Here is a 57,509-nt window from a genome sequence, read left to right as displayed (position 1 = left end):
CACCTCGTCGGCGTCACCTTCGTCGGCCCGTCGGTCGGCGAACTGCTGCACTCCGCCACCATCGCCGTCGCCGGCGAGGTGCCGCTGGAACGGCTGTGGCACGCCGTACCGGCCTTCCCCACGATGAGCGAGGTGTGGCTGCGGCTGCTGGAGACCTACCGGGACGCGCCGGACGGCGAAGGCTGACGGAGACGGCGGCCCCGGGCGCCTGCCGATAGGATCGCGCCCTGCTCGTCGAGTCCAGGTCGAGGGGACAGCTGAGGTGGGGATTTTCCGGCGCGGGCCGAAGCGTGACCAGCGGGACGCACCCCGCGACCCCGAGTACGCCTTCTTCTCGGTGGACGAGGGCGCGCGCTTCCGCGCGATCGTGCGCGAGTCGTTCGCCGAACTCGGGCTGGAGGTCACGGTCTTCGCGGACATGGTGACCGACGACTCCGGCCGTCGCTTCGGGCTCGGCAACCTCGCCGCGCTGTGCCACAACGACCGGCGCGGCCCGCGCGTGTGGCCGCTGCTGGCGCGGGAGCACATCGGTGCGGTGCTGCGCACCCTCGACGGGCCCTCGCCGCTGGAGACCCTGCCCGCCGAGGAGATCCGCGAACGGCTCTACCCGCGTCTGGTCACCCCCGAGGCGATCGACCCGGAGACCTTCCGCTACGCCCGGATCGCCGCGCCCGGGCTGCTGGAGGTGCTCGCCCTGGACCTCCCGGAGAGCGTGATGACGCTCGCCGACCACGCCCTGGTCCCGCTCGGCGACGCCCGTGAGCTGCGCGGCCGCGCCCTGCTCAACCTGCGCGACCTGCCGGTGGAACGGCACGAGGTGGTCCGGCACGCCGACGTGCGCTTCGACGTCCTCGTCGGGGACTCCTTCTTCACCGCCGCCCGGGTGCTGGTCCTGGACGAGCTGGTGGAACGGGTCACCGGGGAGCCGCTGACCGCCGACGGGGCGCTGGTGGCCATGCCGTTCCGGCACCAGCTGGCCTTCCACGCCATCCGTGACAGCGGCGTCATCCCGGCGCTCAACGGCATGGCGGGTTTCGCGGCGGCGGGCCACGAGGACGCGGTGGGCCCCATCAGCCCGCACGTCTACTGGTGGCGGGACGGCGTGCTGACCCAGCTCAGCCGGAAGGACGGCGACGGGCTGCTGATCACCGTCGGCGAGGAGTTCCAGGACGTCCTCGAACGCCTCGTGCCCGACCAGGCGGGCGAGGAGAGATGAACGACGGCCGGCCGGGCGGGACGACCGTCAGACCGCTGATAGGCGTGGGCCCCGAGGGGCCCGCGCCCGACTACGCCGAACTGTTCCCCGACACGCAGCACGGCACGGGCGGTGGCCCCGGCGACCCGCAGGAGCCGCCGCGGGTACCGCACCCGGCGGGCGGGCACCGCAGGGCGCGCGGCGGGGCGGCCCGCTCCCGGCGACTACGCCTGCGGGCCGTCGTCACCGTGGCCGGGGCGGTCGCCGGCGTCGGTGTCCTGGCCCTGCTCGGGCACCTTGTCACCGGTCCGGGCGGGGCCGACCGCGCGCTGCCCGATCCGAGCACCTCGCCGCCGCGGCTCGCGCTGCCCACCCTGCCGGACTCCGACGGCACCGCGGAGCCCTCGCGCGGCGCCCCGGTCCCGTCGGCGCGCACGGGCGCGGGCGAGGCCTCCCTGTCCGCCTCCGGCTCCGGTTCCGCGTCCGGCACCCTGCCACGGGCCTCCGCCACGGGCACCGCGACCGCCGCCCCGGGCGGCACCACCGGCACCGCGACCGCCGGTTCCGGCGCGGTGCTCAAGCCCGGTTCGCGCGGCCCCGAGGTCGTGGCGCTGCAGCAGCGGCTCACCCAGGTCCAGCTCTACGACGGTCCGGCCGACGGCAAGTACGACGGCGGCGTCAAGTACGCCGTCCAGCGGTACCAGATGGGCTACGGCGTCACGGGCGACACCTCCGGGTTCTACGGCCCCGCCACGCGCCGTTCGCTGGAGTCGGTCACCACGGCGCCCTGAGGCCGCAGCGGGTTCGGCAGCGGCAGGTAGCGGGCGGCGGCGCCGTCCGCGCCGGTCCAGCGCAGCAGCAGGTTGGTCTTCGCGGGGATGTACGGGGCGGCGAGCAGCTCCCGCACGGGCGCCGGGTCCCCCTGACCGGCCGCCCACTCCACGAGGAACGCCCGGGCCCGCGCCCACAGCACCGGCGTGAGCTCCGGGTGGCGTTCGGCGACCGCGCCCGCGATCTCCAGCAGGTTGTTGGTGACGAGGCAGTAGACCAGCCGTTCCCAGCCGTGGGCGGCGTCCACGCCGGGCCCGGGCGCGTCCGGACGTGCGTGGCGGCCGAGCAGCTCGTGGTGCCGCTCCTCGACCAGCTTGACGCCCTCGTGGTCGCGGAAGAGCGCCTGGCCGGGCACGCCGTCGGCGTCCACGGCGACGAGCACGTTCTGCAGGTGGCACTCCAGCACCGCACCGTGCCGGAGGTACGCGTGCAGCACCGGTGGCACGACCTGCCGCAGGTACGCCTCCCACCAGGCCAGCGCGCCGTCCACGGTCAGGCCCGGCGCGGCGAGCGGGCTGCCCTCGTACCCCTCGGCGACGGCCGCCGCGAGCAGCGGGGTCAGCCCGGGGCGCAGGTGCTCCCCGAAGCCGTCCCGGACGAGCACGGCCAGCCCCTCGAACGCGTCCCGGCCGCCCAGGTCGGCGGTCCGGTAGCCGCGGTCGGACAGGACGTCCGCCTCCGGTACCGCGCGCAGCACCTCGTCCACCGGCCCGAGCCAGCGCAGGTCGTGCCGCCACAGCCGGCGGATGTCGTTGGTGATCCGCACGTCGAGGCTGAACTTCAGGAAGAGGTCGGCGTCCGGCAGGTAGACCGTCCGCAGGGACGCCGTCGGCACGGCCGGTACGGCGGTGTGCCCCAGACGCAGCAGACGTCCGTCCCGGAACGCGGGGAGGCCGCCCAGCAGGGCCAGCTGCCAGGGGTGCGCGGGCAGGACCCGGTAGCCCTCGGGGACGTCCGGGTACAGCCGGTCGAGCACCGAGGTGTCGCCCTCACCGGCCAGCAGGTCCGCCCGGACCGCGAGCAGCGTGAGCGGGAAGCTCGTGTGCGCCTCCGGCGCGTACCGCAGCCAGCTCTCCGGCGGGCCGCCGCCGCGGGTCTTGGGGGCGGGGTGGTGGCGGTGGCCGGCCACCAGGGCCTGCTCGGAGCGCAGGTACGGATCGGCGGGCGGCGGCGCGTGCTCGCGGGCCTCCAGCAGGGCGGCGAGCACGTCGCGGCTGTCGCCGATCTCGGCGGGCAGCCCGGTGCCCGCGACACCGGTGCGCGCGGTGAGCTCCGCGGCGGCGACGTCGACCAGCGCCTCCAGCGGGAGCGGCCGCCAGCCGTCCCCGGCGCGCAGCTCGGGCCCGGCGGGATGGCGCCCGGCCCGCACCCGCAGCAGCCGGCCGGTCGCGGGCAGCCGGTGGACCGGACGGCCCCCGTCCTCGCCCGCGGCCTCGGCGAGCTCGCGCAGCAGGCAGTTCAGCAGGGCCGTCGCGGAGAGCGCCTCGGCGCGGTCCCAGGCGTCACCCACGACGGCTCGTTCCCGCTGGTCGGTGCCCTGGTCGATGCACGGTCGGCCGCCTCCTCGTAGGGTAGGGACCCATCATGTACCCGCACTCGGCGGCTGCGACGCGGCGCCCCCTGGAGACGGCGTTCGCGACCGAGCTGGCGACGCTCCGCCCCGACCTGCACGACGCGTACACCGCCGCGCTCCCCGGTGCGCGCGCCGCCGTCCTCGGCCGTCTGTGGCGTGCCCTGCTCCTGGAACCCCTGCCGGGCATCGCCTCGCGCGGCCCGGACCGCGTGCTGTTCCTCGACGGCCGGGTGCTCACCGGGCCGCGGCGGCTGCCGCACGACCTGGGGTCGCCGGACGAGCCCGCCCTGCCCCTGCTGCTGGACGGCCGGTCCCACGACCACCCGGCCGCCCTGGTGGAGGCCCTAGGGCTGCCGGGATCGGGCCTGCTGCGCGACGAACTCGACGACAGCGTCGCCTCGTTGGCCCTGTCCCTGGCGGGCGCCGCGGGCCTGGCGGGGCACGGCGGCCGGCCGCCGACCCTCGCCTCCTTCGAGCAGGGCGTCGTCGACGGCCATCCCTACCACCCGTGCTGCCGCAGCCGTCCCGGCTTCTCCGTGGCCGAGCAACTGGCCTACGGGCCCGAGCACCGGCCCGTCGTCGCCCTCGACCTCGTCGCCGTCCCGGCCGCCCGCTCCCTGGTCACGGGCGCCTGGCCGGACCGGTTCCGCGACGGCGACCGGGTCCTGCTGCCCGTCCACCCCTGGCAGACCCGGCACATCCTGCCCGCCCTGGGGCTGCGCCCGTACGCCGAGGCCGCGGTCCCCACCCGGCCGCTGATGTCGGTGCGCACCCTCGCCCCGCTCGACGGCGGGCCGCATCTGAAGACGGCGCTGAGCATGCGGATGACCTCGGCCGTCCGCGACATCTCGGCCCGCTCGGTGACCGACAGCGAGCCGCTGTCCGCGCTGCTGGACGAGCTGACCCTGCGGCTCGGCGGCGGCACGCTGCGCGTCACCCGCAACCTCGCGGCGGCCGCCGCCGTCGTCGGCGGTGAGGCCAGCCCCGACCTCGCGGCGCTGCTGCGGGAGTCCCCGTCCGGTTTCGCCGACCCGGCGGCCGGGGAGAGCGTGCTGCCCGTCGCCGCGCTCACCGGGCGGCCCGCCGACGGCGGGCCGCCCCTGCTCCGCTCACTGCTCACGGCCGCGGGACCGAGCGCCCCGCACGACGGCACCGCCTGGCTCACCGCCTTCGCCCGGCTCGCACTGCCGGCCATGCTGCGGCTGCTGTCCCAGGGCGTCGCCCTGGAGGCGCACGGGCAGAACCTCCTGGTCGTCCTCGACCGGCACGCCCGGCCGCTGCGGCTGGTCTACCGCGACCTGGCCGACGTCCGGATCAGCCCGGCCCGCCTCGCCCGGCACGGCATCACCGTGCCCCCGCTCGGCCGGGGCCTGAGCGACGACCCCGCGGTCCTGCACGCCAAGCTCTACGGCTCCCTGGTCGCCACCACGTTCGGCAGCCTCGTCTCCGCGCTCGGCGAGGCCCATCGCCCCACCGAGGCACGGCTGTGGGCCGCGGTGCGCACCGAGGCCGCCCGTGCCTTCGACGCCCTTCCCGCCACGGCGGACACCCGCACCGACCGCGCGGCCCTGCTCGCCGCCCCCGAACTCCCCGTCAAGGCGCTCACCTTGATGCGGCTGGAGACCTCCGCGAGCGGCGACCACTGGACGGGCCTGCCCAACCCCCTGCGCTGACCACCCGATCCGGCGGCCCGGGACGTTCGCGCCCGGCGACCAGATGACGCCGCCGAACGGCACGAGCAGCGCACCGCTCCCCCGTGCCGGAACGGCCACAACGAGAGGCCGCCGACCAGACAGAAGGCCAGGACGGACGCGCACGTGGCGACCAGCACACGGGTGCGCCCCGCCCGGGCCACCAACGAAGACCACTGGACGGGCCTGCCCAACCCCCTGCGCTGACCACCCGATCCGGCGGCCGGAGCTGGGCATCGGGCCGGGGTCAGGCCCTCGGCCGGAGGGAGCCGTCGTCCAGGAGCCATTCGCGGTGCAGGGCGCCGAGCGGGACGCGCTGCTCCATGAGCGGGGTGCCGAAGACGCCCAGGCGCAGTTGCAGCGCCCCGGTGAGGTCCACACCGCCGTACAGCGTCCAGGCCAGGGCCGCGGAACCGGCGCTGCCCCGGGACGCGGCGCCGGCCGTGGCCTCACCGCGCAGGTAGGGCGCGAGGTCGGCGGTGACCCCCACGGCCCCGTACAGGCCGACGCTCGCCTCGGCGCCGACCGTGGCCTTGACCCGGCCGGTGGCGGTCAGCGCGGCGCGGACCGGGGTGCTCGTCATGTCGGCCGCGGTGACCGGCCGCCAGCCCGCGGTCCGCTCGTAGTCGCCGCCGAGGCGGAAGCCGCCCTTGAGGTCCTGCCGTACGTCGACGCTCACCGTGCCGTCCGCCTCGACCTGGAGGTAGCAGGTCAGGTCGAGGTTGACGACCACCGGGACCGGCCCGACCTGGATGACCGGGTCCGCGTGCAGCCTGGCGAAGGGCACCCGCAGCGGCCGGCCGCCGTCCGCCGGCACGGCTGCCCGGCCGCGCACCTCCCAGCCGGAGGTCCACCGTCCCGACAGGCCGAGGAACGCGGCGTCGGGCGAGAGCGCCGGACCGCCGTCGTAGGAGAACTCGACCTCGGGCGCGACCTCGACGTAACCGGACACCCGCAGGCCCGCGGCGGGCACCCCGCCCTCCGCGCCGACGTCCAGGCGCAGGCTGCCCAGGGGCAACCGGGCACCGCCCGGGCCTGTCGTACGGCTGCCCGGCGTGGCCCGGGAGACCTCGACGTCCGCCACCAGGGGCTCGACGTCGACCTCCGCGGGGTCGACCGGCACGGTGCCCTCGGCCTTGTCCCGGCCGAGCAGGGCGCTCATCGTGGCGGGCGCCGTCTCGACCCGGGTCCGTGTGCCGTCGCCGTCCAGGACGCGGGTGACCTCGGCCAGCAGCCCGTCGGGGGCGCCCGGGGCAGGACCGCTGGCGATCACGTCGCCGGTCCGCGGCGCCTCGGCGGCGGAGATGACGGCCCGCCGGGTCCTGTCGTCGTACGAGGCGACCTTGAGCGCCGCCCGCCGGGCGCGCCCGTCGCCGCCTGCCCGGGCGACGGCGGTCGAGGTGTTCGTGGGCGCCGCCTTGACGGCGAGGCCGTGGGACGGCGCGGCCTGGACGCCGGCCGCGGCCCGCGCGGTGGCGGACGGCGGTGCGGCCGGGGCGGAGGTGGCGGCTGAGGGGGCGGCGGCGGCCGAGCACCCGGCGAGCAGCAGGGAGACGGCCGCGGCGGCGGCCAAGCGGACGTGCCTGGAGGCGGATGCGCGCATGGAGGGTCCTCGGAGCGTGTGGTGGGGGGTACGCACGGCAGAGAGGGCGACCCGCGACTTACCGACGGGTAACAACCGCCCCGAGCATCCCACGTGGCCCGGGCGCCCCGTGACGGATCCACCCCCGGCCCTGCCATGACCTCGGTCACACGCCACGCCCCCCGCCCCGGCCGCGGACGTTGTCGGTCCCGCCCCCTACCGTGGCCGCCATGTCCGAACCGTCCGACGCCCCGCAGTCCTTCACGACGTTGTGGACCAACGACCTCTGCCGCCGGCTGACGCGCGACGGCTACACCGGACGCCCGCTCCGCGTCCTGTTCGGCGGCCCGCACCAGTCCCTGCCCAGCTTCCGGCTCGCGGGCGTACGGCCCGGCGACCGCGTCTTCCCGCTGCGCGTCCACCGGACCAGGCTCCATGTGCTGGGCCGCCTGGAGGTGGCACGGATCATCCCGTACGAGGAGGCCGCGGACGAGCTGGCGAAGCTGCCCGACTGGTCGCCGCTGGAGGGCGGTTGCGTGTCCGAGGTACTGGTCGGCCCACCCGGCACCCCGCTCGACTTCGGCACCACCGTCCCCGGCGAGCTGCTGGAACGGCTCACCTACCGCTCGCGCCGCGCCGAACGCCGGCTGCGGTTCGTCGAGGACGGCCGTCTGATGCGGTCGGTCGGCCTCCAGGGCGTCTACCGGCTCGCGCCCGGGTCGGCCGCCGAACTCGACCGCCTCGTCGAGGCGGCCGCCGCACCCACCGCCGGTCCCGCCGAGGTGACCGTCAGCCCCGGATGACGCCCGCCGCCCGCGCCGCCGCCAGCCACTGCGGGAACTCCTCCATCAGCGCCGCGTACAGCTCGGCGTCCGACGCCGCCGCGGGCTCCTCCCCGGCGGCGTGGAAACCGGCGTTGTCCACCACCCGCTTGGCGGGCACCGGGAGTTCGTCCAGCTTGCGCAGGAAGTCGAAGTCCTTGCCCTCCGGATCCCCGAAGCCGACGAACTGCCAGAAGAGCGGCAACCCGGCCGCGGAGCACAGCAGCCGCTCGGCGGCCGTGCGTGAGGAAGGACCGCCGTCCGTCTGGAAGATGACGAACGCGGGCTGCGTCGCGCCGGACGCCCGGTAGTGGTCGATCACCGCCTGCATCGCCAGGTGGTAGTTGGTGCGGCCCATGTGGCCGTAGCTGTCGTGGAGCGCGTTGATCCGCCCCTCGTAGCCGTCGAGGCCGATCTCGGCGACGCCGTCCACCTCGGTGGAGAAGAAGACCACCGGCACGACCCCGTCGTCGTCGAGGTTCGCCGCGAGCCCCAGGGCCTGCTCGGCCAGCCGCTGCACCGTGCCGTCCCGGTAGTGCCGCCGCATGCTGCCGGACCGGTCCAGCACCAGGTACACCGCGGCCCGTTCCCCCGCGACCCCGGCCTTCTCCAGCGACACCCGGGCACCCTTGTACAGGCTCACCAGCCCGGGCGCCGCCGCCTGCACCTTCTCCAGACCGATGGCCATTGCGCCCCGCCCCCTCACGCTCGCGCTTCCTCTTCCGCCCCGATCGTGCCACCTCCACCCGCCCGGGGTCACCGGTCAGGTGACGCTCCACAGCCGCCGGTAGAAGGCGGTCCGCTCCGGATCGGGGGCGATGCCGTACGCGTCCAGGAGCGCGTCCTCCCAGCCGGGGCCGTAGTTCCACTCGGTGCTCCAGGTGGCGACGGCCAGGTCGGCCCAGCGGTCGGCCAGCCCGAGGGCGCCCATGTCGACGTGGCCCGACCAGGTCCCGTCTTCCCCGAGCAGCGTGTTGGGCGCGCAGGGGTCGCCGTGGCACACCACGAGCCGCTCGACGGGCGGCGCCGGCGGCAGGTCCCCCGGCACGTCCCTGCCCGACCGCCGGGCGCGTTCCAGGCGGGTGCCGACGGACCAGTCGTACGGGCAGCGGTCCACGGGCAGCCGCTCGTGCAACGCGCGCAGCCCGGCTCCCAGCGCACGCACCGCGGTGCCGGGATCCGCCGTCCAGCGCGGGCTGATGGCACTCTCCCCGGGCAGCCCGCGCGTCACCAGCCAGGCCCCGTCCCCGTCCGCCCCGTGCTCCAGGACGGGCGGCACGGGTGTGAAGCGGCCCGCCCACTCCAGGCGCTCCGCCTCGGCCCCCAGATCCAGCCCCGAGCCCGCCGGCGCCCACTTGGCGAACAGCCGGTCCTCCCCCGCCCCCAGCCGGAACGTCACCCCGCCCGCCTCGTTCCGCCACACCGGCAGCGGCGTCCGCTCCCCCGCCAGCGCCCCGATCGGCGCGGGCACCTCCACCTCGCCGTCCGGCGGCCCCGAAATCCCCACCGTCGCATGCTCCCCCCGAACCCCGCCGAAGGCCAGCCCATGTCCCGCGGCCGGGGCGGCGCGCAGCCGGGCCCCGTAGCGAGGCCCGTGCTCCAGCAGGGCGAGCAGCCCGTGGCGGATCGACATACCGAGTATGTCGGGCCCCGCCAACGCTCGCCGCGAGCACCTGCCGTGCGAAGGTGCGCTCCATGAAGGCCCGTTCACAACCCTCGGCCCGGGCCCCCCGCCACCGGGGAACACACGACCCGCGAAGACACCTGCGCCGACGCAGGCGTATTCGCTGGCGAAGGCAGCACATCATCGGGTAAGCAAGGAGCGGCGGCCCGGAATCGAGGGTCCGCCGGCGCGCCCTGGGTGCGCCGCAGCAGCAGCATGCGAAGGACGAACACCGTGGCATCTGGCGTCGTGAAGTGGTTCAACGCGGAGAAGGGCTTCGGCTTCATCGAGCAGGACGGGGGAGGGCCGGACGTGTTCGCCCACTACTCGAACATCGCCGGCAACGGCTACCGCGAGCTCACGGAGGGTGAGCACGTCACCTTCGACGTGACGCAGGGACAGAAGGGCCCGCAGGCGGAGAACATCGTCCGCGGCTGACGGGCCCCTGCCCCGCGCACTGAGTCACGCCACCCGCGGTGGCGCCGACCCCAGGCGCGGCGGCCCGGCAGACCGCAACTCGGTCTGCCGGGCCGTGTCCGCCGGGCGTGTCCGCCGGCCGGGAACGACTCAGGACACGCTCTTGTAGGCCTTCCAGCCCGTCGCGATCTTCACACGGGCGGCGAAGGTGCCCTTGCCGTGACCGGTCTGCCGGTAGAGGACGCCGGCGGTGTCCCGGGCCACCAGGTCGGCCTTGCCGTCGCCCGTGATGTCACCGACGCCGACGACCGCGTTGTACGTGGCGCCCCAGTCCTTCGCGACCCGGACCCGGGCCTTGAACGCGCCCTTGCCGTCGCCCTCGTAGCGCCACAGCTCGTTGGACTTGTCCTGGGCCAGCAGATCGCCGAACCCGTCCCCGTTCAGATCGCCCGCGCCGATGAGCCTCTTGTACTCGTCCCACGACGCCCGGATCCGCTTGCCCGCCGCCAGCTTCCCACCGCTCGTCGCGGCGAACAGGTAGATGTCGCCGTTGGAGGACTTGCGCGCGATCAGATCGGCACGGCCGTCGCCCGTCACGTCCCCTGGCGAGGTCAGCACGTTGTACTGCTGGAAGCCGGTGCCCAGGGAGGTGTACGGCGTCGACGTCGTGACCGCCTTGCCGCAGCCCGGCTTGTACGCCCGCAGGGTGCCGCTGCTGAAGCGCACGATCACGTCGTTGCACCGGTCACCGCTCACGTCGCCGTAGGGGACCGCGGTGATGCCGGCGGGCCACCCGGCGCCCGAGAGCGTGCCCGAGAACTTCCCGGCGCCGTTGCCCTTCTGGAAGGCGAGGGTGCCGGAGGAGGTGAGCGTCAGCAGCTCGCCGAAGCCGTCACCGCCCGCGAAGTCCCGTCGTACGGCCGCTCCACCGCTCAGCTTCACGCTTCCGGAGGTCGTCAGTGCCGCGCCGGCGCCGTCGGCGGGGACGGCGCTGAGCGTCCAGGTGTAGGCGCCGTTGGCCAGCAGGGCACCCCTGGCGTCCCGGCCGTCCCAGACGGCGCTGATCGTGGCCCGGGCCGCGCCCCCGCTCACCGTCCGCACCACCGCGCCGGTCGCCTTGCGCTTGAGCACCAGCTTCCACGACGCGGCGGGCTTGGACAGCCACCACTTCCCGCGCCAGCCCACGGGGGTGGAGTCGGTGTCGACGGTCGTGCCGACCTGCGCGTCCGGCACGCTCAACGCGGACGCGGGTACGGCGACGTTGAGCACGTGGACGTTCTGGGCGGTGTCGGTGTAGGCGACGTAGCCGGTGTACGGGTCCACCGACCAGGAGACGGAGTTGCCTGCGAGCGTCCGCTTCACCACGGTGCCGGTGTGGACGTCGTACAGGGTCAGGACACCGTCGCTCTCACGCGAGACGACGAAGCCATCGCCGAGTCGTTGGACGCCCGTGTAGGGCAGCGCGACCTGCTTCTTGGTCACCGTGTCGTAGACGCCGCCCTTGACCGTGTCCCCGCTCGGGCACGCCCAGCGCACCCAGCGGCCCACCGCCGCAAGGGCCGCGCTGTCGGAGCAACCCGTCAGGGAGAAGCTGGTGATCCGTGCGCCGGTACGGAGGTCCTGGGCGGCCACGCCCGTCGTCCCCGTCGGCGTCCACAGGGTGCGTCCCCACAGGGCCCAGCGCGACCCCTCCGGGAGCTTGCGCAGCACGCTGCCGGTGTCCAGGTCGGTGAAGTTGTAGTTGTCCTTGCCCTGCCGGTACCAGACGACCGCCGTCCGGCCGGAAGCGGCACTGAGAGACCCCCGGTTTGTACCCCCCACGCAATTGTCAAGGACCGTAACAGTCGCCCCAGCAGCCCGGAAGCCGCGGCAGCACACGAACGGGCCCGGCGGATGATGTTCACCCACCGGGCTCTTTCCGTTCCATCGGCGTCAGCCCTTCCGCCCCCGGCACGGCTCGCCGGGCGGGAAACCCGCGAACCGAGGCCCGAACGCCGGGATCCCGACCCGACGGTGACCGTCGGGTCGGGATCCCGTGCGTTGTGGACCTGAGGGGATTCCCTCTGCGCACCGGGATTCCCCCTGACTCCCCGCCCGTTCCGGCACGAGAGTGGCACGGCCTCCGCGCTGGTGACCCCCTCGATGCGGAATCCGCCGCTATTCGACTTCCGGCGGCACGGGAGTGGCTTGGTGGTAGTACATCCGCCACGGCGCTCCGCTGCCCCGCTTGCGCCAGAGTGAGCTGCGGCGCGCCCGCCGACCGTTGATCGTCGTCTCGTACGTGAGGTGCACCAGTCCGGGAGCCAGGACGACCCCCGTGACGTCCGTGGGCTCGTAACGGGGACCGTCTTCGGAGCTGCCTTCCATGTCCGACAGCTCGGCCAGCATGTGCGCATAGGTCCATCGCCGGCCCGAGGCGCCGACCTCGACGAACTCAGGGTCGAGCAGTTGCCCGGTCAGGGACCGTGACGCCCGCACGCTGGGATCCATGAGACGCAGCTCGCCCGCTATCGCCTCGCTCACCTCGTCTGGTTCATGGCTCACGCGCGCATCTTTGCTCAGGTAGTCAGGTGCCGCGCAACTGGCGTGCCGACCGAGCGTGCTCTAGGCGGCTTTCCCGGCACCGTGACTTCTGGTCCCATGGTCGAAGGACCGGCTGCCGGGCGCCACCGTGTCCTGCTGCCGCCCGACAACAGCGGGACACGATCGTTCACGCCCTGCGGAATGCCTGTCGTGGGCGCCACGACAGTGCGCCCGGCTGCCTGGGGCTGCTGCGTTCGGTTCCGAGCAGCTCAGCCGCCGGCCGGACCTTGCGGCGCGAGGGCGTGGCAGGCCTCCCATGCCGCGTAGAACTGCTTCTTCGTGAAGGACATGATGTCCGGTACCTGGGCAGTCCGCGGGTCCGGGTCGGGGTAACCGGGCAGTCCGTTCTCACGTGCACAGGTCGCGAAGTCCCTGTGCTTCTTCATGTCATCCGGGCTCACATACAGCGACACGGTGTTCCCCTTGCCCGCACGCGACTCGCACGCCTTGAAAGCAGGGTCGGTCACCCGGCAGCGCGCTGCCGTCCGCCATCCGGGCGAACATGGAGTTCGCTTCCGGCTTCGGTTCAGGGTCCTTCGCGTCGACGCCGTGCTCGCGCAGACACTGTGCGTAGTCTGTCCGCCCGGCCACGTCGAAAGGTCCGCTGTACACAGAGGTGTACTCGTGGTCCGCCCCATCGACGGCACTGCTCATCTGGACGTTCACGACCAGCGCCGCCGCCGCGGCGGCCAGCACCACAGAGGTCGCGAGCGTGCGCTTGACAAAAGTACGCATCGAAAGTCTCTCGTTCCATGAGATTCGGATGGGCTGGGAGCTGGCCACGTACCGGCAGCTGCCCTTCCCGCGCTCGATCCCATCCGACCAAACCCCGCGTGAACCGGGCGTGAGACGTTCTTCGGCGAACTGAAGGCCAAGCAGGGCCGTGCTCCTGGCCGTTGGCCGGACTGCCTTGATCGGAGCCCTTCCCGGTCGGGGTCCTGCCCCGGCCGTGAGCCGGGACATGGACTGTCCCTGCGCCTCGTCTGCCACGGCTGGCGGTACGGCTGATCACGAATCGGCTTGGTGGAGGTCGTCCACGGCCTCAGGGGACGTCGGCACCTGCCCTCGTGAGCACGCCGGCTCAGTCCTCTTCGGGGCGATCGGGGCGGACGGCGATGTGGTCGGGTTCGAGTTCGAGCATGACGCGGCTGCGGATGTCGAGGGCGTGGGTGTAGTCGCGGGGGAGTTGGAGGCGTCCGGAGCGGTCGACGGTGGCGTACTCGCTGGCGTGGACGGTGGTGCGGCCTTCGTCGTCGACGCTGGTGCGGCGGACGACTTCGGAGGCGGTGCGGCCGTCGCGGATGGCGACGGTGCGGTCGACGGCGGTGGCGACGGCCTGGTCGTGGGTGACGACGACGATGGTGGTGCCGAGTTCCTTGTTCGCGGTGCGGAAGGAGTTGAAGACCTGCTCGCCGGTGGCGGAGTCCAGTTGGCCGGTGGGTTCGTCGGCCAGTACCAGCGAGGGGTGGTTGGCCAGCGCGACGGCGATCGCGGTGCGCTGCTGTTCGCCGCCGGACATCTGCTGGGGCCGGCGGTCGGCGCAGTAGCCCACGCCCATCAGGTCCAGCAGTTCGGTGGCGCGGTCGGTGCGTGCCTTGCGGCCCTTGACCCGGCCGGAAAGCCGCATGGGCAGGACGACGTTCTGCAGGGCGGTCAGGTAGGGCAGCAGGTTGCGTGAGGTCTGCTGCCAGACGAAGCCGACGACCTCGCGCTGGTAGCGCAGGCGGGCGGCGGCGTCGAGTGCGAGCAGGTCGAAGCCGGCCACCGAGGCGGCGCCTGCGGTGGGGGTGTCCAGCCCGGCCAGGATGTTCAGCAGGGTGGACTTGCCGCTGCCCGACGCGCCGACCAGGGCCATCAGTTCGCCCTGCTGCACCAGCAGGTCCAGGCCCTGCAGGGCCTGGACCTCCACGCCCTGGGCGGTGAAGATCCGCACCAGCCGGTCGCAGACGATCAGCGCGTCATGCCCGTAGGCGGGCTGCTCCCGGCTCTCGGTGACACGGCGTTCCAGGTCCGCCAGTGTGACGTTGCCGCGCTCGGCGGTGCCGGACGTGTTCTGAGTCATGATCGTTCCCCCATCCGGAGTTCGGTTCCTTCTCCTCGTCGTCCTGTCAGCCAGGCCTGGACGGCCAGCACCACACACGCCAGCACCACCAGCGCGGCCGCGGGTACCAGCAGCGACGCCACGTCGGTGCGCAGCACCGCGCCCGACAGGTCGGTGGCCGGTGTGCGGACGGTGAAGGCCAGCGCCACCAGGTCCACGCCGGGGCGTACCAGCGGCACGGTGGCCACGCTCACCAGCACACCGCCCAGGGCGCCCAGCAGGACCTGCGGCAGCATCTCCAGCACCGCCAGCCACTGCCGCTGACGACCCGTCATCCCCATCGTCCGCAGCCGCGCCAGCAACGCCTTGCGCTGCGGCGCGTTGTGCAGCAACGACAACAACAACGCCAGCGCGCTGAAGCCCGCGCTGGTGACGATCGCGGCCAGGTAGACGCGTTGTGCGCCGGACTGCAGGGCTGAGATGCCGTACGCCGCCCGCTCCTCTGACCGGAGCGTGACCTGCGCGTGCCGCGAGGCCTGCCGCACGACGGCACGCAACTGCGGACCCCGCAGGGCCGATCCTGTGACGAGCAGGGTCGTAGGAGCCGACAGTTGCGGGGCCGCCCGGGCGTGCTTCCGTGTCATGTCGAGCGCGGAGACGACGACGAACTCGCCGCCGCCCAAGGCCGGAGTGACATCTCGGATGGCGACGGCCCGTATCGGGGTCCGGCCCGCGGAAGAACGCACATTCCCCATGCCCTGCTTGAAAGCACGGGCCAGCCCCGGCGAAACCACCGCCGGCAACGGCTCCCGACCGCGGCCGGCAAGCGTCGGGAACGGAGCGCCCGTGCCGGTGCTCGACACTACGCGTCCGTACTGTGCGGGATCCGCGATGACCAGGCTGTACCTCACACCGGACGAAGTCGACAAGTCCCTCTCGATCCGCACCGCCGACGTATCCCGCACGCCGTGGACCTCGCGTACTCGTGACTCCAAGCCGGCAGGCAGCCCGGTCGACGTCTCGACGCGCGCGTCGGCGCCGACCGCCCGCAGGGCGGCCCTGTCGCGGCCTTCCTCGACACCGGCAAGGACGGACCCACCGAAGGCGGTGACCGCGAGCGCCACCAGCAGCGCCATGAGCGGCAGAGCGGACATCGACGGGGCTCGACCGGCACGCGCCAGGCCCAGGTGCAGCACCGCCCCGTCGAGCCGCGCGAAGGGCGGCGCCAGCAGCCGCAACGGCCAGGGGTACAGCCGCAGCAGCACCAGCGCGGCGACCACTGCCACCAGCACGGGCGCCGCGGCAGTCAGCACGTCCGCGGCACCGTCCGCCGTTCCGCGTTGCCGCAACGCCACCACCGAACCGATCACGATCACCGTGACGGTCAGTTCCGCCACGACTCGCCGCCGTGCGGGTCGTACCCGGGTGAGGTCGGCGCGCCGGGCGGGCATGGGACGCACGGAGATGGCCACCGCACGCAGCGGTAGGGCGAGCGAGGCGAAGGCCCCGACCAGCGCCCCCAGCAACACCGGCAACCCACGGTTTTCCGTCGGCACGACAGTCAGCGCGAGCAGCACACCGGCCGCCGCACTGGGAATCGCCGGCAGCGCGCTCTCGGCCAGCAGCCGGCCCGCAAGTACCCACAGGCTGATGCCCCGGGCCCGCAGCAACGACAGCTCGGATCGCCGACGATCGACCAGCAGAGCCGCGGCCATCAGGAGGACGATCCCGGCAACCGCCGCCACACCCACCATCGCGACGAGGACCAGGGGTTCGGCCGCCGTGCGTTGCTCGTCGAAGGAACCCAGCAGCGCCGACAGGCCGTCTTCGGCGATCTCCCCCATGTACGGTCGGCTGTCGCGCAACTCCGCTGCGTCAGGCCCGGCAATGAGCGAGTCGAGCTGGTCGCGCAGCGCGGGAACGTCGCGGACCTTCACGAGGCCGGCGTCCGCAGGGTGGTGGAAGTACACGGTGGCTCCGTCGCCGAAAGCGGTCAGCCCCTGCGCGTCCTCGGGAGAGATGAGCACCGTGAAGTGCCAGTACTGCTCGGGGCCGCCGCCGGGTGGGCCGGCCCGGCTGTTCAGCTTCGGCGCGCGCAGATCTTTTTCTGCGTTCCAATAGGGCGCCTCCGGCCGAACGGGGTGGATGATCCCGGTGATCCCGACCGTCAGCTCCGCGCCGTGTGAGTCCAGCAGATGGAGTTCTGAACCAGCGTGTAGTCCCATGGTGCCGGCGGTACGGTCCGTGACCACTGCCTCGACGCGGCGGGGATCGCCCAGTCGTCGGTAGAGCCGACCGTCGACCAGCCGGGCATGGGTGGTCAGGTCGGGTTGGGCGACGACGGTGCTTTGCGGGTCCACGGTTCCCGTGGGCCGGGGCAGTGCTCTGTCGCCGGCCTCGAAGGGCGCGAGGGACCGCACGCCGCTGACCATGTCCCTCGTCGTGAGGACGGTGGACAACGGAGGGTGGAATATGCTCCGGATGCTTTCCTCGTCGCCCTTCAGCGAAGCGGGGCTGACGAGGCCCACCTCTCCCCAGCCCGCGTTGAACGACGTGCTGACACTGCGTCCGGTCACCGACGCCTGGGACAGCCTCTGCAGGAGTGCCTCGTTTTCGTACGCCGCGACGGCGCCTGGCAGAATCGCCGTCACGAAGGCGGTTCCCAACACCAAAACGGCCAGGGCCAGAGCCGCACCTGGAGCGGCCCGCAGCCGAGAGCGGATCAGGGACACGTCGCCGCCGCGCGGAACGTGGGACTTAGCCATCAGTTTCCTTCAAAGGGTGCACCGGCCTTGCCGGATAGGGAATCGAAGGCCCGCGAGGAACGCCCTGGTGTTGCCGGGGCACGTACCTCACACGTAATCGTGAGCTCCAAGGCCTGGGGATCTTCCGCAGCCGGCGTCCGAATGTTCGTCGCGTGGTCATGACCAGCGGGTCATTGCTCCCCCCGGCCGCGGAGTGCCCGAACCGGGTCGGCGAATCGCCCGGCCATCAAGACGACGAGCAGCAAGGACACGCCTGTCACCAGGAGCAACAGCGTGCTGACGGGGCCGGAGGGAAGCTCGACCAGGACACCGGGCACCGGACTCTCCGCCCGCGACGTCAGCACGATCGGCGGAACGACCATTGTGGTGAGCAAGCTGCCGAGCAACGCGCCACTGCCCGCCGCGATGAGCACCAGCAGCCCCTGTTCGGCAGCCACCACGCGGATCAGCGACCGACGCGAAGCCCCCAGCGCATGGAGTTTGGCGAGATCCTGCAGCCGTTCTCTGACCGCGCCGATGGCGGCCACGCAGAAGCCGGCCAGGGCGAGTACGACCGCGGCGAGCACTGCCACAGGCAATGTGGACAGCGGACCTGCGCCGAGGGGGTCGTCCTGAAACTCGGCCTGCTGCTCCGCGCGGACGATGACGGAAGAAATGTCGCCGCGGTCGCGAAGTGCGCTTGCGACCCGGGCAGACGAGCCGGGTCGTACGGCGACCCACCATTCGTCCGGCTCCGGACCAGGCAGGTCCATGGCGGTCAGGACCCGGCTCGCGGTGCGCAGGTCGAGGAGCACCGCGCCTCCGTCGTCGGCGGCAGACCCAGCCGCCGTGGTGGGCAGTGCGCGCAGGGCCGCCGAGATGCGGACGCTGAGTTTCGTCCCCCCATGTCGAGGAGCACTTTGCTGCCGACCTGGGCATTGGTGGCCCTCAAAAAGGCGTCGGTGGCGGCTGCCGGCACCGACTCGGGAGCCGGCGGGGTCGCCGACACCGTGACCGATGCGGCGTAGGACAGGAACGTCTTGGAGTTCGCACCTGTGTCGTAGTCGACGGCGAGGAGGGTGTCACGGCCGGACCGTGGGGGCTCTCCGGGCAATCCGGCCTTGTGGCTCCCCCTGATATTGGTGACGTCCAGGAACTGGCGAATCCGGGATGTCCATGTCGTGTCGGCCTGCGGTGTGAGATGCCTGACTCCGCCCTCGACGTCGACGGCGTCCACCGTGCCGATCGTCAGGCGGTGACGCGCCGCGGACTTGGGCATGCCGTATTCGGCTTTCAGGGTGGTGATCCGCAAAGGTCCGGCCGACCCTGCGTCACGTGCCCGACCCGTCTCGGCGCCCAGATTCGCGTCCAAGGTGTGCACCCGGCCGTCGGCGATCACTTCGCCGAGATAGAACGTGTACAGCACCCCGTAGCGGTCCGTGAAGGTCGCCCAGAGCCGATCGGCGACCCTGGTCGGCTTCGCCCGGCCGTGGGAGTCCCGCGACTCCAGCCGGACGGCGAATCGCAGACGGTCCGTGTCGGGCGGCACCACGAATCCGACGTCACGCGCCCGGCTGTCGTCTTCGGGACGCAGCGTCCGCAGGGTCTCCACCAGGGGGCGTTCCGCCAGATCCCCACGTAGCCGCATGATCCCGGCCGCCGCCGTGGTGTCCATGGCGAGTACCGTGGCCGTCCTGTCACGGGGCAGGGCCACCTGGGTACGGGAGGCCGGTGTCACTGCCGCGACGCCGGCCAGATGGTCGTACACGCCGCCTTGCCCTAGCGGCGGAGTCGTGGAACCGGTGACACGGATGTCGGAACCCACGGCGAAGTCGGCCTGGTCCTTCTGCGAGCGGGTCCAACTGCTGTTCTCGCCGATCGCGAAGATACTGATCGACAGGGCCAGGACCAGCAGCAGGACCGGGGACGCCCCCCGGCCGGGGCGGCGTGCCAGCTGCCAGCCCACCAGCGACGCCGACAAGCCATGGGCCCTGGCCGCCCGCCGTTCTCCGAGCCGTACTGCAAGCGGCAGAAGGCGCAGGGCGAGCACCGCGCCTGCCAGCAGGCAGATCGCCGGGGCGACGACCAGCACCGGGTCGAGTCCCAGTTCGCCGGTGGTGTCGGTGGTCAGCGTCCCTGTCGCCGCCCCTCTGCGCGACAACTGCCAGTACGCGAGTCCCGCCACGACCGCAAGCCCCACGTCGGCGCCGGCCCGCACGGCTCCCGGAAGTGCACGCTGCCGCCTCCGCGCCGCCTGCTCAGCCGCATAGGAACTCGATGCTCTCAACGCGGGCACGACAAGGGACAACCCGCACACCGAAGCTGTCAGCGCCGCCATGCCCCAAGCGGTCGCCGGCTGGGCCTCCAGCCGTACTCCCGTCCGGCCCAGCGCGCCGTACCCGGACAACAGCCCCATGACCGGGCGGTTCAGGAACGGGGCCAGCACCGCGGCAGGTACGACCAGCAGCAGGCTTTCGGTGGCCGCCAGGCCGACCATACGGGTGCGTGAGCCACCCCGAGCCCGCAGTTGCGCGGCCTCCTCGGCACGTTCCGCCGTGAGCATCCGGGCGACCAGCAACAACGAGAACGCGGCCAGTAGCGTCAGCTGCGAGGCGCTGATCAGCAAGGTCGACCTGGTCACCAGCAGTGTCCTGCGCAACTCCTGTAGCAGCCCCGGCAATTCGCTGCTCGCCGCGATCGACCCATCGGTCGACATGTGTTCCAGACGCCGTGTCGCCTCGCGGACTCCGGCGCTCACGCGGCCGAAGCGCGCCGTCGTGATCGCCGAGAAGTCGGCGTGTGCCTGCCAGGCCATCTCGGCGGCGGGGACGGCCCCGGATGCGAACACCTGCGGATCGACGAGCATGGGCCCGTACGTGGTGAACGACAGCGTCCGAATGCCGCGTCCCCCCGTAGGGTCGATACGCCAGTACGGCGCCGTTGGATCGACCGGCCGGAAGATCCCCGTCACCCGGACCGTGAGTGTGGTGTCACGGAGCCGGTCCGAGAGGGTCACGATCCGCCCGGTGCGGACCTTCAGCGCCGACGCCGCTGTCTCCGGCAGCGCGACGGGAAGCGGCTCACCGGGGGTGGGCCTGCCGGGAAAGACGCCGTCCACCATGCTCACTTGGGCACGGTCCAACGTGGAGAGAAACGTCAGGTCCGAGTCGTCGCCGCGCGCCGGACCTGACCGCAGCGCTTCCGGCAGTCCGTAGGCACGCGAGCGGGTGACCGCCTTCGCCTCGACCGGCAGGCCGTCGTACGCACCGGCGACCGTCGCGCGCACGCCGTGGTCGACGGCTGTTCGGTCCTCGCCCTCCACGTCGGCTGTCACCTCGATCAGCGTCCGGGCGGCGGACTGCTCCTGGAGCGCGCGCCGGATTCCTGCCTCGCCAACAGCGTCGCTGAACGCCGCGAGGGCCGTCACGGCGCAGGTGGTGAGGAGCACGGACAGGACCGCGGCGCCGATCAGGAGACGGTGCGCACGCAGGCGCAGAAGTACGAACCCGTTCATCTCAGCCCCGCCCCGGTCACGGCTTGACCGACGGGGCGACGCGAGGCCCGGTACTCCTGGCAGCCTCCGACTCCAGTGAATTTGTTGCTATTTCTCCTGCTTTGGCTATGCTGCCCGCCATGACTGAGATAGCGCTGGAACGGCGTGAGGGCCCGGGGGGCGACGGGGCGGCCTCCGAGGCGATGGTGGTGGTCGAGGACCTGGTGCGCACCTTCGGTGCCGGGGACACCGCGGTGCACGCCCTGGGCGGGGTGTCCTTCTCCGTGGCCCGGGGTGAACTGGTCGCGCTCAAGGGCCGCTCGGGCTCGGGCAAGACGACCTTGCTGAACATCATCGGCGGCCTGGACCGCGCCGACGCCGGCCGCGTCACCGTCGACGGGACCGCGCTGGGCGGCCTGGGCGAACGCGACCTGCTCGCCCTGCGCCGCGACCGCATGGGCTTCGTCTTCCAGTCCTTCGGCCTGCTGCCCATCCTCACCGCCGCCGAGAACGTCGGCGTCCCCCTGCGACTGCGCAACACCCCCCGCCGCGAACGCGAAGAACGCGTCGCCCTCCTGCTCTCCCTGGTCGGCCTGCAAGGCCACGCCGACCAGCGCCCCGGCGAGATGTCCGGCGGCCAGCAACAACGCGTCGCCATCGCCCGCGCCCTGGCCAACCGCCCCGCCCTGATCATCGCCGACGAACCCACCGGCCAGCTCGACGCCGACACCGGCCGCGCCGTCATGGAACTCCTGCGCGCCGTCGTCCACAGCGAAGGCGTCACCGCCCTCGTCGCCACCCACGACCCCCAGCTCCTCGCCCTCGCCGACCGCGTCCTGGAACTCCGCGACGGCCACATCACGCCCACCGACTGACCATGGGCCCGCCATGAAACGTGCAGCGTCGACGGCATGGTCGCGAGGCTGAGGGGCGGCGCGTTTCACGCGCCGCCCGACGTTGACTGAGAGCAAGGTCGGGCCTTCCGAGGGCAGCGGGACCGCGAATGGCGGACCGACCGCCGGGATTCCCGACGCGTGCACCCTCCGCGAGTGCGCGCGTTTCCCGGCGCACTTTCGCCCGTACCCAAGCACGACGTATGTGAGCAGGACGTGAGCGACGCTCGACATGCCCAGCTCAGGGCGGTGTACGCGCCTGGATCAGCGCCCAGGGTTCTCCGGCGGGTACAGCACGATGGCGGCAAGGGAGCGGGCCAACCCGTCCCAGCTGCGAGGGTCCCAGCCCGTGTGGTGGTGCCAGCGATCCAGCCGGTAGGAAACGGTGTTGGGGTGCAGATGCAGGACCGCCGCACTCGCGCTGATCGAGAAGCCGTTGTGCGCGAAAGCCAGAACGGCCTCGGCGAGGCGTGGGTGACTGCGCGGCACCGTGGAGCGCACGAGAGGAGCCAGCCGATCACGCTGGGGCAGGAGGGTGGCGATGAGCCACTTGTCATCGAAGGACACCGTGCACCCCCGTTCCCGGGCGACCACAAGTGCCCGTTCCGCGTCGCCGATGCTCTCCGCGGCACCCGCCAGTCCGGCCCTGGGCATGCCGATCCCGGCAACCGGATCAACTCCCGCAGGCAGCAATTCGCCGGCGTCCGCGATGATCATGCCTTGCGCCAGGATGACGACGCGCTCGCCGTGGATCACCGCGTGCAGCGTGCCGCCGTTCGCGTGCAGCTTCCGCCGCAAGAGGTCGAAATGGGTGTCGGACCAGGCTTCGACGGGCGCGCACGCGGCCTGGAAGGAAGCGTAGGGATCGAAGTCCAGGGCGCGGGCCATGCACAACCCGTCCTCGCCCTGCGCGCCGTCGGCGTAGAGGGCTTCGACGAATCGGTGCCGAAGTTCGACCAGGGCCGTTTCCCTGCCTCGGCTCGTCTCGGAGTAGCCGTCGGCCACGGCGCCGCACATGTGCTGCACCCACGCCCAGGTCTGGTCCACCAGTTCCAGCAGGGCGAGCAGGGCCGCCGTCTGCCTGTTGCCGGCCTCCTGGCGCAGCATGCTCCACAGATGCCGGTAACCGATGTGGAAGCCCGTGATGACCGATTCCATGGGAACGAACTGCCGGGCTCGCCTCCGGCCGAGTTCTCGAGCAGCCTCGATCTCGCGGCCGGTGGGTGCTCGCCTCTCCTGGAGCGAGGCGAGGAACGCCTGGTACTGCTCCAGCACCGCCTCCTCGTGCTCGGCGCGCGGCATCGCTTCGAACGATCCGACCTGGCCGCGGATGTCGTCCACGATGGCAGGCACCAGATCCCCTACCTCCTGAGTTGCCCACCGGTAGAGCGCGGAGAGCTCCGCGGCAACGGCATCATCAGTGCTCGAGAGATCCGCTTGTTGTGCGCTCACGAGAATCCTGGCCCTTCGAACGGACGGCGATTTCCACGGTACCTCAGCACCCCACGTTGCATCCCCGGAGCCGAGACGAGTGATCGACCTCCGATTCCGCACCTGAATTCATTCGGCCAAGCCTTCTCCATGCAGCGGATTTCATATCCGGAAAATTCTTCGGGCGGCAAGACGAAGCCTTCCGCCCGGCCTGGGCCCTGACCCGCTGCCGCACGTGCCTCGGCAGCGCGGCAGCATGTCCTTGACATCAAACGAAACGATACGTATCGTTTTTGCAATGGTGCTGGAATTCTCCTCGGGCCCGCCGACCGGTGGGCCGCGGTCCGCTGCAAAGATCCTCGACGCGGCGCGGGGTGTCCTGTCGGCACAGGGCTACCCGGCACTGACCATCGAAGCCGTCGCGGCCGCCGCGGGCGTCGGCAAGTCGACCATCTACCGCTGGTGGCCGAACAAGGAAGCCCTCATCGCCGACGCCCTCGCCGAGATCTTCCGCGCCGAGGAAATCCCCGACCTCGGCGACACCCACGCCGAGCTGCGCCACGCCGTCGACATGACCATCGACAACTACACCAACGAGGACATCGCGGCCTCATTGCCCGCCCTCGCCGCGGGTCTCCTGCCCCACCCCGAGCTCATGACCCGTTTCCGCGAGACCTTCCTCCACCGCAAACGCCAGAACATCGCCACCGCGCTGCGCCGCGGCATGCAACGCGGCGACCTCCCCCACGACCTCGACACGGACCTCGTCCAGGACATCTGGGCCGGCACCATCCTCTACCGACGCCTCATGACCGACACGCCCACCGACAACGCCCTGGCCGAGCAGCTCACCCGGCTCGTCACCGAAAACGGCTCCCACTTCGCGCTCCGCGCGGGCAGGCCCTCCGCGTGAACCCGGCACCGGACGCCCCGACCGCGGCGATCACGCAGTCGGGGCGGGCTCCTGTGATTTCCACAAGGATGTCCGCCTGAATTCTTCGATCTTCCCTCTACCCCCGGAACGGAAGATGCGAAAAGATGAGATGGAAGCCTTTTCCTTCCCGACTGAAAGTGACCGCATTGCGGTTTCAGCCGGGGCCCTCGATCCGCGGATGGAATCGAATCCGGATGGGCACGCCAGAGAAGCCGAACCGGGAGCCAGCGAATGCCGCCCCTGCTCCGTAGCCTGAAGGCCAACGTCCCGGGCCGGAAATCATGAGCTTGGTCACCTGCTGGCTCGCCGAACACAAGGGGAGCTTGCGCCTCCGGCTGACCTGCATCTTCGGCGTGATGTTCTTCCTGGCCGTCGCCGTGGTGCTGGGTGTCACCGTGCTGCTGGTCTACCGCTTCCGGCAGGCCCACCCCGGCGCATCCTTCCCTCCCTACGTGAAGATGCGTCCACCTCTCACCCCGCAGCAGCAAGCACAGTTCCAGGAACAGGCCGGGTGGCACGCAGCAGCCCAGGGGACGGACACACGTGCGGACATGTTGTGGATGCTGAAATGGGGATCGCTCGTAGCCACAGCCGTGGGAGGCGCGGCCACTGCGGCGGGCTGGGTGGCGGCCGGTCGGCTGCTGCGGCCGCTGACGCAGATCACCGGAACGGCCGAGCGCGTCGCCGAACGCACCCTGCACCAGAGGATCGCGCTGAAGGCCGCGCCCGGCGAGGTCAAGAAGCTGGCGGACTCCCTCGACCGGATGCTGGCGAGACTCGACGAGTCCTTCGCCGGCCAGGGCCGCTTCATCGCCAACGCGGCACATGAACTCAAGACCCCGCTCGTCATCAACCGCACCCTCGTTGAAGTCGCCATGAACCGGCGCAACGCCCCTGTGGAAATACGTCACCTGGCCGAGGACCTGCTCGCGGTCAACGCTCGCCACGAGCGGCTGATCGACGCCTTGCTGGCTCTTGCCCGCTCCGAGAACGGCACCGCGGAACGCCTGCCCACCGACCTGGCCGAGGCGGCCGCCTCGGCCATGGAGGCCTCGGCGCAGGCGGCCGAACGGGCCGCAGTAACGGTCCAAACGGATCTGCGTCCCGCGCCACTCCACGGAGATCCGCTGCTGCTGGAGCAAGTGGCCCGGAACCTTGTTGACAACGCCATCCGCTACAACGTTCACGGCGGCACAGTCGGCGTCCTCACGGCACAGGTTGCCAACGGAGTGCGGCTCACCGTCACCAACACGGGCCCCGTCGTCGCCGCGCATGAGGTGCCCGTTCTCTTCCAGCCCTTCCGCCGACTGACCGACCGGGTCGGCACGGCCAAGGGCAGCGGCCTGGGCCTGTCGATCGTCCGAGCGGTCGCCCACGCCCACGGCGGAGACGTCGATGCCGTACCCCGTTCGGGCGGCGGCGTCACCGTGACCGTCACCTTGCCCACCCGGGTCCCGACCAGCGCACGACCGCACGCGTGAGGAGTGCCCACCCTGATGCATGACCACCCGCTTCACAGCGGGTGGTCTTCCTGCAACTGGGCTGTGGCGCCGGGGAGCGGCGTTCGAGTTCCGGACCATCGGCGAGACTCCTGACGCGGACCCCATCGGCATGACGCCGCTGGACGGGCGCCCGGCCGTGGTCCCGGCCACCCGGCCATGACCACAGGGCTCGCCCGTTCATGTGCCTGCCAGCGCCTCCGTCGGAGACATTCGCGCGGCGCGGACCGACGGGTACAAGCCGGCCAGACCGCCGATGGCCAACGTGGCGGCGGTGCCTCCTGCGGAGGCCCAGGCCGGCACGGTGGTCGGCCACCCCTGCGTCGTGGCGTACACACCGGTCACGAGGATCCCGAGGAGTACACCCGCCGCTCCACCGAGCGCGGACAGCAGGAGCGACTCCGCGAGGAACTGCAGCCGGATCTGCCCCTGTGTGGCGCCCAGAGCGCGGCGCAGGCCGATCTCGGCGCGGCGCTCCAGCACCGAGATGACCATGGTGTTGGCGACTCCGATCCCGCCCACCAGCAGAGCGACTGAACCAAGGCCCAGCAACAGCCCGGTGAAGGCCCGCTCCGAGGCGTTCTTCGCGACGAGGGCGTCGGAGGGCCTGGAGACCGACACCAGTTCGGGGTGCTCAGGGTTGGCCGTAGGGGCCAGGACGCCATGCACATCGGTGACTGCGTCGTCCCGGACACGGGCGTAGACGGTCGTCGGGTGTCCGTCGAAGCCCAGCTCTGCACGGGCGGCTTCCCAACCGACGAGCGCGGCCCGATCCAGTTCGGGCGCGAGGGGGGCCGGGGCGAGGATTCCGACGACGGTGAAGCGGCTGCCGCCCAGCACCACCTGAACGCCGTTCGGGCCTTCCGCCGGCGATGCGCCACGAAGGTCGTGAATGCCCAGGCTGTTCGCGGTGCCGGCGCCGATGACCACCACGGGCAGCTTCGCCTGAGCGGCATTGGGCCAGTCTCCGTCGGCCAGGGACACCCGCAGTGCCTCCGGCAGGCCCTGCGTCGCCGCGTAGACGGCGATGCTGCCGCTGAGTGCCGTGGGGATGTGCTCGTTGCGGTAGACGTTGGCGCGAGGAAGCCGGGAGACCGCGGCGACCGACTGTACCGGGCCGACCCGGCGGATCATGGCTGGGGCCGTCTCCGGGAGCGCGACTCTCTCCCCGGTGCTGTGGTCCTTGCCCGGGCCCACGGTGAGCAGGTTGGTTCCCAAGGCGGCCAGTTCCTGGTCGAGTGCTGTGCGACTGGAACTGGAGATCCCGACGACGGCGGTCATCGCCGCGATGCCGATGGCGATGCCGAGCGCCGACAGCACTGCCCGGAGGGGCCGGTACCGCAATCCGGTGCTGCCGACCCGTAGTACGTCACGTGGCCGCAGTCTGAACGGGGTCAGGGGCGGACTGGTCGTCTGCATCAGTGGGGCGCCTCCGTCGCAGTGTGGTGGCCGAGGCCGCTGCCCGGGAGGGCGGCGACCTCGCCGGCGAATCCAGCCGTCGTCGAACCCCTTCCGGCGCCGTCTGCCGCATCGGTGGCTCGATCGCCGACCACGGCGCCGTCCCGGAACTCGATCCGGCGCGGCAGCCGAGCCGCCACCTCGGCGTCGTGGGTGATCAGGACCAGGGCCGTGCCGGCGGTGTGCAACTCCCCGAGGAACTCCATGACGGCCGTGCCGGAGGCAGTGTCGAGGTTGCCGGTGGGTTCATCGGCGAGCAGCAGTGGCGGCTCGCCGACGATGGCGCGGGCGATCGCGGCTCGTTGCCGCTCGCCGCCCGAGAGTTCATGCGGCCGGTGGTCGGTCCGATGTCCGAGGCCGACCCGGGACAGAGCGGCCAGGGAACGGCGTGTCCGTTCCCGCCGAGCCACGCCGCTGTACAGCAGGCCGTCGGCCACCGCCTCGACGATCGGGAATCCGGCCGGGAGGTGGAACTGCTGGAAGATGAAACCGATGTACATGGCACGTAGGGCGGACAGGCGGCGATCGCTCAGCTGGGACACTTCGTGTCCGGCGACGGTAACCAGGCCCGAGGTCGGCCGGTCCAGTGTGCCGATGAGGTTGAGCATCGTGGATTTCCCCGAGCCGGACGGGCCGACGACGGCAACTGCCTCACCCGGCCTCACCGTCAGGCTGACATCGCGCACGGCGGCGACACCGCCTCCGTAGCTACGGCTCACACGGTCCAGGACCACGACGGGGTCGGCGCTCATCGCGCGGTTCCCACCTTGGCACCGGGGGCCAGCCCCTCACCGGTCACCTCGACGCGTCCGTCGACGAACAGCCCGATACGTACGGCGACGACATGACCGCGCCCGTGGCCGTCCAGCACTTCCACGCCGTAACCTCCGCCGGACAACGCGAGAAGCGCCGACACAGGAACCGTCAGAACGTTCTCGTGCCGACCGGCGAGGTAACGACCGGTGAGGGTGCCGGAACCGCGGCCGGTCCCCCTGCTCACGGCCGACGGGTCGACCAGGGAGACGGTGACGTCCTGGACGTTCTCGCCGCTGTCACCGGTGTGCGGGGCGCCGACCGAGATGACCGTGGCGTCCGTGCTCTTGCCACCGGTGGTGGACACCTTCAGCCGCACGCCCTTGACCGCCAGCTCGGAGTCCTCGACGGGAACGGTGAGCTTCGCCCGCGGTGTGGTTCCGGTCACCGTCAGCAACTCGGGTACCGCGGCGGCACCGATCGCCGCACCGCGCTGGGCGACCCTGCGCGCACCATCGGCGTACACCACGTCGCCGAGGGCGATCTTGCCGGTCTCCGCAGCGCCCAGGGCTTTCTGCCAGCGCTTGACGGCGGCTTCCACTCCGGCGGTGTACGTATCACCGGGCGTGAAGCCACCGTAGCCCAGGGCGCTGAGGTTGGTCGTGAACACCTTGACGTCCTCTCCTTTCGTATCCAGCGCCAGCTCCCTGTACGCGGGGAGCTTGCCGTAGAGCAGGACGACGGGGCGATCGTCGATGCGGGCCAGCTCGTCGCCCCGGCGAAGTACCGTGCCCGATGCGGGTAGCCACGTGACGGTGCCTTGGGCGTGTCCGGTCAAAGGCCGTGCGGAGCCGTACGTCACGGCGCCTGGCACGGTGATCCAGCGCTCCATGGTCTTCCGCGTCACCTCTGCGGTGGCCGGAGGGGACGCGCTGGGCGCAGCGGTCTTGGTGTGGCCACCGAGAACGCCGGAGGAGGCCGCACCGGCCAGTACCACCACGGCAACGGCCGCCGTCCCGCCGAGAATGAGAAGCGTGCGGCGTCCCTTGCCGGAGCTCTTGCGCCGGCTCATCCGGCGACGCCGTCGTTCTCGGACTGCGGGTAGAGATGGTCGCAGGCCGCCGAGGCCTTCGGAGCATTCGGATCAAGCTTGGAGTTGTACGTCGAGTCGTCGGGCTGCTCGCCGGTCTCCGGGTCGGGATCGGGATAGTCCGAGGCCCCGTTCTCCCGCATGCACACGGCGTACCGCTTCAGCTTCTCGATGTCCGCCGGCTTCCAGAGAGGACCAGGATCATATGTCGGCCACTTGGACTGGCACGCCTTGTAGGCAGGGTCCGTGGCGACCACGGGACTTCCGTCGGCCATGGCGACGACGAGCCCCTGTTCGGTGTCCGGGTCGGGATCCTTCACATCGAGACCGTGTTCGCGCAGGCACCGTACGAAGGGCATGAAGTCGGGATCCGCGCCGGGTGATGCCGAGGCGGCGCTCGACGTGCCGTCCGGCACACTCGCCACCTGCGCGCCGTTCGCACCCCCACCGCCGCATCCCGCCAGTGTCGCCACGGCGGCGATGACAAGCGCCGGGGGACCGGAGAGTCTCGTGAGCGCTGACACTGATTGCATTTCTCGTCCTTCCATGGCCGGGCGGAAGCGTCCTTCAAGGCCACTTTCAAGAAAGTCCCTGGTCACGCTGCTGCCGATATCCCAGCAGAACCCCGGTGAACGGCTCGTGAGCCCTCGAGCTCACCCCCAGCTCACGCCCGATCCGGTACTGAGGAGCAGCAGCATTGCCGAGCGAAGGAAGGTGGACGGGATGCGTCCTCGGGCCGCAGTGCGGAAGTTCGTCCGAGCGCCGGCCTCCCCGTTCCTGTGGATCGCCGCTCACCGCGGCAGCCTGCGCCTGCAGCTGACGGCAGTGTTCGGTTCGATGTTCTTCATCGCCGGTTCCGTGGTACTGGCGGCCACGGTGCTACTGGTCGTCCGCTACTGGCACTTCAACTTCGCCAATCCGTCGCCGCAGGTGGATCCGCACGACATGAACGCGGACATGCTGTGGATGCTGAAATGGGGATCGCTGGTCGTCACTTTCGTAGGTGTCTCGGCCACCGCCGTGGGCTGGGTGGTGGCCGGACGGCTGCTGCAGCCGCTCACCCACATCACGCACACCGCCGAGCGGGTCGCCGGGCGCACGTTGCACCAGCGCATCTGCCTCGAAGCACCGCCCGGCGAGGTCAAGACTCTCGCCGACTCCTTCGACCGCATGCTCGAACGTCTGGACGAGTCGTTCGCCGGTCAGGGCCGCTTCATCGCCAATGCCGCGCACGAGTTGAAGACGCCGCTCGCGCTCAACCGCACGCTCGTCGAAGTGGCCATGAACCGCCGCAACGCCACGGCGTCCCTGCGCCACCTCGGTGAGGACCTGTTGAAGGTCAACGCTCGCCAAGAGCGTCTCATCGACGCGCTCCTCGCGCTCGCCCGCTCGGACGGCGGCACCGTGGAGCGCCTGCCCACCGACCTTCGCCTCGTCGCCGAAACGGTCCTCGATGCCGCCGCGGCATCGGCACGAGAAGCCGGCATCGCCCTGTCCGGCGACCTCGGTGTCGCGCCGCTACAGGGGGACCCCACCTTGCTGGAGCAGCTCGCGCGGAACCTCGTCGACAACGCCGTCCGCTACAACCATCACGGCGGCGCCGTCCGCGTCATCACCCGCTCCAGCCCCGAAGCAGCGGTGCTGACCGTCACCAACACCGGGCCCTCGATCGCTCCGCACGAGGTGCCCGCTCTCTTCCAGCCCTTCCGCAGGCTCACCGACCGCGTCGGTTCCGCCAAGGGGAGCGGCTTGGGCTTGTCCATCGTCCAGGCGATCGCCCACACCCACAGCGGCGAAGCCAACGCCACCCCACGCCCGGAGGGCGGCCTGACCATCACCGTCACGCTCCCCCATCGATTCCAGGACCCGGGCAAGCAGGCATGAGCACTCGGCATCGGCAGGGGTGTGAACGCCGTCGTCACGCAGCCGTCAGCGTCTGCTCGGCCCAGATCGTCTTGCCCACGTCCTCGTAGCGCATGCCCCAGCGGTCGGCGAGGGAGGCGACGAGGAACACACCGCGCCCGTCCTCGTCCTGCAGGCGGGCATGACGCAGGCGCGGGGTCGTCTCGGCGTCGTCCGCGACCTCCACGGTCAGCACACGGTCGCGTATGAGGCGGAGCCTGATGGGCCCTTCGGCGTGCTCGATCACATTGGTGGCGAGTTCGCTGACGATCAGTTCCGTGACAGGGGAGCACTCCTCCAGTCCCCACTGCGCCAACCGGTCCCGCGCGGCCCGACGCGCCTCGCGCACGGAGATCGCCCGGGCGGGGAGGGTCCAGGAAGCGACGCTGTCGGCGCCGACGGATCGGGTTCTGGCCACCAGCAGCGCCGCACCGTCCTGGGGAGTGCTGCCACGGAGGACCTGGTACGACACCTGGTCGCAGATGTCGTCAGGGGTCTCGAGGGGGTGGGCCACCGCGGCGCGTAGCCGGTCGACGCGGTCCCTGGCCTCCGACGGGTGGCGATCGGCGCTGCCGTCCGAATAGAGCGACAGGAGGCTGCCCGGTACCAGCTCCACGCTGACGACCTCGTGCGGCTCCCCCTTGCCGAGGGCCGCACCACGGGGTACGCCGAGCGTGCCTACCGCGCCCTCGGGACTGGTGACGAGTGGGCTGTCGTGACCGGCGGACGCAGCCGTGCAACGGAGGGTGACCGGGTCGTACGTCATGTACAGGCAGGACGCGGTGAACGGCGGCCGTGCACGGTGGAGGGTGGCCGGGTCCGCTTCCTGCTCACCTGCAAGTCGCTGGGCGACATCGTCAAGATGAGCCAGCAACTCGTTCGCCGGCAGGTCCATCGCGGCCAGGGTGGAGGCGGCCGTCCGCAGCCTCGCCATGGCGACGGACGCCTGCAGGTCCTCTCCCGGCACGTACCCGATGATCAGGCCCACACGGCAGCTCGACAGCGGGAGCACCTCGAACCAGTGAGCGCCGTAACGGCCGACCCGGTAGCAATGGGAGGCTTCGACCGCGGAGAGCTGTGGCGTCTCGCGGGGCAGCAGGGTGCGCTGCAGAGCCGTGGCGATCACGTGCTCGCGGGTGAAGCGACGTGCGTTGTCGATGCATACCGCGGTGCAGGACGCCAGTTGCGCCGCCAGCGACAGATCGTCGTCGCCGAAAGGCTCGGGGTGGGAGCGGGTCCGGTAGAAGCTGGCCAGGCCCAGGACCAGGCCGTGCACGGTGAGCGGTGTCACGATCATCGAGTGCGCCCCGGACCGGACGATGAACTCGGCCCGCATGCGGTCATGTACCAGCCAGGCGCCCGACTTCGTCGCCAAGTCGACGAGCCGCGGCCGTAGGTCTGCCAAGGCCCGCGTATACGGGGTGTGGGACGCGAACTGGCTGCTGCCGCCCACCGGATAGGCCCCGTACTGCTCCTCATCAGATGCGAAGGCGGCACGCCGCATCGGGAGGTGTGCCGTGACGGGCCCTATGGGGGCGTCGCCGTCGAACACGGACTCCACCAGGTCGACGGCGACGGCGTCGGCGAAGGCCGGCACCGCCATGTCGGCGAGTTCCTGGGCGGTACGAGGTGCGTCGAGCGTGGTGCCGATCCTGGACCGGGCCACGGCCATCAGGTCCGTCGCCTTCTGCTTGCGGACCTGCTCGGTGACATCGCGAACCATCGCCGCAACGGCACCCGGCACCCGGCCGTCGCATCGCAGTGGGTAACCGGTGACGGAGTACAGGTGCTGATTCTGCGGGTCGTCGGCCGGGACCGCGGCGATCGTGCGTTCCCGGACCACTTCATGGGTGTCCAGAACCTCACGCATGATCGGCGACAGTGCGATCCGGGTGTCCAGGTCACCCAGGCTGGCTCCGACCACTTGCGCCTCAGGCATGCCCCGCAAGGCGAGGATGGCGGCATTGGAGCGCAGGACGCGCAGATCCGGACCGTACACCTCGAGGCCTGCTTGGGCCATCCTGAAAAGTTCCTTCTCGAAGGTCTCCGCTTCCTCCTCCGGAGGCACCTCCGGGGAACCCGGTTCGGCGTGTCGGTGTCCACGAGGCATGGCCGACCTCATCTTTCCTCGACATCGCCAGTAAACCTGGCTCCGGACCGATGGGCCAACCGGGCGCGGTGGCGCATGGCGTCCCGTGGGGGCGAAGGTGCCCGGAGGGTGCGCTCGTTCCCGGTTCTCGACGGGTGCGGAGGCATGGCGGTGCACCAGTGCCCCCCGACTCAGCGGATCCGGTACCCCACCCCGGTGATGGTCTCCACGACGCCCGGCTCGCCGAGCTTGCGCCGCAGGCTGCGGATGGTGACCCGCACGATCGTGGTGAAGGGGTCGATGTTCTCGTCCCACACCCGTTCCAGCAGCTGCTCGGCCGAGACCGGCCCGCCCTGCGCCCGGAGCAGTTCCTCCAGGACCGCGAACTCCTTCCTCGACAGCGGTACGAAGCGGCCGTCACGGGAGGTCTCGCGCAGGTGCGGGTCGAGGCGGATTCCCGCGCGCTCCAGAACCAGCGGGGCCGGTGGCCGCACCCTGCGGCCCAGCGTCCTGATCCGGGCCACCAGTTCGGCGAACGCGAAGGGCTTGACCAGGTAGTCGTCCGCCCCCAGGCGTAGCCCGGCGACGCGTTCGGCGACCGTCGTCGAGACGGTCAGCATGAGAATCTTGATCTCGGCCCCTTGGGAGGCGGTGCGTCGGCACACCTCATCGCCGTGCAGCTTCGGAAGGTCCCGGTCGAGCACCATCACGTCGTAGTCGTTGATCGCCAGCCGCTCCAGAGCCGCCTCACCGTCATGGACGACGTCCACCGCGAACGCCTCCTGCCGCAGACCTTCGGCTATGGCACCCGCGAGCAGTTCTTCGTCCTCCACGACCAGCACCCGCACCTTGCGTCTCTCCCTTCAGCCGTTTCTGCGCCGTCTGCAAGGCAGCGGTCATCTCTTGGTCTCTGCCCCGACGGCGCCTGTCCGGCCTCACCGGCGACGGCACGAGGCGGGCCCGTCCTCCGCTGGATCGCGACCGGACGACCGTGCCGCCAGGGCGTTCTCGGGCCTCTGCGATGCATTCAGGTTCGCCGCCGCTCCGCCCCTTGTCCCGGACCGGGGAGGTGGCGTGGGGGCCGGCAGCGGTTCCGACGCTCTCTTGCCACTATGCATCGCGCCACGTGAGGACAGCGTGAGTCCTGGTGCTCACCTCCGTTTCACCGGAGGCGTTGTGTAGTTCGAAGCATGAAGCACCGTCGCAGCAGACACCGCCGGGCAAGGAGGCGGCGCAGGGTTCTCGTCATTCCCTGCCTCGCGATCCTGGGAGTGTGCCTCGCGGGGGTCTTCGCCATCGCCGGGCGGGTCACACCTGGGCGGGCCGCGCCCGCGGCGCACAAGAGCCGTCCCTCGCCGACCACGCCCGCCTCGGCGCCTCCGCATGACTCACGCCCTTCAACGGCGCCGCGGAGTCCCCGGCGCAGTCCGTCGCCGCCACCGCCTCCGCGCATACCGCAGCACGGGGCCGGCACGTTCACCGCGGCCGCCGGCTCATCGGAGGCCGTCGGGCACGGCAGGACCCTGCGGTACGTCGTGCAGACCGAGGACGGCAGTGAACTGACCGCGGCATCCGTGGCCGCCGAGGTCGAACGCATACTGGCCGACGGCCGGGGCTGGACGACGAGCGGTGTGGCATTCCGGCGTGTGGAGGGGCCGCCGTACGACTTCCGGGTCCGTGCGGCGACCCCGGACACCGCGGATGCCCTGTGCGCCAGCTACGGCTTGGACACCCAGGGTGAGCTGAACTGCAACGTCGCCCAGACCGTCGTGGTGAACATCAAGCGCTGGATCCTGCTCAGCCCCCAGTACGAGGGCCGGCCCGCCGACTATCACGCGATGATCATCAACCATGAGGTGGGTCACTTCCTCGGGCGTGGACACCGGGGATGTCCTGGACCGGGCATGCCGGCCCCCGTGATGATGCAGCAGATCAAGGGGCTGCACGGGTGCGTCGCGAACCCTTGGCCTTACGACGGCCAGGGCAACCTGATCACCGGGCCGCCCGTGTCCCCCTGACATGCGCCCGTCGAACCGCACGGTGGACCTCCCGACTCGCGCAGCGTGTGCCGCTACCCCTCGTGCCGACCCGACCATTCCTGCTCACGGCCGGGGTCCGGCAGGACATGGCCGCCTTCGACCGCGGACCGCGCGGGGCTGTCCTGGATCACCACCAGAACGCGGCCCTCGGCGATCCCGGTGACGCGGGAGGCGGCCGCCGACAGTTCAAGCGCCAGGCGGGTGGTCTCCTCTTGCGGGTGGCCTCGCCGGGCCCACCCGGTGATCAGCAACGGCGCTCCGGGTTCTCCGCCGACGTAGACGCTGTCCGGGGGCAGTTCGGTGAAGGTCACGTTGACGTAGGCGGGCGGCACGTGGTTGATCTCCGAGTGAATCCGGGTGATCTCTCCGGCCAGTTCCCCCTTGGTTGCGACTTCCAGCGTCCCCTGAGCAGTGGTGCAGGTGTAGATGGGCACGTCAGCTCCGGACATCTGAGGCTGCGGGCGTGCCCCTCGACGCGAGGGGCGCGCCGGGGTCGTCGGGTTCGGGTGGGGGCTAGTTGGTGAGGGTGATGAGGTCGGTGACGGTGTAGGCGAGGTCGAAGTGGAAGCCTTTGCCGACGCGGTGGATGGGGAGATCGGCGAGTTCCTCGCCGTGGGCGGGGAGGAAGGTGAGGTCGGCGGTGCCGGCCCAGGCGTCACTCACGGCGGGATTGTCCAGGACGGCCATGACGAGTTCGTGGACGGCGGGCTTGTCGTGTTGTCCGGCGGTCAGGTTGGGGAAGTGGCGGAGGTTGATCAGGGGGCGGCCCATGAGCGCGGTGGGGTCGGGGACGGGCTGCCGGAGGGTGATGGTGGCTTCGGCGATGCGCTGTCCGGCGGAGGAGGCGGTGGCGGCGAATTGTCCGCCGGGGCCGAGGACGGGGGTGCCGGGGCCGCCGACGGAGTAGGCGCGGGTCTGGTGGACGGCGCCGAGCTTCTTGGGGAAGCCCTGGACCCAGCCGCGTGCCATGGCGGAGTCGTTGTCGACGTAGATGTAGGGGCACCAGGAGACGGGGGTGCCGTCGTGGTGGGCGTCCAGGGTGATGAAGAACTCGCGGTACTGGGAGCGCGCGGGGTCGAGGTACTCCAGGTGGGTGGAGGAGTACTGCCAGTCGATGAACATCGCGACGCCGCGGCCGGCGGAGTCCGGGTCGGGGGTCAGCCCCTCGGGCAGGGTCGTCGCGGCCGTGTCGGGGTCGGTGAAGAACTCGACGGCGACGACGGTGCCGGCGTAGTGCCACGGCGGGGCCGGCGCCAGGTTCGCGATGCCGCGGGGCGAGAGGGGGACGGTGTAGCCCTTCATGACGCGCACTCCTTCACGAGAGAACCAGTTGAAACGATACGTATCGTTTCGCCGATGACGACCTTAACAGGCGCCTACCGAATAACGAAACGATACGTATCGTTGCACTCGTGAGTTGGTCGTCACTTCCGGTTCGGTGGCCAGTGCGGTGGGCCGGTTCTGCACCGAAGACCCTCGACGCGGCACGGGACGTCCTGTCGGCACAGGTTCACCAGCCACTGCCCATCGAACCGCGGGTGTCGGCCCTGCGTCGGCGGTGCTCAAGCTGTCAAGCCCTCAATGGCCACGGGAAGACGGCGCGGGCCGCGCAGCACCGCGTTGGCGCGGTACGGCGGCGGGTCCTCGATCAGCCGGGAGAACTGGACCCGGCGGAAGAGTTCGGGCACGGCCGCATGGAGTTCCATGCGGGCGAGAGGGGCGCCGAAGCAGTAGTGGATGCCGGTGTAGAAGCCCAAGTGCTCGTTGTCCTTGCGGTCGGGGTCGAACCGATCGGGGTCCTCGAAGCGCCGGGGATCGCGATTGGCCGCAGCCAGCATGAGCCAGACCGGCGAGCCCTTGGGGATCGTGGTGCCGGCGACGTCGATGTCGGCCAGGGCGGTGGTCCACGGGACGAACTGGACCGGAGGCTCGTACCGCAGCACCTCCTCGACGAGCGGGACGGCCAGGTTCGGCTCCCTCTGGAGCCGATCGAGGACGTCGGGGTGGCGCAGCAGGGTGAGGGTTGTGTTGGTGATCGCGTTGACGGTGGTCTCGTGGCCGGCGACCAAGAGCAGCACCGCGGTGGCCTCCAGGTCTGCCGGTGTCATCTCGGGGGCGAGCGCGCTGAGCATTCCGGGGCCGGGGTGGCGGCGTTTGCTCTCGATCAGATCGGTCAGATAGGCGCCGATGTCCTGGCGTGCCCGCTGTGCCCTGTCCGCGCCGCCGTCGTCGCCGGAGCGGGGATCGAGTGACGACGCCAGGGCGTCCGCCCAGACGTGGAAGCGTGGTTCGTCCTCGCGCGGCACGCCGAGGACCTTGCAGATGGCGGTGACGGGAAGGGGGTAGGCGAAGTCCTCGACAATGTCGACCTGACCCTTGCCGGCGAAGGCATCGAGCAGCTCCGTGACGACCTTGGCCAGTTCTCCGCGCAGGCCGTCGAGGAATCTGGGGCTGTGCGGCGGGCCGAACGGCCGGTTGATCGTGCTGCGCAGCCGGTCGTGCAAGGGCGGGTCGGTGAAGATGAAGCTGGGCGGCAGGCCGGACTCCACCGGTTGCCCGATGCGGGCGAAGCCAGGTGAACGGTTGCTCGTGTCATTGCTCAGCCGCGGATCGTTGGCCAGGCCCCGCACCTCGTCATAGGTGCTGACCAGATAGGTGCCGTCGTCCTCCCGCCTGACCGGTTGCTTGCGCAGTTCCGCGTAGAGCGGGTACGGATCGGCCCGATTGGCGTAGTCGGTGATCTGCGCGGAGATGGGGCCGGGCGTCATGACGTCTCCTGAAAGCTCCGGGCCGCGCATGGCGGGTGGCAGGGCGTGTGACGGAACGAAGAACTGGACACGCCGTTCGCTCGGTGATGTGGCCCGTCAGCTTGACCGTGGCCCCATGGGTGGGCAGACGGGGCTCCGGGAAGGCCGGGTCGACCGGCGGCAGATTTGCCGCGATCTGCTGTCGGCGACAGCCTCATGCGAATCCGCTCCCTGTACGGGCCGCTGTGGCCGAGCCCCAGCAGCCGTCAGCACTGCGCCATGCGGTCCGTAGCCACACCTCAATTTCAGCTTCAATCCACCGCCCGGGTCCCGCAAGGCGAGGACGAGCCGGAAGACCAGGCCTCAGGCGAAAGGGCGCTCGATGCATCGGCGTCCGAAAGCCGGGCCCATGCACGCCAACGCGGCCGCCGAACCGCCGCCCCTCACGGAGGAACCGCGAGCGCGAGCCACGCAACGGTCACCGGGCACGCGCCGCATGTCCCCGGTAGAATCCTCAGCAGTTGGCTACGCCTTTTCACTGTGTGACCAGGGCGCGATCACCAGGGTCTGGGGTTTCCTCCGGGCGCCCAGGGTGAGACGTGCGGGCACCGAGTTCGGTCGACCCGCTCATGGTCTTTCGGGTTCGCAGGGCACGTTCCAGAGACCATGGACATGGCCGACCATCACCGTTCCGCGGGAAGCCGTGTGCACCGACGACCGGTGCGTTGGCGGAGAGGCCGGCAACGTGAAGAAGCTGCTCAGCCCCAGCGTCCCCGCCATCGGTCGCCCCTCCCGTCTGCCGGAGGCGGATGCCATCGACACCGCACACGCAGGCGGGACACCTCACGAACTCAAGAGCGACCTCATCGCCCTGCTGGGCGGGGACCAGGTGCTGCACCGCATCTCGGACCTCGTCCGGTACGCCTCCGACGCCGGCCCCTATCGCTACCTGCCCCAGGTCGTCGTCCTGCCACGCGACGTTCGCGACGTCCAGAAGTTGCTGGCCTACTGCCGCCGGAGCGGGCGGCACGCAACGTTCCGTGCCGGCGGGACCAGCCTCAACGGCCAAGCCCAGTCCGACGACATCCTCATCGACGTGCGCCGGCACTGGAACGGGATGGCCGTCGAGAACGACGGCGCGCGCTTGCGAGTGCGGCCCGGCACGATCCTCGGCCACGCCGCGGCGGTGCTCCGCCGGCACGGTCGACGCCTGGGACCGGATCCGGCCTCCTCCGACGTCGCCACCATCGGCGGAGTCCTCGCCAACAACGCGGGCGGGATGCGTTGCACCCTGGAGCGCAACGCGTACCACACCGTGGCGTCAATGACCTTCGTACTGCCATCGGGAACCGTCATCGACACCGCCGCAGCCGACGCCGAGGAACGATTCGCCACCGCGGAACCGGAGCTGGCAGCCGGCCTTGCCGAGTTGCGGGAGCACCTGCTCGCCGACAGCGAGCTCACCGCGCGCGTGCGCCACAAGTTCACCATCCGCAACACCACCGGATACACCCTTGCGGCACTGCTCGATACCGACACCCCGCTCGAGATGTTCCGGCGCCTGCTCATCGGTTCCGAAGGCACACTCGCCTTCATCGCCGAGGCGGTGATCGACACCCTTCCGGCCCCCACGGCGACCACGGTCACCTGGATCGTGCTCCCGTCGGTCGACGAAGCGGTCGCCCTCGTCCCCGGCTTGGTCGGTCTCGGCGCCGAAGCCGTCGAGCTGATGGTCGCACCCGCCCTCACCGCCGCCGCCCAGGCGTTCCCCAACACACCCGACTACTGGAAGACCCTCGATCCGGGCGCAGCGGCACTTCTCGTCGAGTTCGCCGCCGAGGACCCGGCCGGCCTCGACGAGGTCGAAGCCCGTGTCGCGGAGCTGGTCGGGGACGCGAACCTGCTGCACCCGCTGGACTTCACCCGGGACCAGGAGCTCATCGAACTGGACTGGCGCATACGCGAGGGCCTGCTCGGCATCGTCGGCGAACTGCGCCCGCCGGGCACCGCCGTGGTCAACGAGGACGTCTGCTTCCCGCCCGCCCGGATCGCCGAAGGTGCCGGTGACCTGCACGCCCTCCTGGCCGAGCACGGCTTCCTGCCGGGCGTCGCCGGTCACGCCGCGTACGGCAATCTGCACTTCACCCTGACGCCCAAACTGGCCGATTCCGCCGACCGCGACAGGTACGCCGCGTTCATGTCCGACCTCGTGGCACTCGTCGTCGACAAGTACGACGGGTCGCTCAAGGCCGAGCACGGCACCGGGATCAACATGGCGCCTTTCGTCCGCCACGAGTGGGGCGACAAGGCCACCGAGATCATGTGGCGGATCAAGGAGCTCGCCGACCCGCACGGCGTTCTCGCCCCCGACGTCATCCTCACCCGCGACGACGACATCCACCTGAAATCCTTCAAGTCGACGCCTGACATCGAGGACGTCGCGACCCATTGCATCGAGTGCGGGTACTGCGAGGCCGTCTGTCCGAGCCGCAACGTCACGACGACCCCCCGGCAGCGCATCGTGCTGCGCCGGGAGATGGCACGGCAGCCGGAAGGATCGCCGCTGCTGGCCCAGTTGCAGGCGGAATACGAGTACGACGGCATCGAGACCTGCGCCGTCGACGGCACCTGCGCCATCCCGTGCCCGGTCCACATCAACACCGGTGCGCTGATCAAGGGATTCCGGCGGGCCGAGGCAACGGACCAGCGCGAGAAGGTCGCGCTGGAGATCGCCAGGCGATGGGCGACCGTGGAGAAACTCGCCCGCACCGCCATGGGCGCCACCGACATCGTCCAACGAACCGTCGGCCCGAAGGCACTCACCGGACTGACGGCCGGCGCACGGCTCGCCATCAGCAACGACCTCATGCCGGCGGTACCAGGACCGATGCCCCGCAGCGCGGTGAGCAAGCCGCCACGGACCTCCCGCGACGGTGCGGCGGCCGTCTACTTCCCCGCCTGTGTCAACCGCATCTTCGGCCGCGACCCGGGGATGCCACGGCATCCTTCCCTGCAGCAGGCATTGGTCAAGGTTTCGGCGCGAGCCGCCAAGCCACTGTGGATCCCCGACGACGCGGCGGGCAAGTGCTGCTCCACGCCATGGAGCAGCAAGGGCTACACGAGCGGGCACGAATGGATGGCCGCGACCACGTGCGACGCCCTGTGGTCCTGGAGTGGGCAGGGCACCCTGCCCGTGGTCATCGACGCCGCGTCATGCACCAACGGCCTGCTCGACGACGTCAAGAACCACCTCGACGACGAACACCGCGCCCGGCTGGAACACATCACGCTCCTCGACTCGATCGCCTGGTGCGCCGGCCTGCTCCCGCACTTGACCATCACCAGGCGGGTGGACCGCGTGGCGGTGCACCCCACCTGCTCAACGGCACATCTGGGGCTGGGCAAGACCCTGCAAGCCATCGCAGGACAACTCGCTGCCGAGGTCCTCGTACCGGTCGGCACCACCTGTTGCGGCACGGCCGGCGACCGAGGGCTCCTCCACCCGGAGCTGGTCCTGTCCGCGACGCGGGACGAGAAAGCCGTCCTGGACAAGACCCCCGCGGATGCCTACCTGTCGGCCAACCGCACCTGCGAGATGGGACTGCGCCACGCCACCGGCCGCCCGTACGAGTCCTTCGTCTTCCTCCTGGAAGAACTGACCCGCCCCCCCCAACTGGCGCGTAGGGCAACGGGTTCCCATTTAGACACTCAGCCCGGCTCGGCGCCGTCCTCGGGCCGTACAGCCGACCACCTGGGTCTCACCAGCCGCGCACTAGAAGGATCATCACGGACCCGGCGATGAAGAGCGTCCCGCCGCCGCCCAGGAGGTATACGGCAAGGCGTTCGCCCTTGTACTCGATGTCCCCGCGCGTTCCGGTCTTTGCACGCTGTGGCTTGCTGGGATCGTAGATGGCCGGAACCACGTCGCCCGGCGAACCGATCGGCTCCAAGAGCACTTCGGAGAACTCGCCACCGGACTCACCCTCAGGCAGCTTGATTTCGAAGAAGAACCGGAGCAGGCCCCGCGCGGGCTCCGTACGGACGATGGTCGCCGCACCCTCGACCCCATGCCGCTCCAGTTTCCACAGGCGTCGGTAGACCCAAAAGCTGTGCAACTGAATGAGCACACCGCATGTGCCCAGAAACACGAAAAATACGCCCATGAGATCGATCAGGCCACCGGGCTCCCCCACCGCGCACCCCCCTCCTTGAAACCTCAGACCACAGTGCCGATGATTCGCCAGGCAAGGAACGTGTGGATCAACCGGACGACGGTGCGCTGCGGGATGTGCACCCCCGGATCGCGATGCAGATCCTCCGGCACAGCAAGATCGCGGTAACGATGGAGATCTACACGCATGTCCCGTCCGAGGCGACACGCAAGGCCCTGCGCAGGCTCGGCAAGCACCTCGACACGCAAGATCAACCGTAGTTGCTGTACTTCGCTGCTGTGCGGCACGACAAAGCCCCTGCCGGATCTCTCCGACAGGGGCTTTGAGCTGCTGTGGACCTGAGGGGATTCGAACCCCTGACCCCCTCGATGCGAACGAGGTGCGCTACCGGACTGCGCCACAGGCCCTTGCAACGAGGAAAACTCTAGCATCCCGGCGGGGGTGCTCCGCGCCCCCCGGCGCGGGGAGGTCACTCGTTGGCGGCGCGGGGGCGGTCGCGGTCGGCGTGCTGGTCGAACAGGGGGGTGCGGGAGCGGTCGCGGGAGCGGCGCGGGGTGACCGGGGCGGTGGAGAAGGTCGGCCGCGGGGCCGGGACTTCCCAGGTGTCCTCGGTGGGGACGCGCTGCTGGTCGACCCACTCGGCGTGGTCGGTCTGCTCCACGAGGGCGCGCCGGTCGGCCGTCGCGGGCTCCTCGGCGGGCGGTGCGGGCTCCACCACGTCGTGCGCGTCGAGAGGGGCGGGCTCGCGGGTCGTACGGGCCTCACGCAGCCGCTTGGCGGCGTCGGCGGCGCGGCGCTGGTCGAGCTTGACCACGAACCGGCGGCGTTCCTGGGCGCGCAGGTAGGCGATGTAGAACGTGAGCAGCACGGCGGGCGCGGCCGGGGCCCAGAGGAAGGCGACGCCGCCGACGGCGGCGACGATCATGCCCGCGGTGAAGCCCAGGAAGAGCAGCGTGATGGTGCGGCGACGGGCGGCGAGCACCTTGGCCCGCGGATTGGGCTTCTTCGACGTCCCGGACTTCGCCTGACCGCCCTGCTTCGCCTGCTTCGCCTTCTTCCCCGACGCGCCCGCCTGCCCGCTCTGCCGGGACGTCGGCTTCACTTCCGTCGCGGGCACGGCAAGGGCCCGGACGTCGACCGCGGGCTCCGCCTCGGCCTCCGATTCCGGGTCCTCCGTCTTGGCGTACCTGCGCTCCAGTGCCGCACGTCCGGACAACAGCCGGATGGCGGTGCTGAAGCGTTCCGTCGGGCGCGCTTCGTTGAGCTCGTCCTGCCTACGGAGCCACATCGGCACCAAGTAGGCAGCCCAGGCCCCGACGATGACTGCGTAGATGAGGCCGCTGCTGCTCACGCATCACACGGTAGGGGGGTTCGCGACAGGGCATACGCAATTTGGCGCGGTGTGTCGCACGATCTGGCTGATACTCCGAAATTTTTTTCTGATTGCGTTCAAGTCGGAGTCGGATCCGCGGCTATTTTCGAACAGATATTTTATTTGTGAGCCGTGCCAGGTCGGGCCTGGTGCCAGCGGTGGAGCATTCCCTCCGGCACCTCCTCCGCCGTCAACGCGAAGACCAGATGGTCACGCCAGGCTCCGTCGATATGGAGATAGCGGGGGCGCAGGCCTTCCTCGCGGAAGCCGAGTTTCTCCACCACCCGCCGGCTCGGCATGTTCTCCGGCCGGATGCAGACCTCGATGCGGTGCAGTCCCACCGCGCGGAAGCAGTGGTCGGCGGCGAGCGCGACCGCGGTGGGCATGACCCCGCGGCCGGCCACGGCCTCGTCGACCCAGTAGCCGACGTGGGCGCTGCACATGGAGCCCCAGGTGATGCCGGCGACGGTGAGCTGTCCGGCGAGCCGTCCCTGGTAGTCGATGACGAACGGCATCATCCGGCCCGCGGCGGCCTCGTGGCGCAGATGGCGGACCATCTGCCGGTAGGTGGGCCGCTGGGTGAGGTGGCCGGGGGGCGCCGGGGGGACGGTGGCCTCCCATGGGCGTAGCCATTCGCGGTTGCGCCGGTTCACCTCGCGCCAGGCCCGCTGGTCGCGCATCCTTATCGGGCGGAGGAGGACGTCCCCGTCCGCCAGCTCGGTCGGCCAGGACCCGTTCAGCTCGGTCTCCCAGACGTAGGGTGGTCGCCGCCGTGGATCTGCTCGACGGCATGGACGAGGATCGGGGCCAGGACGGCCAGGCCGTCCTTGACGCCCCCGGTCGACCCCGGGAGGTTCACCACCAGGGTGCGCCCGGCGACACCGCAGACGCCACGGGACAGGGCGGCGGTGGGCACCTTCTCGCGGCCCGCGGCCCGGATGGCCTCGGCGACACCGGGGACCTCGTAGTCCAGGACGGCGCGGGTGACCTCCGGGGTGCGGTCGGTGGGCGAGATCCCGGTGCCGCCGGTGGTGACGACGACGTCGTACCCCCCGGCCACGGCTTCCCGCAGCGCGCTGCCGACCGGCTCGCCGTCCGGGACGACGCGCGGGCCGTCGACCGTGAAGCCCATGTCCCGCAGCCCGGCGACGATCAGCGGGCCGCCCCGGTCCTCGTAGACCCCGGCGGCCGCGCGGTTGGACGCGGTGATCGCGAGCGCCCTCATCGGCTGCGGCTCCAGTCCCCGGACTTGCCGCCGGTCTTCTCCTCGACCCGTACGTCCGTGATGACCGCGGCCTTGTCGACGGCCTTGACCATGTCGACGACCGTGAGCGCGGCGACGCTCACCGCTGTGAGGGCCTCCATCTCGACGCCGGTGCGGTCGGTCGTCCTCACGGTGGCCGTGATGTCCACGGAGGAGTCGCCCACGACCAGGTCGACCTTCACCCCGGAGACCGCCAGCGGGTGGCAGAGCGGGATGAGGTCGGGGGTGCGCTTGGCGCCCATGATCCCGGCGATGCGCGCGGTGGCGAGGGCGTCGCCCTTGGGCACCCCCTCGCCGCGCAGCAGCTCGATGACGCGGGGCGACACCAGGACCCGGCCGGTGGCGCGGGCGGTACGGGCGGTGACGTCCTTCTCCGAGACGTCGACCATGCGGGCCGCCCCCGCCTCGTCGATGTGCGTCAGATGCTGCTGTTCTGTCATCGGTACGGCACTCCCACTGCTCGCCGCGTGCTCGCGTGGGCAGTAACGGTACCCGCTCAGTCGAGCAGCACGACCTCGACCTCCGAGCCCGCCGCGACCTCCGTCGTGTCCTCGGGCACCACGATCAGCGCGTTCGCGTGGGCGAGCGCCTTGACCAGGTGCGATCCGGCCCCGCCCACGGGGGTGACCCGGCCGGTGGAGGGGTGGTAGCGGCCGCGCAGGAACTGCCGCCTGCCCTTGGGCGAGGAGGTCAGTCCGCCCTCGCAGACGGCCTGCACGGTCGTCCGGAAGACCGGCTCCACGCCCATGAGGGTGCGGATCGCGGGCCGGACGAACAGCTCGAAGGAGACGTAGGCGCTGACCGGGTTGCCGGGCAGGGCGAGCAGCGGGGTGCGCTCGGGCTCCGGCGGCGCGGCGTCCGCGTCCTCACCGCCGCCCTCCGCCTCGCTGCGCGCGCCGACGTCGATGAAGCCGAAGCCCTGCGGCTTGCCGGGCTGCATCGCCAGCTTGCGGAACTCGATCTCCTCGCCGAGGGCCTCCTTCACCACGTCGTACGCGCCGACGCTGACGCCTCCGCTGGTGACCACGAGGTCCGCCCGGATCAGCTGGTCCTCGACGGTGGCCCGGAAGGTCTCGGCGTCGTCCGCGACCGCGCCCACCCGGTAGGACTGGGCGCCGGCCTCGCGGGCGGCGGCCGTGAGCATGAAGCTGTTGGAGTCGTGGATACGGCCCGGGCCCAGCTCCTCGCCGGGCGGGACCAGCTCACTGCCGGTGGAGACCACGACCACCCGCGGCCGGGGCCGCACCCGTACGGTGGCCCGGCCGACTGCGGCGAGCAGGGCGATCTGCGGCGGGCCCAGCACCGTGCCGGCGCTGAGCGCCAGCTCACCCGCGGCGACGTCGCTGCCCCGGGCGCGGACGTGGTCGCCCGGCCCCACGGGCCGGTAGACCCTGACCTCGCCGCCCACGGCGTCGGGGCTCCGGCTCGCGGCCGGCATGCCGACGACCGGAGCACCGCCGGTGCCGCCGTCGGTCCACTCGACGGGGACGACTGCCTCGGCACCGGGGGGCAGCGGGGCGCCGGTCATGATCCGGGCGGTCTGCCCGGGCCCCACGGTGGGCAGTTCGCCGCTGCCGGCCGCCACGTCACCGATGACGGTGAGCACGGCCGGATGTGATGCGTCGGCGCCCTGGGTGTCGGTGGTGCGGACCGCGTAGCCGTCCATCGAGCTGTTCGCGAAGGGCGGCAACGCGACCGGCACCATCACGTCCTCGACGAGGACGCACCCCTGTGCGTCGAGGAGTTGCAGCTCGATGGGTTCCAGCGGCTTCAGCTGCCGCAGGATGTTGTCGAGGTGCTCCGAGACGGACCAGACGCGGTCGGCCGTGCCACTGCTCAAGCTTGCATCTCCTCGCTGACATACGTGCGCAGCCAGGACCGGAAGTCCGGGCCCAGGTCATCACGTTCGCATGCCAGTCGGACAATCGCACGCAGGTAGTCGCCACGGTCTCCGGTGTCGTAGCGCCGGCCGGTGAAGATGACACCGTGCACGGGGCCGTCCGGGCCGTCCTGCTGGGCCAGTTCGCGCAGCGCGTCGGTCAGCTGGATCTCACCGCCGCGGCCCGGCTGGGTCTTGCCGAGCACCGCGAAGACCGCCGGGTCCAGCACGTAGCGCCCGATGACGGCGTAGGCGGAGGGGGCCTCGCCCGGCGCGGGCTTCTCGACGAGGTCGGTCACGCGGACCACGTCGCCGTCGGAGGTGGGGGCCACGGCGGCGGAGCCGTAGAGGTGGATCTGGCTCGGGTCGACCTCCATCAGCGCGACGACGCTGCCGCCGTGCTGCTCCTGCACCTCGATCATGCGGCCGAGCAGCGGGTCCCGGGGGTCGATCAGGTCGTCGCCGAGCAGCACCGCGAAGGGCTGGTCGCCGACGTGCGGCTCGGCGCAGAGCACGGCGTGGCCGAGGCCGCGCGGGTCGCCCTGGCGGACGTAGTGCATGGTGGCGAGGTCGCTGGACTCCTGGACCCTCGCCAGGCGGGCCTCGTCGCCCTTGGCGGTCAGCGCCGACTCGAGCTCGTAGTTGCGGTCGAAGTGATCCTCGAGCGGACGCTTGTTCCGGCCTGTGATCATGAGGACGTCGGAGAGGTTCGCGGCGACGGCCTCCTCCACGACGTACTGGATGGCGGGCTTGTCCACCACCGGCAGCATTTCCTTGGGAGTCGCCTTCGTGGCGGGCAGGAACCGGGTGCCGAGACCGGCGGCAGGGATCACAGCCTTGCTAATCCGGGTACGTGCGTGCGTCATGGGACAACGATAACCGCTGTATATGAGGTGAAGATGAAGTTGCGGTTGCTTGATGGGGATAGGCGGCGGTTGCGCGTCAAATGAGTGACAAAAACGTTAGCAAGAGGGAGTTGCGGGAGCACCTCCTCCAGGTGAGACGCGGGTTGACGGCTCGTGAACGCACAGTGGACGAGCGGGCGATCGCGCAACACGCCCTGGATCTGCCTGAATTGTCAGGCGCCCGGACGGTGGCGGCCTATGTGTCGATGGGCGGCGAGCCCGGCACCCGCACGCTGCTCGACGTGCTGCGCGAGCGCGGGGAGCGGGTGCTGCTGCCGGTCCTGCTGCCGGACAACGACCTGGACTGGGCCCCGTACGAGGGCTCCGGCGGCCTGGTGCGGACCGCCCGCGGACTGTACGAGCCCACCGGCCCCCGGCTCGGCCCGGCCGCGGTGACCGGGGCGGACGCGGTCCTGCTCCCGGGGCTGGCCGTCGACGGCCGGGGGCTGCGGCTGGGCCGCGGCGGGGGCTCGTACGACCGGGTCCTGGCCCGGCTGGACACGGCGGGGGTGACGCCCGCTCTGGTGGTGCTGCTGTACGCGCACGAGGTGCTGGACCGGGTGCCCGACGAGCCGCACGACCGGCCGGTCGACGCGGTGGTCACCCCGGAGGGCGTACGGCGCTTCGGGGACGGCTGAGGGAGGCGGACGAGGGAGCGGCGGACGGCCGAGGGGGGCGGGCCCGACGGCCCGCCCCCCTCCCGTGCTGGTCCTCGCACGCCGCCCGTGCGGGCTACGGGGTCAGCGCGAGGGTGTCCTCCGTGGCCCCGTCGACCCGCTGCTTGGTGAAGACCCACGGCAGCAGCTCGCCCTTGGCCCACTTGGTGGTCTGGTCGGTGTAGTGCGAGCTGTAGGCGTGGCCCGAGGCTCCGGTCAGGTTGATCCACCGGGACTTGTCGAAGTCGTCGAGCGAGACCACCATCCGCATCGACGGCACCCAGACGACCTCGTAGCCGCCGGCCGCGTTCCAGCCGGTCGCGTTGACCGCGGCCTCACCGCCGCCGAGCTGCCACGGGCCGCGGTTGAGCAGCCACCGGACGACCGCGGGACCGCCGGTGCCCAGGGTCTGGTTGCGCAGGTCCAGCGTGTGGAGGCGGCCCCAGCTCCAGGTGTCGATGTTCTTGCCGAGCTTCGCGGTCAGCTCGTAGCGGGCGTCCTTCATGGCCTGGGCGAGCAGCTCGTCACGGGTGGTGCGGGTCCGGCCGCTGTCCTTGTCGTAGAAGGCCGTGGGGGAGGTCGTCCACCACGGGTTGTCCTCGTCGTCCAGGATCGAGCGCACGACCTCGAACCAGCGGTCGCCGCCGTCCGGCTGCGCCTGGTCCGCGGCGCGCCGGCCGCACTCGCGCACCAGCTTGGACGTGCCGTCGAGGTCGTCGACCGGGCCGGACCGGTCGGCGGCCGGGACGGTCAGGCACTGGCCCTCGGGGCGCAGCTCCTTGGGCAGCTTGTTGCCGAAGGCCAGCTTGAGGACGTTGCGCCAGACGGCGTTGAAGTAGGCGGCGGGGGCGGAGTCGGAGTCCTGGTTGTAGTCCCAGCCCTCCAGCAGCTTCTGGGCGTTGCGGACGTAGTCGTCCTTGTCGTCCTTGATGTCGATCTTGAGCAGGTACGGCACCAGGAGCTTGGCGATCTCACTGCTGTTGTCGCCCTGCATCTCCTGCATGTCGTCCATGGAGACCAGGCCGCCGTCCTTGATCTTGGACTGGACCAGGTCGTTGATCCGCTGGCTGCGGGTGCCGTAGCCCCAGTCCCGGGTGAGCAGGTAGGGGTACTCGTCCTGGTCGACCACGGCCTGGTTGGCGGTGACGATGTAGCCGCGCGTCGGGTCGCGCTCGTACGGCATCGCGGAGAAGGAGATCCACTTCTTCCACTGGTACCGCGGGTCCCAGCCGGGGGCCGGGTAGGTGCCGTCGTAGCCGCTGGCGCGGACCGGGATCCGGCCGGGGGCCTGGTAGCCGATGTGGCCGTGGGCGCCCTTGTTGTCGGCGTAGATCAGGTTCTGGGACGGGACGGCGAAGTCGCGGGCGGCGGCCCGGAACTGGGCCCAGTCGGTCGCCGTGTCGAGCTCGAAGACCGCGTCCATGGTGTTGGACGCGTCCAGCGCCGTCCAGCGCAGGGAGACCGCGTAACCCTCGCCGCGGTCGGGCGCGGAGTTCGGTACCGGGGCGCGGTCGCCGACGGTGCGCAGCTCGGCACTGCGGTCGGAGATGACCGGGCCGTTCCTGGTGCTGCGCACCGTGATCGTGCGGTCGTCACCGCCGGCGACCTTGATGGTCTCCTTGCGGGTCTTGAAGGGCTGCTGCTTGCCGTCGTAGAGGTAGGTGTCGGCGGTGACCTTCTCCAGGTAGAGGTCGGTCACGTCGGCACCGAGGTTGGTCATGCCCCAGGCGATCGACTGGTTGTGCCCGATGATCACACCGGGCATGCCGGAGAACGTGTAGCCGGCCACGTCGAAGGGGCAGGCCTTGCCGACGCTGTTGCAGTGCAGGCCCATCTGGTACCAGAGCGAGGGCATCTGCGGGGCGAGGTGCGGATCGTTGGCCAGCAGCGGCTTGCCGGTGGTGGTGTGTTCGCCGGAGACCACCCAGGAGTTGGAGCCGATGCCGTTGCCGTTGGGGCCCAGCAGCGCGGGGATCTGGTCGAGGGTGTCGGAGAGCGAGGCCAGCTGGGACTGGACGTTCTGCGTCGCGTCGGAGGTGGAGGCGGCGTCGGTGCCGGTCCCCGTGCCCGTGCCATCGCCAGCGCCGTCGCCGGAACCCGTACCCGTGCCGGTGCCGGTTTCCGTACCGGTTCCGGAGTTCGTGCCCGATTCCGTGGTGGTTCCCCGCGGTTCGTACTCGTCCGTGAGGTCGTTGACCTTCCCGCCCTCGACGATCGGGTGGTTCCGGTCGTACGGGTAGTCGGGGTAGAGCTGTTCGATCTGCTTGCGGCTCAGCCGGCTCGACAGCAGCGAGCGGTCGATCTCGTCCTGCATGTTGCCGCGCAGGTCCCAGGCCATGGCCTTGAGCCAGGCGACCGAGTCGACCGGGGTCCACTTCTGCGGCACGTAGTCGTTGCTGAACTTCAGCGCCGCGTACTCGACCGACAGGTCGGCGCCGGAGTGGCCGTCCAGGTAGGCGTTGACCCCGTCGGAGTAAGCCTGGAGGTACGCCTTCGTGGTGGCCGACAGCTTCTTGTCGTACTCCTGCTGCGCCACCCGGCGCCAGCCGAGCGTGCGCAGGAAGGCGTCGGTCTCGACCTGGCCGCTGCCGAACATCTCGGACAGCCGGCCGGCGGTCAGGTGCCGGCGCACGTCCATCTCGTAGAAGCGGTCCTGGGCCTGGACGTAGCCCTGGGCGCGGAACAGGTCCTCGGCGGTGTCGGCGTAGATCTGCGGGATGCCGTTGCCGTCCCGCTTCACTTGGACGGCGCCGGTCAGGCCCTTGAGCTGCAGGGTTCCGGTGGTCTGCGGGAGGGAGGCGCGGACGGTCGCGACGCTCCAGTACGACCCGTAGACGATGCCCGCCACGAGCACGAGCACGACCCCGATCACGATGAGGCGCGTGCGGCGGGACTTCTTCTTGGCGGGCATCGATGTCCTTCGAACGGCAGGGTGGACCGATTGCTAGGGGCCACCTTAGGCGTACCGGCCCGTAGGTCCCCAGGCGGTGTCCTTACCTGTGGATGGAGATCGCCACAACGCCAAGCACAGGTAAAATATTAGGTAAGGCAATGAACTTCGTTGGAAGGACCGGCTCCTGACTGTCGACCGCCTCAATGAACTCCTGCTGGTGTGCGCCCTCGTGCTGCTCATAGCGGTGGTTGCCGTGCGCCTCTCCTCGCGCAGCGGCCTGCCCAGCCTGCTCCTCTATCTGGGCATTGGGGTCGCAATAGGACAGGACGGACTGGGAGTCGCCTTCGACAACGCCGAATTGACGCAAGTGCTGGGATATGCCGCACTTGTGGTGATTCTGGCCGAGGGTGGTCTAGGCACCCAGTGGCGGGAGATCAAACCGGCGGTCCCGGCGGCGGCGGTCCTGGCGACCTTGGGCATCGCGGTCAGCGTCGGCATCACGGCCTCGGCGGGGCACTACCTCGTCGGGTTGGACTGGCGGCATGCGCTCCTGATCGGCGCGGTCGTCTCGTCCACCGACGCGGCGGCCGTCTTCTCGGTGCTGCGCAGGGTGCCGCTGCCGAGCCGGGTGACCGGTGTGCTCGAGGCGGAGTCCGGCTTCAACGACGCCCCGGTGGTCATCTTGGTGGTCGCCTTCTCCGAGCACTGGCCCGTGCACAACTGGGGCCTGCTGCTGGGCGAGATCGCCCTGGAACTGGCGATCGGCGCCGCGGTCGGCCTGGCCGTCGGCATGCTCGGCGCGTTCGCGATGCGCCACGTCGCGCTGCCCGCCTCCGGCCTCTACCCGATCGCGGTCCTGGCGATCGCCGTCCTCGCCTACGCGGGCGGGGCGCTCGCGCACGGCTCGGGCTTCCTCGCCGTGTACGTGGCTTCCGTCGTGCTGGGCAACGCCAAGCTCCCGCACCGCCCGGCCACCCGGGGCTTCGCGGAGGGGCTGGCCTGGCTGGCGCAGATCGGCCTGTTCGTGCTGCTGGGCCTGCTGGTGACCCCGCACGAACTCGGCGACGACATCGTGCCTGCGCTGGTGGTCGGCCTGGTCCTGACGGTGGTGGCGCGGCCGGTGTCGGTGACGGCGAGCCTGCTGCCGTTCCGCACGCCCTTCCGCGACCAGGTGCTGCTGTCCTGGGCCGGGCTGCGCGGGGCGGTGCCCATCGTCCTGGCGACGATCCCGATGGTGGCGGGCGTCCGGCAGAGCGAGCGCATCTTCAACATCGTCTTCGTCCTGGTGATCGTCTACACCCTCGTGCAGGGCCCGACCCTGCCGTGGGTCGCCCGCAGGCTCCGGCTCGGGGACCCGGGGGCCGCGGAGGACCTGGGGATCGAGTCGGCGCCCCTGGAGCGGCTGCGCGGACACCTGCTGTCGGTACGGATCCCGGAGCACTCGCGCATGCACGGCGTGGAGGTCGGCGAACTGCGCCTGCCCCCGGGCGCGGCGGTCACCCTGGTCGTCCGCGAGGACAGGAGCTTCGTCCCGCTGCCCACGACGGTGCTGCGGCATGGTGACGAACTCCTCGTCGTCGCCACCGACCCGGTGCGGGACAAGGCGGAGGCCCGGCTGCGGGCGGTGGGACGCGGCGGCAAGCTGGCCGGATGGCTGGAATCGGGCGGTGGGGCCGGCCGTTAACATGGCTGTCGACAGTCACCACCAACTCTGCCTGACGCAGAGCTGGCGCGACCGCCCGGCGGCCGGAGAGACCCGGTATCTACCTCGGTCATGCGCGAGAGGACAGCTCTCGGCGCACAGGAACGCGACCAGGCGTCCAGGGTGCGCTACCAGGCGGCGGAAAGGCCCGGCCGTGGCATCCACGGTCACGCGTACGTCCCGTTCGTCCCGATCCTCCCGTCCGTCGGGTTCCTCCCGTCCTTCCCGTAGCGCGGCGCGCCCGGGATACGGGCAGCTGCTGCGCACGCCGGGTGCGTGGGCCTTCCTGCTGCCCGGGTTCGCCGCGCGCCAGCCCTTCGCGATGCTCACCATCGGCATCGTGCTGCTGGTGCAGCACACCACCGGCTCCTACGGCACCGCCGGTGCCGTCTCGGCCGTCACCGGCGTCGCCATGGCGCTGTTCGCCCCGCTGAGCGGCAAATTCTCCGACCGCTTCGGCCAGGGCGCCGTGCTGCTGCCCGGGGTGCTCGTCCACGCGGCGTCCGGGACGCTGCTCGCCGTGCTGGCGCTGGCGCACGCGCCGCTGTGGGCGCTGCTGGCGGTGGCGGTGCCCACCGGCGCCTCGGTGCCGCAGGTCGGACCCATGGTGCGGGCCCGCTGGGCGTCCACGCTGCCGGCCGGGTCGCCGCTGCTGCAGACGGCGGCGGCCTTCGAGTCGGTCACGGACGAGTTCACCTTCGTCATCGGGCCGGTGCTGGCCACGGCGCTGGCCACCGGGGTGCACCCGGCGGCCGGGCTGCTGTCCGAGGCCGTGCTGACGCTGGCCGGCGGACTGCTCTTCGCCGCGCAGCGGCGGACCGCGCCCGCACCGTCCCGGTCCGTCCCCGGGGCCCGGAAGCGGGAGGCCTCGGCGCTGACCGTGCCCGGCGTGCGGGTGCTGGCCGTGGCCTTCCTCGGGATCGGCGCCGTCTTCGGCGGCATGCAGGTCTCCATGACGGCCTTCACCGAGGAGATCGGGCGGCCCGGGATCAACGGCCTGCTCTACGGGACGTTCGCGGCCGGCAACATGCTCGCGGGCATCGCGTGCGGCGCCGTCGCCTGGAAGTCCGGACCCAAGCGGCGCATGGTGGTCGGCTACACGGCACTGACCCTGGCCACCTCGATGCTGTGGGCGGCGCACGCCGTGCCGCTGCTGGGCGGGCTCGGGCTGCTGGTCGGACTCACCATCGCCCCGGCCCTGATCACCGGCTACACCCTGGTCGACGCACTCGTGCCGGCGGGGATCCGTACGGAGGCCTTCACCTGGCTGACCGGCGCGGTGGCGCTGGGCCAGGCGGCGGCCGCCACCGCCGCCGGGCGGCTGGCCGACGGGCTCGGGGCGAGCGCCGGGTTCACCGTGCCGCTGGTGGGCACCGGCCTGGCACTCGTCACGCTGCTCGTGCTGCGTGATCGGCTCGCGCCGAGGCGGTCCGAAGTGGTCGCGGCACGCGGCGCAGGAACCGGCCACGGCAGTGGCATCGGTCACCGAGAGCCGGTCACGGTGGACTGAGGCCGCGGAATGCTGCACTATTGACCGTCGTTAGCACTCAATGAGTCAGAGTGCCAGGAGGAGCAAGTGCCGACGTACCAGTACCAGTGCACCGCCTGCGGCGAGGGCCTCGAGGCGGTGCAGAAGTTCACCGACGACCCGCTGACCGAGTGCCCGGCTTGCAACGGCCGGCTGCGCAAGGTCTTCTCCGCCGTCGGCGTCGTCTTCAAGGGATCCGGCTTCTACCGGACCGACAGCCGCGGCTCGTCGTCCAGCAGCACGCCGGCCGCCAAGAGCAGCGGCTCGGAGTCGAAGTCCTCTTCGGACTCCAAGAGCAGCGGCTCGGCCGGCTCAACCGGCTCCTCCAGCGGCTCCACCAGCTCGGCGAGCACCTCGGCCGCCTGAGCGGAGCCCACGGCACCCTCGTCTGGTGAAGGCCCCCGTCGCGGGCGACGGGGGCTTTCTGCGTGCCCGCCCGACCGGTTTCGTGCTGCAGCGCCGAGGCCTTCGGTCGCAGACTGGAGACATGCTGAGTGGTTGGGTCGTCGACCGGCCCGGACCCATGGTCACGGAGCCGCTGGTGCGCGTCGGACGCCCCAAGCCGGTGCCCGGACCGCGTGAGCTGCTGCTGCGCGTGGAGGCGTGCGGCGTGTGCCGCACCGACCTGCACCTGGCCGAGGGGGACCTGCCGCCGCACCGCCGGGAGACCGTCCCCGGACACGAGGTGGTGGGGCGGGTCATCGGCACCGGCGAGCGGGCCGGCCGCTTCGCCGAGGGCGACCGGGTGGGCGTCGCCTGGCTCCGCGGCACGTGCGGGAACTGCGCCTACTGCCTGACCGGCCGCGAGAACCTGTGCCCGTACTCGCTCTACACCGGCTGGGACGCCGACGGCGGCTTCGCCGACTTCACCACCGTGCCCGAGGACTACGCCTACGCGCTGCCCGAGGACGCCGACGGCCGTGACGCCGTGCACCTGGCGCCCCTGCTGTGCGCGGGCATCATCGGCTACCGCGCCCTGCGCCGCAGCGACCTGCCGGCCGGCGGGCGGCTGGGCATCTACGGCTTCGGCGCGTCCGCGCACATCGCCGCCCAGGTCGCGCTGGCCGAAGGGGCGACCGTGCACGTACTGACCCGCTCGGAGCCGGCGCGGGAGCTCGCGCTGGAGCTCGGTGCCGCCTCCGCGGGCGCGGCAGCGGACCGGCCACCGGAGCCGTTGGACGCCGCCATCCTCTTCGCCCCGGTCGGCGACCTGGTGCCGCCCGCCCTGGAGGCCCTGGACCGGGGCGGCACGCTGGCGATCGCGGGCATCCACCTCAGCGACATCCCGGCACTGAACTACCAGCGCCATCTGTTCCAGGAACGCAGTCTGCGCAGCGTCACCTCCAACACACGACAGGACGGACAGGAATTCCTGGCCCTGGCCGCCAGGATCGGGATCCGGGTGACCGCCACTCCCTATCCCCTGGACCACGCGGACCGGGCGCTGTCCGACCTGGCCGCCGACCGCGTCAACGGTGCGGCGGTCCTGGTGCCGGGCTGAGAGGTGGACGGGGCCGTGGACGGCGCCGTGGGCGGTGCCGTGGGCGGTGCCGTGGGCGGTGCCGAACGGGACGGGTGGGGACGGGTGGGGACGGAGCCGGGCGACAGCGAGAAGGAGGCACCGCCATGGACACCACCCACGGACCGGTCGTGGTCGGCACGGACGGCTCGCCCCGCGCCACCGCTGCGGTGATGTGGGCCGCCGGTGAGGCCGTGCTGCGCGATCGCCCGCTGCACATCCTGCACGCGGCCGGCATCGAGACCCGTTCCGGCAGGAACCTGTCCCCCGAGACCGCACAGCTGGTCCTCGACGGCGGCCGCGCCCTGCTGGACGAAGCGGCGGCTTCGGCCACCGGCCGCTATCCCGACCTGGCGGTCTCCACCTCACTCGGCAAGGGCAAGCCCGCCGAAAGCCTGCTGGCCCAATCCCTGGCGGAGGGTCTGACCGTCGTCGGCTGCCGTGGACGCGGTGGCTTCCACGCACTGCTGCTGGGCTCGGTCGGGCTGCGGGTGGCGACCCAGGCTCGCGGGCCCGTGGTCGTCGTGCGGGGCAGCGAGCAGCCGTCCACCGGTGTCGTCCTGGTCGGGATCCGGGACGAGACCGATCTGGCCACCGTGCGCTTCGCCGCCGACGAGGCCCGGCTACGGAAGGCCACCCTGCGCCTGCTGACCGCATGGAGCCTGCTCGGGGCCGTGGGCGAGATGGTGCCGGGGCTGGACGACGCCACGTCGGTCGGTGACCGGGAGGCAGCGGCGGAGCAGCATGTCGCCGACACGATCCGCGAGGAGTATCCGGACATCACCGTGACCGTGGACCTGGCCAAGGCCTCCTCCGCGAGCGGTGCCCTGGTGGATGCCTCGGCCCATGCCGATCTGCTCGTCGCTGGTGCCCGACGGCATCAGCGCTCCAGCGGCCGGCTGGCCCATGTGACCCACGCCGTGCTGCACCACGCACACTGTCCCGTGGCCGTCTTCCACCACCCTTGACCCCGGATCCCCTGGGCAGGCGGGCCGCGAAGGTCTCTCCGCGCGCTACACGGTGCGTATGAGGCTGCCCGTGATGTGGGTGGGGACGATGCGTATCCACAGATCGTCCTCACCCCCGGACCACGGGCCGGGGTGGGCCTCCAGGACGCGAGCATCCTCAGGATCGACGACGTGCTCGGCGACCCCGAGGACGAGCACGCTCCATCCCGCGCTGAGGCAGGCGTCGAGCTGATCGACCTCGAAGGCGACCTCGCTGCCCTGGGCGAGGGACGGGGGTGCGCCCGCGGCCGTGCGGTAGACGATCGCCCCGTCGACGACCGCGTAGTTCACCGGGACGACCGCGGGGTGGCCGCCGCCGGTGGTGAGCGCGATCCTGCCGACGTCATGGCCGGACAGCCGGGTCCAGCACTCCTGCGACAGCAGTTCCTCCATCACCGGCGGGCCCGCGGCCTCCGTCTCCCCGGGGACGTGCTCGGCGTCGCCCCCCAGGAGGTGGCTGGCGGTGGTCCGCAGCGCCCCCGCGAGCCGGAGCAGGGCGTTGGTCCCGATGGTGTGATGGCACTGCTCCTCCACGTACCGCACGTAGCTCGGCGTCATACCGGCCTTGGCGGCCACTTCCTCGCGGCTGAGCCCCAGTTGTTCCCGCCGCTGCGCGACGCGACGGCTGACGTCCCCCGGATGGGCTCTCGACCTCTCGGACGGGCCGTCGCGCAATGACTGCCTGGGCACGTCGACCACCTCCCGCTCTCGGGCTCGGACGCTTCGGTTCGTTACCAGCAAGCACACCACCGCGGGCGCCGCGCCGCCAGACCCGCCCGGCCCATCCCCTCGAACGGGTGACCGAGTTATCCACAACCGGTCGGTACTCCACAGGCCGCCGAGGGGCCGCGCCGCGATGCGTCATGGTGGTCCTGCCAGGCCGGATGCGCCGGTGGACGAGGGCCCTATGACGGGGGTGGTCGAGATGGTGGACAGCGGTGGCTGCGCGCTGTGGACGGACGGCGGCGAGGTGCCGGAGCCGCCGGCGGGGGCGGGGGCGGGCGCGCCCGCCACGTGCGCGGTTCCGGTGTTCGCACCGATCAGGGCGGGTGGCGGGCGGCACCGGTTGCGGCGCGCGCTGCGCCGCCGGCGGCGGATGATGGCCGCGGGCCTGGCGATGACCGCGGCCGCGCTGGCCGCCGC

At 71.4% G+C, this 57,509-nt stretch carries 50 protein-coding genes, 1 tRNA gene and 2 pseudogenes (1 of these 53 running past the window's edge); 20 read left to right on the top strand and 33 right to left on the bottom strand.

Annotated features, from left to right (window positions below; all coding sequences use genetic code 11):
- The 3 genes from PV410_RS30355 to PV410_RS30345 all read left to right on the top strand — a co-directional run.
- Positions 1-186 carry the final stretch of a dihydrolipoyl dehydrogenase family protein gene (locus PV410_RS30355; protein ID WP_500328957.1) on the top strand. The gene continues 1,293 nt to the left of window position 1, outside the view, so the window shows 186 of its 1,479 coding nt (coding positions 1,294-1,479); the start codon falls outside the window, past its left edge; it ends in the stop codon at positions 184-186.
- Positions 187-262: 76 nt separating this feature from the next.
- Positions 263-1,216 (top strand): hypothetical protein, encoded by a 954-nt coding sequence (locus PV410_RS30350; protein ID WP_500328956.1) that lies wholly within the window; start codon positions 263-265, stop codon positions 1,214-1,216.
- Complete coding sequence (locus PV410_RS30345; protein ID WP_500328955.1) at positions 1,213-1,986, top strand: peptidoglycan-binding domain-containing protein; 774 nt, start codon at positions 1,213-1,215, stop codon at positions 1,984-1,986. Before PV410_RS30350 ends, PV410_RS30345 begins: the two co-directional genes overlap by 4 nt.
- On the opposite strand, the gene PV410_RS30340 is transcribed toward PV410_RS30345, so the two are convergent.
- The gene (locus PV410_RS30340) at positions 1,935-3,536 is read right to left on the bottom strand and encodes an IucA/IucC family protein (protein ID WP_500328954.1); all 1,602 of its coding nucleotides are present in this window, start codon (positions 3,534-3,536) and stop codon (positions 1,935-1,937) included. The two genes, PV410_RS30345 and PV410_RS30340, sit on opposite strands and share 52 nt — an antisense overlap.
- A gap of 74 nt (positions 3,537-3,610) precedes the next feature.
- On the opposite strand from PV410_RS30340, the gene PV410_RS30335 reads away from it, so the two are divergent.
- Positions 3,611-5,272, top strand: a complete 1,662-nt coding sequence (locus tag PV410_RS30335) for an IucA/IucC family protein (protein ID WP_500328953.1) — start codon at positions 3,611-3,613, stop codon at positions 5,270-5,272.
- 265 nt (positions 5,273-5,537) lie between these two features.
- Here PV410_RS30335 and PV410_RS30330 read toward each other — a convergent pair whose 3' ends face one another.
- A complete protein-coding gene (locus PV410_RS30330) occupies positions 5,538-6,893 on the bottom strand; it encodes a hypothetical protein (RefSeq protein WP_500328952.1) in 1,356 nt (451 codons plus the stop codon).
- A gap of 209 nt (positions 6,894-7,102) precedes the next feature.
- Here PV410_RS30330 and PV410_RS30325 point away from each other — a divergent pair, with 209 nt between their 5' ends.
- Positions 7,103-7,675, top strand: a complete 573-nt coding sequence (locus PV410_RS30325) for a hypothetical protein (protein WP_500328951.1) — start codon at positions 7,103-7,105, stop codon at positions 7,673-7,675.
- On the opposite strand, the gene PV410_RS30320 is transcribed toward PV410_RS30325, so the two are convergent.
- The 3 genes and pseudogenes from PV410_RS30320 to PV410_RS30310 form a co-directional block, all read right to left on the bottom strand.
- Positions 7,662-8,381, bottom strand: a complete 720-nt coding sequence (locus PV410_RS30320; protein ID WP_499512318.1) for a vWA domain-containing protein — start codon at positions 8,379-8,381, stop codon at positions 7,662-7,664. The genes PV410_RS30325 and PV410_RS30320 overlap by 14 nt on opposite strands.
- 75 nt (positions 8,382-8,456) lie before the next feature.
- On the bottom strand, positions 8,457-9,164 hold the full coding sequence (locus tag PV410_RS30315) for an aminoglycoside 3'-phosphotransferase (protein WP_500329013.1): 708 nt from the start codon (positions 9,162-9,164) through the stop codon (positions 8,457-8,459).
- 96 nt (positions 9,165-9,260) lie between these two features.
- Positions 9,261-9,326 (bottom strand): annotated as a pseudogene (locus tag PV410_RS30310) (PadR family transcriptional regulator); the annotation flags it as partial.
- Positions 9,327-9,590: 264 nt separating this feature from the next.
- On the opposite strand from PV410_RS30310, the gene PV410_RS30305 reads away from it, so the two are divergent.
- The gene (locus tag PV410_RS30305; RefSeq protein WP_499512323.1) at positions 9,591-9,794 is read left to right on the top strand and encodes a cold-shock protein; all 204 of its coding nucleotides are present in this window, start codon (positions 9,591-9,593) and stop codon (positions 9,792-9,794) included.
- Between the two features lie 129 nt (positions 9,795-9,923).
- On the opposite strand, the gene PV410_RS30300 is transcribed toward PV410_RS30305, so the two are convergent.
- The 8 genes from PV410_RS30300 to PV410_RS30265 all read right to left on the bottom strand — a co-directional run bounded on the left by PV410_RS30300 (position 9,924) and on the right by PV410_RS30265 (position 20,589).
- A complete protein-coding gene (locus PV410_RS30300) occupies positions 9,924-11,594 on the bottom strand; it encodes an FG-GAP-like repeat-containing protein (protein ID WP_500328950.1) in 1,671 nt (556 codons plus the stop codon).
- A gap of 336 nt (positions 11,595-11,930) precedes the next feature.
- Entirely contained in the window at positions 11,931-12,317 is a 387-nt protein-coding gene (locus tag PV410_RS30295) for a nuclear transport factor 2 family protein (RefSeq protein ID WP_500328949.1), read from the bottom strand.
- Between the two features lie 248 nt (positions 12,318-12,565).
- Positions 12,566-12,742, bottom strand: coding sequence for a hypothetical protein (locus PV410_RS30290; RefSeq protein ID WP_500328948.1), 177 nt, complete (start codon positions 12,740-12,742; stop codon positions 12,566-12,568).
- A 1-nt stretch (position 12,743) separates the two neighbouring features.
- A complete protein-coding gene (locus PV410_RS30285; protein ID WP_500328947.1) occupies positions 12,744-13,091 on the bottom strand; it encodes a hypothetical protein in 348 nt (115 codons plus the stop codon).
- 346 nt (positions 13,092-13,437) lie between these two features.
- Complete coding sequence (locus PV410_RS30280; RefSeq protein WP_500328946.1) at positions 13,438-14,418, bottom strand: ATP-binding cassette domain-containing protein; 981 nt, start codon at positions 14,416-14,418, stop codon at positions 13,438-13,440.
- Positions 14,415-17,162 carry an FtsX-like permease family protein gene (locus tag PV410_RS30275; RefSeq protein WP_500328945.1) on the bottom strand — a complete coding sequence of 916 codons (2,748 nt, stop codon included), beginning with the start codon at positions 17,160-17,162 and terminating at the stop codon, positions 14,415-14,417. Before PV410_RS30275 ends, PV410_RS30280 begins: the two co-directional genes overlap by 4 nt.
- A 170-nt stretch (positions 17,163-17,332) precedes the next feature.
- Entirely contained in the window at positions 17,333-17,956 is a 624-nt protein-coding gene (locus PV410_RS30270) for an FtsX-like permease family protein (RefSeq protein ID WP_500328944.1), read from the bottom strand.
- Positions 17,920-20,589, bottom strand: a complete 2,670-nt coding sequence (locus PV410_RS30265; protein WP_500328943.1) for an ABC transporter permease family protein — start codon at positions 20,587-20,589, stop codon at positions 17,920-17,922. The genes PV410_RS30270 and PV410_RS30265 overlap by 37 nt, the downstream gene beginning before the upstream one ends.
- Before the next feature lie 185 nt (positions 20,590-20,774).
- Here PV410_RS30265 and PV410_RS30260 point away from each other — a divergent pair, with 185 nt between their 5' ends.
- A complete protein-coding gene (locus PV410_RS30260) occupies positions 20,775-21,509 on the top strand; it encodes an ABC transporter ATP-binding protein (protein ID WP_500328942.1) in 735 nt (244 codons plus the stop codon).
- Positions 21,510-21,791: 282 nt separating this feature from the next.
- Here the strand turns inward: PV410_RS30260 and PV410_RS30255 are convergent, their stop codons facing one another.
- Positions 21,792-22,979: a PucR family transcriptional regulator gene (locus tag PV410_RS30255; RefSeq protein ID WP_500328941.1), complete on the bottom strand. Its 1,188-nt coding sequence runs from the start codon at positions 22,977-22,979 to the stop codon at positions 21,792-21,794.
- 277 nt (positions 22,980-23,256) lie between these two features.
- Between PV410_RS30255 and PV410_RS30250 the strand changes: the two genes are divergently transcribed.
- Together PV410_RS30250 and PV410_RS30245 are read left to right on the top strand one after the other, a co-directional pair.
- The gene (locus tag PV410_RS30250) at positions 23,257-23,871 is read left to right on the top strand and encodes a TetR/AcrR family transcriptional regulator (RefSeq protein WP_500328940.1); all 615 of its coding nucleotides are present in this window, start codon (positions 23,257-23,259) and stop codon (positions 23,869-23,871) included.
- 302 nt (positions 23,872-24,173) lie between these two features.
- On the top strand, positions 24,174-25,373 hold the full coding sequence (locus PV410_RS30245) for a sensor histidine kinase (protein WP_500328939.1): 1,200 nt from the start codon (positions 24,174-24,176) through the stop codon (positions 25,371-25,373).
- Positions 25,374-25,571: 198 nt separating this feature from the next.
- On the opposite strand, the gene PV410_RS30240 is transcribed toward PV410_RS30245, so the two are convergent.
- The 4 genes from PV410_RS30240 to PV410_RS30225 are packed head-to-tail and all read right to left on the bottom strand — an operon-like array spanning position 25,572 to position 29,291.
- Complete coding sequence (locus tag PV410_RS30240) at positions 25,572-26,810, bottom strand: ABC transporter permease (protein WP_500328938.1); 1,239 nt, start codon at positions 26,808-26,810, stop codon at positions 25,572-25,574.
- The gene (locus tag PV410_RS30235; RefSeq protein ID WP_500328937.1) at positions 26,810-27,601 is read right to left on the bottom strand and encodes an ABC transporter ATP-binding protein; all 792 of its coding nucleotides are present in this window, start codon (positions 27,599-27,601) and stop codon (positions 26,810-26,812) included. Before PV410_RS30235 ends, PV410_RS30240 begins: the two co-directional genes overlap by 1 nt.
- Positions 27,598-28,674 (bottom strand): peptidoglycan-binding protein, encoded by a 1,077-nt coding sequence (locus PV410_RS30230; RefSeq protein WP_500328936.1) that lies wholly within the window; start codon positions 28,672-28,674, stop codon positions 27,598-27,600. Before PV410_RS30230 ends, PV410_RS30235 begins: the two co-directional genes overlap by 4 nt.
- Positions 28,671-29,291 carry a hypothetical protein gene (locus PV410_RS30225; protein WP_500328935.1) on the bottom strand — a complete coding sequence of 207 codons (621 nt, stop codon included), beginning with the start codon at positions 29,289-29,291 and terminating at the stop codon, positions 28,671-28,673. Before PV410_RS30225 ends, PV410_RS30230 begins: the two co-directional genes overlap by 4 nt.
- Before the next feature lie 142 nt (positions 29,292-29,433).
- Between PV410_RS30225 and PV410_RS30220 the strand changes: the two genes are divergently transcribed.
- The gene (locus PV410_RS30220; protein ID WP_500328934.1) at positions 29,434-30,576 is read left to right on the top strand and encodes a sensor histidine kinase; all 1,143 of its coding nucleotides are present in this window, start codon (positions 29,434-29,436) and stop codon (positions 30,574-30,576) included.
- A 34-nt stretch (positions 30,577-30,610) separates the two neighbouring features.
- On the opposite strand, the gene PV410_RS30215 is transcribed toward PV410_RS30220, so the two are convergent.
- Together PV410_RS30215 and PV410_RS30210 are read right to left on the bottom strand one after the other, a co-directional pair.
- On the bottom strand, positions 30,611-32,614 hold the full coding sequence (locus tag PV410_RS30215) for a SpoIIE family protein phosphatase (protein WP_500328933.1): 2,004 nt from the start codon (positions 32,612-32,614) through the stop codon (positions 30,611-30,613).
- 260 nt (positions 32,615-32,874) lie between these two features.
- Positions 32,875-33,531, bottom strand: a complete 657-nt coding sequence (locus tag PV410_RS30210; RefSeq protein ID WP_500328932.1) for a response regulator transcription factor — start codon at positions 33,529-33,531, stop codon at positions 32,875-32,877.
- Between the two features lie 342 nt (positions 33,532-33,873).
- On the opposite strand from PV410_RS30210, the gene PV410_RS30205 reads away from it, so the two are divergent.
- A complete protein-coding gene (locus PV410_RS30205) occupies positions 33,874-34,701 on the top strand; it encodes a DUF3152 domain-containing protein (RefSeq protein ID WP_500328931.1) in 828 nt (275 codons plus the stop codon).
- A gap of 53 nt (positions 34,702-34,754) precedes the next feature.
- On the opposite strand, the gene PV410_RS30200 is transcribed toward PV410_RS30205, so the two are convergent.
- The 3 genes from PV410_RS30200 to PV410_RS30190 all read right to left on the bottom strand — a co-directional run bounded on the left by PV410_RS30200 (position 34,755) and on the right by PV410_RS30190 (position 37,490).
- Entirely contained in the window at positions 34,755-35,156 is a 402-nt protein-coding gene (locus tag PV410_RS30200) for a tautomerase family protein (RefSeq protein WP_500328930.1), read from the bottom strand.
- A 79-nt stretch (positions 35,157-35,235) separates the two neighbouring features.
- On the bottom strand, positions 35,236-36,024 hold the full coding sequence (locus PV410_RS30195; protein ID WP_500328929.1) for an acetoacetate decarboxylase family protein: 789 nt from the start codon (positions 36,022-36,024) through the stop codon (positions 35,236-35,238).
- A 260-nt stretch (positions 36,025-36,284) separates the two neighbouring features.
- Positions 36,285-37,490, bottom strand: a complete 1,206-nt coding sequence (locus PV410_RS30190; RefSeq protein WP_500328928.1) for a cytochrome P450 — start codon at positions 37,488-37,490, stop codon at positions 36,285-36,287.
- Between the two features lie 724 nt (positions 37,491-38,214).
- Here PV410_RS30190 and PV410_RS30185 point away from each other — a divergent pair.
- Positions 38,215-41,271 (top strand): FAD-binding and (Fe-S)-binding domain-containing protein, encoded by a 3,057-nt coding sequence (locus tag PV410_RS30185; RefSeq protein WP_500328927.1) that lies wholly within the window; start codon positions 38,215-38,217, stop codon positions 41,269-41,271.
- Here PV410_RS30185 and PV410_RS30180 read toward each other — a convergent pair.
- Positions 41,228-41,662 (bottom strand): DUF3592 domain-containing protein, encoded by a 435-nt coding sequence (locus tag PV410_RS30180; protein ID WP_500328926.1) that lies wholly within the window; start codon positions 41,660-41,662, stop codon positions 41,228-41,230. The genes PV410_RS30185 and PV410_RS30180 overlap by 44 nt on opposite strands.
- 62 nt (positions 41,663-41,724) lie before the next feature.
- On the opposite strand from PV410_RS30180, the gene PV410_RS30175 reads away from it, so the two are divergent.
- Positions 41,725-41,901, top strand: a complete 177-nt coding sequence (locus PV410_RS30175; RefSeq protein ID WP_500328925.1) for a tyrosine-type recombinase/integrase — start codon at positions 41,725-41,727, stop codon at positions 41,899-41,901.
- A gap of 73 nt (positions 41,902-41,974) precedes the next feature.
- Here PV410_RS30175 and PV410_RS30170 read toward each other — a convergent pair.
- The 7 genes from PV410_RS30170 to PV410_RS30140 all read right to left on the bottom strand — a co-directional run bounded on the left by PV410_RS30170 (position 41,975) and on the right by PV410_RS30140 (position 47,022).
- Positions 41,975-42,048 (bottom strand) — tRNA-Ala (locus PV410_RS30170).
- Between the two features lie 62 nt (positions 42,049-42,110).
- Positions 42,111-42,992 (bottom strand): divisome protein SepX/GlpR, encoded by an 882-nt coding sequence (gene sepX, locus PV410_RS30165; RefSeq protein WP_500328924.1) that lies wholly within the window; start codon positions 42,990-42,992, stop codon positions 42,111-42,113.
- A 140-nt stretch (positions 42,993-43,132) separates the two neighbouring features.
- A complete protein-coding gene (locus PV410_RS30160; RefSeq protein ID WP_500329012.1) occupies positions 43,133-43,753 on the bottom strand; it encodes a GNAT family N-acetyltransferase in 621 nt (206 codons plus the stop codon).
- Positions 43,750-44,238 carry a MogA/MoaB family molybdenum cofactor biosynthesis protein gene (locus tag PV410_RS30155; protein ID WP_499512326.1) on the bottom strand — a complete coding sequence of 163 codons (489 nt, stop codon included), beginning with the start codon at positions 44,236-44,238 and terminating at the stop codon, positions 43,750-43,752. The genes PV410_RS30160 and PV410_RS30155 overlap by 4 nt, the downstream gene beginning before the upstream one ends.
- The gene (gene moaC / locus PV410_RS30150) at positions 44,235-44,717 is read right to left on the bottom strand and encodes a cyclic pyranopterin monophosphate synthase MoaC (protein WP_500328923.1); all 483 of its coding nucleotides are present in this window, start codon (positions 44,715-44,717) and stop codon (positions 44,235-44,237) included. The genes PV410_RS30155 and moaC overlap by 4 nt, the downstream gene beginning before the upstream one ends.
- Positions 44,718-44,773: 56 nt before the next feature.
- A complete protein-coding gene (locus tag PV410_RS30145) occupies positions 44,774-46,117 on the bottom strand; it encodes a molybdopterin molybdotransferase MoeA (protein WP_500328922.1) in 1,344 nt (447 codons plus the stop codon).
- The gene (locus PV410_RS30140; RefSeq protein ID WP_500328921.1) at positions 46,114-47,022 is read right to left on the bottom strand and encodes a UTP--glucose-1-phosphate uridylyltransferase; all 909 of its coding nucleotides are present in this window, start codon (positions 47,020-47,022) and stop codon (positions 46,114-46,116) included. Before PV410_RS30140 ends, PV410_RS30145 begins: the two co-directional genes overlap by 4 nt.
- Before the next feature lie 80 nt (positions 47,023-47,102).
- Here PV410_RS30140 and PV410_RS30135 point away from each other — a divergent pair, with 80 nt between their 5' ends.
- The gene (locus PV410_RS30135; protein ID WP_500328920.1) at positions 47,103-47,699 is read left to right on the top strand and encodes a 5-formyltetrahydrofolate cyclo-ligase; all 597 of its coding nucleotides are present in this window, start codon (positions 47,103-47,105) and stop codon (positions 47,697-47,699) included.
- Between the two features lie 94 nt (positions 47,700-47,793).
- Here PV410_RS30135 and PV410_RS30130 read toward each other — a convergent pair whose 3' ends face one another.
- Positions 47,794-50,628, bottom strand: a complete 2,835-nt coding sequence (locus tag PV410_RS30130) for a penicillin acylase family protein (RefSeq protein ID WP_500328919.1) — start codon at positions 50,626-50,628, stop codon at positions 47,794-47,796.
- A 166-nt stretch (positions 50,629-50,794) separates the two neighbouring features.
- Here PV410_RS30130 and PV410_RS30125 point away from each other — a divergent pair, with 166 nt between their 5' ends.
- The 5 genes from PV410_RS30125 (at position 50,795) to PV410_RS30105 (ending at position 56,327) form a co-directional block, all read left to right on the top strand.
- A complete protein-coding gene (locus PV410_RS30125; protein WP_500329011.1) occupies positions 50,795-52,294 on the top strand; it encodes a potassium/proton antiporter in 1,500 nt (499 codons plus the stop codon).
- A 274-nt stretch (positions 52,295-52,568) separates the two neighbouring features.
- Positions 52,569-53,822, top strand: a complete 1,254-nt coding sequence (locus PV410_RS30120) for an MFS transporter (protein ID WP_500329010.1) — start codon at positions 52,569-52,571, stop codon at positions 53,820-53,822.
- Positions 53,823-53,888: 66 nt separating this feature from the next.
- Entirely contained in the window at positions 53,889-54,206 is a 318-nt protein-coding gene (locus PV410_RS30115) for an FmdB family zinc ribbon protein (RefSeq protein ID WP_500328918.1), read from the top strand.
- Positions 54,207-54,327: 121 nt separating this feature from the next.
- A complete protein-coding gene (locus tag PV410_RS30110) occupies positions 54,328-55,341 on the top strand; it encodes a zinc-dependent alcohol dehydrogenase family protein (protein ID WP_500328917.1) in 1,014 nt (337 codons plus the stop codon).
- 125 nt (positions 55,342-55,466) lie between these two features.
- Entirely contained in the window at positions 55,467-56,327 is an 861-nt protein-coding gene (locus tag PV410_RS30105) for a universal stress protein (RefSeq protein WP_500328916.1), read from the top strand.
- A gap of 45 nt (positions 56,328-56,372) precedes the next feature.
- Here PV410_RS30105 and PV410_RS30100 read toward each other — a convergent pair whose 3' ends face one another.
- A complete protein-coding gene (locus tag PV410_RS30100) occupies positions 56,373-57,056 on the bottom strand; it encodes a helix-turn-helix domain-containing protein (RefSeq protein ID WP_500328915.1) in 684 nt (227 codons plus the stop codon).
- Positions 57,057-57,273: 217 nt separating this feature from the next.
- Here PV410_RS30100 and PV410_RS30095 point away from each other — a divergent pair.
- A pseudogene (locus PV410_RS30095) lies at positions 57,274-57,509 on the top strand (hypothetical protein); the annotation flags it as partial.

Source organism: Streptomyces sp. PA03-5A (genome assembly GCF_033792725.1).
Classification (GTDB): Bacteria; Actinomycetota; Actinomycetes; order Streptomycetales; family Streptomycetaceae; genus Actinacidiphila.
Note: the sequence above shows the minus strand (reverse complement) of the source record. Positions and strands in the feature narration are given on the sequence as shown.

What these genes read in the sequence shown, in the direction of transcription:
- PV410_RS30215 (WP_500328933.1), bottom strand. Translation starts at nt 32,614, where the DNA reads ATGGCCCAAGCAGGCCTCGAGGTGTACGGTCCGGATCTGCGCGTCCTG.
- PV410_RS30140 (WP_500328921.1), bottom strand. Translation starts at nt 47,022, where the DNA reads ATGACGCACGCACGTACCCGGATTAGCAAGGCTGTGATCCCTGCCGCC.
- PV410_RS30330 (WP_500328952.1), bottom strand. Translation starts at nt 6,893, where the DNA reads ATGCGCGCATCCGCCTCCAGGCACGTCCGCTTGGCCGCCGCCGCGGCC.
- PV410_RS30240 (WP_500328938.1), bottom strand. Translation starts at nt 26,810, where the DNA reads ATGCAGACGACCAGTCCGCCCCTGACCCCGTTCAGACTGCGGCCACGT.
- PV410_RS30190 (WP_500328928.1), bottom strand. Translation starts at nt 37,490, where the DNA reads ATGACGCCCGGCCCCATCTCCGCGCAGATCACCGACTACGCCAATCGG.
- PV410_RS30260 (WP_500328942.1), top strand. Translation starts at nt 20,775, where the DNA reads ATGACTGAGATAGCGCTGGAACGGCGTGAGGGCCCGGGGGGCGACGGG.
- moaC (WP_500328923.1), bottom strand. Translation starts at nt 44,717, where the DNA reads ATGACAGAACAGCAGCATCTGACGCACATCGACGAGGCGGGGGCGGCC.
- PV410_RS30280 (WP_500328946.1), bottom strand. Translation starts at nt 14,418, where the DNA reads ATGACTCAGAACACGTCCGGCACCGCCGAGCGCGGCAACGTCACACTG.
- PV410_RS30105 (WP_500328916.1), top strand. Translation starts at nt 55,467, where the DNA reads ATGGACACCACCCACGGACCGGTCGTGGTCGGCACGGACGGCTCGCCC.
- PV410_RS30195 (WP_500328929.1), bottom strand. Translation starts at nt 36,024, where the DNA reads ATGAAGGGCTACACCGTCCCCCTCTCGCCCCGCGGCATCGCGAACCTG.
- PV410_RS30285 (WP_500328947.1), bottom strand. Translation starts at nt 13,091, where the DNA reads ATGCGTACTTTTGTCAAGCGCACGCTCGCGACCTCTGTGGTGCTGGCC.
- PV410_RS30110 (WP_500328917.1), top strand. Translation starts at nt 54,328, where the DNA reads ATGCTGAGTGGTTGGGTCGTCGACCGGCCCGGACCCATGGTCACGGAG.
- PV410_RS30235 (WP_500328937.1), bottom strand. Translation starts at nt 27,601, where the DNA reads ATGAGCGCCGACCCCGTCGTGGTCCTGGACCGTGTGAGCCGTAGCTAC.
- PV410_RS30250 (WP_500328940.1), top strand. Translation starts at nt 23,257, where the DNA reads ATGGTGCTGGAATTCTCCTCGGGCCCGCCGACCGGTGGGCCGCGGTCC.
- PV410_RS30230 (WP_500328936.1), bottom strand. Translation starts at nt 28,674, where the DNA reads ATGAGCCGGCGCAAGAGCTCCGGCAAGGGACGCCGCACGCTTCTCATT.
- PV410_RS30290 (WP_500328948.1), bottom strand. Translation starts at nt 12,742, where the DNA reads ATGAAGAAGCACAGGGACTTCGCGACCTGTGCACGTGAGAACGGACTG.
- PV410_RS30335 (WP_500328953.1), top strand. Translation starts at nt 3,611, where the DNA reads ATGTACCCGCACTCGGCGGCTGCGACGCGGCGCCCCCTGGAGACGGCG.
- PV410_RS30320 (WP_499512318.1), bottom strand. Translation starts at nt 8,381, where the DNA reads ATGGCCATCGGTCTGGAGAAGGTGCAGGCGGCGGCGCCCGGGCTGGTG.
- PV410_RS30135 (WP_500328920.1), top strand. Translation starts at nt 47,103, where the DNA reads ATGAGTGACAAAAACGTTAGCAAGAGGGAGTTGCGGGAGCACCTCCTC.
- PV410_RS30205 (WP_500328931.1), top strand. Translation starts at nt 33,874, where the DNA reads ATGAAGCACCGTCGCAGCAGACACCGCCGGGCAAGGAGGCGGCGCAGG.
- PV410_RS30325 (WP_500328951.1), top strand. Translation starts at nt 7,103, where the DNA reads ATGTCCGAACCGTCCGACGCCCCGCAGTCCTTCACGACGTTGTGGACC.
- PV410_RS30155 (WP_499512326.1), bottom strand. Translation starts at nt 44,238, where the DNA reads ATGAGGGCGCTCGCGATCACCGCGTCCAACCGCGCGGCCGCCGGGGTC.
- PV410_RS30245 (WP_500328939.1), top strand. Translation starts at nt 24,174, where the DNA reads ATGAGCTTGGTCACCTGCTGGCTCGCCGAACACAAGGGGAGCTTGCGC.
- PV410_RS30345 (WP_500328955.1), top strand. Translation starts at nt 1,213, where the DNA reads ATGAACGACGGCCGGCCGGGCGGGACGACCGTCAGACCGCTGATAGGC.
- PV410_RS30275 (WP_500328945.1), bottom strand. Translation starts at nt 17,162, where the DNA reads ATGGCTAAGTCCCACGTTCCGCGCGGCGGCGACGTGTCCCTGATCCGC.
- PV410_RS30130 (WP_500328919.1), bottom strand. Translation starts at nt 50,628, where the DNA reads ATGCCCGCCAAGAAGAAGTCCCGCCGCACGCGCCTCATCGTGATCGGG.